The organism is Luteolibacter arcticus, assembly GCF_025950235.1.
GTDB classification, from domain to species: Bacteria; Verrucomicrobiota; Verrucomicrobiia; order Verrucomicrobiales; family Akkermansiaceae; genus Haloferula; species Haloferula arctica.
This window is the reverse complement of the sequence record NZ_JAPDDT010000003.1, coordinates 515,930-573,600: the sequence shown is the minus strand read 5'-3', so window position 1 is coordinate 573,600 and position 57,671 is coordinate 515,930. Positions and strand designations below refer to the sequence as shown.

The window sequence follows — 57,671 nt, the reverse complement described above, 5'->3', positions numbered from 1 at the left end:
AGGGTATCCTTCCCATCCTCTGGGAGCTGAACCCCGGTCACCCGTTGCTACTACCCGCGTCGTACTCGCGCGACGGTCTTGGTGAGGTGGATCGCTGGGTGGAGAAGCCGTTCTTCGGCCGCGAGGGTAGCGGCGTGGTGCTGCGTTCGCGCGGACCCTTTCACTCCCCGCCTGCCATCGGCCCGACGGTCTATCAGCAGCACGCCGACCTTTTCCAAGCCGCCGGACGCCACGTCGTCTGGGGCCTGTGGATGATCGGCGACGAATGCCGCGGGCTTTCTGCCCGCGCCGACACCTCGCCGGTCACCGGCAACTTGAGCCGCTTCCTGCCGCATCGGATCGAGGGGTAGGGAGGGGCTTTCGTGCTTCCGGATCGAGCCCGTTTTGGTGTGATGCGGGGGCTGGTGGCCGCGCCGTTGGCGCTGAAATCCCGAGGCTTCTTTCGATTAGAAATACCGGTGTGCAATGTAAATGAAACTTCCATCCTTTGAGGCACGATCGATTCGACATGTCGGACAACACATCGGATAACACACCGGTTCCCCAAGTCCTTTCCCCCATTATGGAGACTCAAAAAAACTCCCCGTTGTGGCCATCGACCTGGCTGCAGTTCACCAGCTTCCTGATCATGCTTGCCGTGTGCTTGGGCGGGCTGGTTTATTACCTTCGATTCGCCAATGACCATGACAGGCGAGCGATCTCGATGCTGATTGCGACTCCCGATGGGAAGGAGCCTGGCTACACGGAAAACAGCTACAACCTGGGATTCTGGACCCCCGACGAGTTGACCGACGAGGACATGGCGAATTCAACCGATTCAAACTACGACTGGCAGAAAGGGAGTTCCGAAGACAAGAACCTCAAGTTTGAAGAGGTTTTGTTGAAGCGTTGTGGCGACCACATGTTGGGGTGGAGACGGCATCCAATTGTGGGATTGGGAGGAAGCCGGACGAGAAAGCATGGCCAGTGGTGGACCGTCACGCTGCACGACTCGATCACGCCTCAGGACTTTGCAGAGAAGTACAAGGAATTCTGGAAGCCGCGCTCGAAGGTCTACTTCGAGGTGGTGGGGCGGCCCCATCGCATGGAGCCTTTCAGCACATCGAGCGAGGGAGTGACCAAAGCCAAAGATGGGGACGCTGAGAAGAAGTGACTGGTTGATGGGGTCATGAGTTGATGTGTTGATGGCGGCCGTCCCCGCATCGAAGCATTCCCCCAGATTCCCCGAGACCTGCTGCGCGAAGTTTCCGAAAGAGAAGCGTCTTCAGTGGAAGTGGTAGAACGAGCTGCTTCAGCAGGTGCCGGAGAATGACGCCTGTCCGCAGGTCGGGTCGATTGGACGTGGTAGGTAAGGGGAGATCACCCGGTGCTGCCCCGCAGCAGGGCTGCTGGCTTCGAGCGGCAGCAGGGCTGCCGCAGTCCGGGTCTCCGACGACGGGGGCGGAGCGGAACGGGAGGCGGCACTGTTAGGTGATAGCCGCGGCAGTCTTTCCCCTCCGCCTCGCCCGCCAGAAGGGCAAGGCAAGCCATGGAACGGCAACCGCCAGCAGGAAGAGCCAATAGGGAACAAAGAGCGATCCATCCTTCACCGGTCGGTGCCTCATCGAGACCTCGAAACGCTCACGCTCACTGCGTGCCGCCTGCATGTCCGCCTGCCAGGCCAAGTACTCGGGCGGTCCGCTCACCGAGCCGTCATCGGCCACCTCGATGGGGCCTTGGGGCACTCCTGCGCCCCTCGCAAACAGCGCTGGCGGCAGGTATTGGTGAGAGAAATATGTAGGAGTCGCCTTGAAGCGGGTGCTGCGCCATTCGCCAAAGGACGCCGGAGGCGGCACGTAGTACACGGACACTCCCGAGCGGGAGCTATTCAGACGCCACGAGCTTTTGCTTACCGAAGAATTCCAGAAAACAGAGTCTCGCCACGCCCAACAGATGAACGCCATCACGAGGATGCCGGACCAGAAGGTGATGGAGCGGTGGAGGGCGAGCTTCACGTGGGCACCATGGGCGCTGCCGTGGAAATGAAAAGCCCGTCCCCTGTCGAGGGGCGGGCGGGTGCGGGGTGCAACCAATTTGAATGGTATCAGTCCTTGAAAATTGAATCTGTTAGGACGCCTCCAAAGCTTTCTTCAGCCTCCTGCTCGCTGGCACCACGGCTCGAATCTGACAACGGCAGGCAAGAATTCAGAATTCAAGGACTAACCCGAACAAATGCTGGATAGAAAAGCCGTTCTTCGGCCGCGAGGGCAGCGGCGTGGTCCTGCGTTCCCGCGGACCCTTCCATTCTCCGCCGCCCATCGGCCCGACGGTCTATCAGCAGCACGCCGACCTTTTCCAAGCCGCCGGACGCCACGTCGTCTGGGGTCTGTGGATGATCGGCGACGAGTGCCGTGGTCTTTCTGCCCGCGCGGATACCTCGCCGGTCACCGGGAACCTCAGCCGCTTCCTGCCGCACCGGATCGAGGGGTGATGCTCGGAGGTAGCGGGGCGACTTCGTCGTTCCGGCGGGGTGCGGACCTGATGGCCGGAAAGTGATCGATTCGCCGGGTCGGACCGCACCCCGCCGGAAGGACGAAGTCGCCCCGCTACACCCCGGAATCTGACATTTCTTGAAAGAATCCGTGTTATCCCTACGCTATGCACCGGTTATGAAAATTCTCCCAGGCATCCTCTCGTCGTTGGCCGTCCTTGCGGCCATGGTCCTCCCGGCATCCCACGCCGCAGAAAAGAAAGCCAAGTTCTCCGACTGGGACCTCGGCAAGGTCGTTTTCGGCGAAAAGGTCGGCAAGAAGGACGTGAAAGGCAAGGTGGTGGTGCTGGAATACTGGGGCGTGAAATGCCCGCCATGTGTCGCCTCGCTGCCTCACCTTGCGGAAATGGACCGCGAGAACCGCGACAAGGGTCTCGTGATCATCGGTGCCGAGTGCCAAGGGCACTCGAAGGATGAAATGAAGCCCCTTCTGGAAAAGGCCAAGGTCGATTACACCATTGTTGAAGGCGCGGAAGGCCCGATCGATGTGACCGGCATCCCACGCGTGTTTGTTTTCGGGACAGACGGGGAACTGGTGTTCGACGGACGCCCGTCCGGTGCCGAATTTGACAAGGCGGTGAAGGACGCCCTGGCCACCGCGGAGAAGAGTGGTGGGGAAGATGCGACCGCGGAGGTTGCCGGCAACCTGATCGAGCAACGCGCTTGGACGAATGCCTCTGGCGGCAGCATCCGCGCCGCGGTGAAGTCCGCCGACGACAAGACCGTGACCTTCGTGATGGCGAACGGGAAGAGCGTGGAATACGCGCTGGAGAAGCTCTCCGAGGAATCCCGCAAGACGATCGCCGAGGCCGTCGAGAAATCGAAGGCCACGCCCTGACCGGGAACCGGTGAGCCGAACCGGCCCCAATTTTTTCCAAGCGCCGCCGCGACCCGCTCGCCCGGCGCTTTTTCGTGCCGGTCGAACGGACTTTACGGAAATGGCGGGGCGGGTAGCTTTCCGACCAGACAGGCATGGACGAGAACACGCTGCGAATCGACACGCTGCAGGCCATCGAGTTGGCCGAAGGCGTGGAGGTGCGGCTGCGCATCGCAGGGCCCCTGCCGCGCGGGATCGCGCTGGGGATCGACATGCTCTTGCAGGGGGTGATCCTGACGATCGGGGCGGTGATTCTGATGTTTGCGGGGATCGGCATCGGCTTCCAGGTGGCGGTCGGGGTGTTCCTGCTGGCGTGGTTTTTCATGCGCTGGTGGTACCCGGTGTTTTTCGAGGCCTCGAAGCGCGGGGCCACGCCGGGCAAGCGGATGCTCGGGTTGCGGGTGGTGCAGACGTCCGGGGCGCCGATCACCTTCGGGCAATCGATTTTGAGGAATTTCCTGCGCTGGATCGATGAGATGCCGCTGTGGCCGGCGGTGTGGACCGGTGGCATGTATGTGCCCACGATGGCCTTCGGGCTGGCGGCCTGCATGGCGACGAAGCGCTTCCAGCGGCTGGGCGACCTCGCCGCGGGGACGGTGGTGATTTATGACCGGCTGCTGCCGGAGCCGGCGGTGCCCGCGCCGCCGCCCATGGAGGCGGCCCGCCCGGCGATGGCCCTGCGGCCGGAAGAAGTGCGCGCCGTGGTCGCCTTCCGCGAGCGGGCGGGACTGTGGTCGGAAGGTCGTCGCGCGGAGATCGCCGACCATGCGAAGGAATTGACGGGCGGCGACGGCCAGAAGGGCGTCTCGCGAATCATGGCGATTGCCCACTGGTTGCAGGAACGACGATGAGCCCGGGATCCTTTGAAGAACGCCGCGCCGCCGAGTGGGTGGAGCTGGACCGCCTGATCACCAGCGTGGAGAAGGGCAAGCCGGTGGAAGGCGTGGACGAGTTGCCGCGGCGCTTTCGCGAGGCCTGTTCGGACCTCGCGCTGGCCCGCCACCGGATGTATGCCGGGCACCTGATCGACCGGCTGAATGCGCTGGTGATCCGCGGCTACAAGCTGCTCTACCGGAGCCGCAAGCACGGCTGGCAGGCGGCGCTGAAATTCGCCGTGGCCGGTTTTCCGCAGACCATCCGGAGCGAGTGGCGGTTGTTCTGGCTGTGCAGCGCGCTGTTCTGGATCCCGTTCTTCGCGATGATGGCGTCGGCGTGGTTCGATATCGACTGGATCCGCTCCGCCATCGGCCAGGAAGGCATGGCCAGCATGGAGAGCATGTATGGCGGGAAGGAGGAGCAACTGAGTCACCTGCGAAAGGAGTTCGGCTCGAACTTCATGATGTTCGGCTTCTACATTCGCAACAACGTCGGCATCGACTTCCAGATCTTTGCCGGGGGCATCGCCGCCTGCGTGGGCACGATCTTTTTCCTGGTCTACAATGGCATCCACATCGGGGCCTCGGCGGGCTATGTCCACTACGCGTGCAATCCCGAGTCATTCTGGACCTTCGTGGCCGGGCACTCGTCGTATGAGCTGCTAGGCATGGTGGTGGCCGGCATGGCGGGCATGCGGCTGGGGCTCGGTGTCTTGAAGCCCGGCCGCCTGCCGCGTGCGCGGGCGATCGCGGAAGCGGGCCGGCGCGCCTTGCCGCTTCTGTTAGGCGCGGCGGTGATGACCGGCATTGCCGCGGTGGTCGAGGGCTTCTGGTCGGCGCAGGCGATCGACTCGAACGTGAAATACGCCGTCGGCATCGCGGGCTGGGTGGCGCATGTGGTGTATTTCCTGGCGCTGGGAAGGGGGACGCGTGCGGCTTGAGGAGATGACCGCCGAGCTCCGGCCGCGGAGCGATTGGGAGGCGGTGGATCTCGGCATCGCTCTCTCCCGGCGCGACTTCTGGCGGCTGCTCGGCTGCTGGTGGCTGGGGATGCTGCCGGTGCTGGCGCTCTCGCTGGTCTTCCTGCGCGATCTGCCGGTGCTGCTGCTGCTCGTCTGCTGGTGGTGGATGCCGGTCAGCTCGCGGCTCGTCCTTTTCGTGCTGAGCCGCCGGCTGTTCGGCGAGCTTCCCAAGTGGAAGGCGGTGCTGCGTGAATGGCCGCGGGCCTGCGTGCGGCGCTTCTTTTTCCGCATGATCTGGGCGCGCTTCTCGCCATGGCGGCCGCTGACGATGGCGGTGGAGGATCTCGAAGGACTGCGGCGAAAGGACTACGCCACGCGGGTGCGGCTGCTGCTGCGCCGTGGCGATGCCACGGTGGTGGTGCTGGCGTTGTGGCGGGCCGTGCTGACCTTGTGGCTGGCGGTGGCGGTTTTTGCCACGGCGCTGATGTTCCTGCCAGCGACCGAGGCCCAGTCGTGGGGCCTGGCGATGGAGGAGTGGGGCGGCAATACGTGGGCCGGACTGCCAAAGGCCTTGCTGTGGACCGGTGTGTCGTCGGTGATGCTGTCGATGTCGCTGGTGGATGTCTTCGGCACCGGTGCGGGTTTCGGCATCTACGTGAACCATCGTACATGGATCGAAGGCTGGGACGTGGAACTCGCCTTCCGCCGCCTGGGCAATCGCCTGCGTGGCGCGGCGGGAGCGGTGCTGACGTTGCTGCTTGTCGGCGTCATGATCCCGCGGGTTGGCGCGGAGGAGGCACCGAAGGAAGTCATCACCGAGATCAAGGCTCAGCCGGATTTCGAGGTCTTCAAATACACCTGGAAGGAAAAGAACCCTAGTAGCAGCTCGTGGAACTGGAACGGGCCGGGCGAATGGTTCGCCTACCTGATCCAAGGGATCGGCTGGATGCTGCTCGGTCTCCTGATCGCGTTCGTGGTCTGGATGGTCTGGCGTCATCGCCATGTTTTGCAAGCGCGCGGCATCGGGGTGAGCAAGCCGGCTCCTGCTGCGGCGCGGGTGGTGATGGGGATGGACGTCGCTCCGGAGTCGCTACCCAAGGACATCCCGACGGCGGCGATGGAGCTGTGGCGCGTCGGCCGTCGCCAGGAGGCGATGAGCTTGCTCTATCGCGGCACGATTTCCCGGCTGATCGAGAATGGCGGCGTTGAGATCGCGGAGTCGGATACGGAGAGCGACTGCCTGCGGCGGGTCGAGATCGAGGCCGCGGCGCATGCCGGCTACTTCGGCGGGCTGACCGAGGCGTGGATGATGCTGGCCTACGGTCGCCGCGCGCCACAGGACGAGCGGATGCAGGAGCTGTGCTCGAGCTGGCCTTTTTCCGTAGAAAGGAGGCCGGCATGAGAATCCTTTGGCTTCTGCTGTGCCTGCTACTCGCCGGTTGCGGCGGCGGCAGCTACACGACGCGCACCGAGGAGACCGGCTACAAGGGCAAGGCGAAGCTCGATGCCTACCTCGCCGCGGCGCGTTTTCTCGAGCGGATGGGCTACACCGTGATCAACAAGCCCGGCTGGCCGGATCTCGACGAGGTGTCGGTGATGCTGGTGCCGGCGTCCGTGCTCGCGACCGATGCCTATGTCCGCGAGGTGAAGGAGTGGGTGGCAGGTGGGGGGCATCTCATCTGCCTGATGGAGAATGCCGAGTCGTATCATGACGACTGGGGGCGAGCGGGGAGCTTCCGGTTGTCCGCGGAGGAGGAGGTTCCGGATTCCCTTCAAGCCTGGCTGCGTGAGGCGGGCCTGACTTTCAGTTCGAGTGGCGAAAAGGTGGAGGCCAAGAGATTGGAGGTGGATGAAGAGGACTACGAAGTCTTCGTGGAATCCTCCATCGGGGTCCAGAAGGGCAACCGTGCCCGCCGGGCCATGGCCCAGGCGTATGTCGGCGATGGCATGGTGACCGTGATGACCGACGCGCGGCCCTTCCGCAACCGCTACATCGGTGACAACGATCATGCTGAGCTTCTGTTGGCGCTGGTGGAAGCGTCGCCATACTTTGATGAAGGGAGCGTGGCGATCATCCGCGATGCCGGGCTTTCGCTGTGGACCATGCTGTGGCGGCACGGTTGGCCAGCCTTGGTCGGGCTGCTGGTGCTGACCGTGATTTGGCTGTGGAAGAACATGCCGCGCTTCGGACCCATGCGCCGCGAGGAAGAACCGACGCACCAGCGCGACTACGACCATCACCTGGAGGCACTCGGTGACTTCCAGTGGCGGCTCGACAAGGGACAGGCGCTGCTCCGTCCACTGCGCGACTCGGTGCTCGAGCGGGCGCTGCGGCTCGGTGGCCAGCATCACGGCGACGTTTTCGAATGGATGGCCCAGCGCGCCGGGATCACCCGCGAGCGCGCCGAGCGCGCGATGACCCATGAGCGGCCGCCGGATCCAACATCCTTCACCCGCGTGGTCGCGGATCTCCAACAGCTCCACCTTTCACTCACATGACCGAAGAAGAAGCAGTCGCCGCAATGTATGCCCCGCCCGCGCCGCCGCCATCGGCCGATGCCTCCGCCCTGGTCGCACGTCTGCGGGCGCAGGTGGAGCACGCCGTGCTCGGCCAGCGCGAGGTGGTCAGCCAGGTGCTCGCCGGTCTGTTGGCGGGCGGGCACATCTTGTTAGAAGGCAAGCCGGGCCTTGGGAAAACGATGCTGGTGATCGCGCTGGCGCGGGCCTTTGGCGGGAGCTTCGGCCGTATCCAGTTCACGCCGGACCTGATGCCGTCGGATGTGACGGGCTTCCGGCTCTTTGACATGAAGAGCCAGACCTTCCAGCTCCGTCGCGGTCCGATCTTTTGCAACCTGTTGCTCGCCGACGAAATCAACCGCGCTCCGGCCAAGACCCAGGCGGCGCTGCTGGAAGTGATGCAGGAGCGGCAGGTGACGATCGATGGCGAGACGCTGAAGCTGTCGCCGCCGTTCATGACGCTGGCCACGCAGAACCCGGTGGAGCACGAGGGCACCTACCCGCTGCCGGAAGCCCAGCTCGACCGCTTCCTGATGAAGATCCTGATCGACTACCCGGCACGCGATGCCGAGTCGGACATCGTTGCCCGTGCGGCATCCGAAGCACCGGGCGACTCCTCCACCGCCGAGCTGCAAGTGGTGGCCACGCCCGAAGATGTCGTGCGCGCGCAAGCTGCGGTCGCCGCGGTGCAAGTGGTGCGCGAGGTGGTCGACTACGCGGTGGCGATCGTCCAAGCGACGCGCGAAGCGAAGACGGTGTGGCTCGGCGCGGGCACCCGCGGCGCGATCGCGCTGGTGCGCATCGGCAAGGCCATCGCGGTGATGCATGGACGTCACTTCGTGATCCCGGACGATATCAAGGCGGCCTCGCTGCCGGTGCTTCGGCACCGCGTCCAACTCGCGCCGGAAGTGGCGATGGGCGGGCAGTCGATGGACGAAGTATTGAAGGCGATCGTCGATTCAGTACCAGCACCGCGGCAGTGATCGGAGATGGAGGATTGCAGATGGAAGATGACTGTTCGTTTTCTCTAACATGAGCCCGACCGCCAGAGCGCTGGGAATCGTGGTGGCGTGGGCCCTCTTCGGGCTTGCGGCCTCGGTGTGGCGCGAGCTGGTCACACCGTGGTGGATTGCCGGGGCGGTGCTTGCGGTGGTCGCGCTGGTGGATGGTGTCGTCTTGCGGAGGTTGGCGCAGGTGGAGGTCGCGCGGCGCTTGCCCGGTCGCTTCGCGGTCGGTGAGGCGGCGGACGTGCGGCTCGACATTCGCAATCCGGGCCGCTTTCCGGCGGTGGTGGAAGTTTTCGACGGCATCCCGCTGGGCTCGCAGGCGGAGACGATGCCCTGGACCGGTGCCATCGCTGCGGGCGGCAAGGCCCGGGTGACCCATCCGGTGCGCATCATCCAGCGTGGCATGGCGTCATTCGGAAAGGTCCATGTACGACGGACCTCGTTGATGAGCTTCTGGCGGATGCGCCATCCCGCCGGCGTGGCGGAGGAGGTGAAGGTCTATCCCGACTATGAGCCGGTGCTGAAGTTCGCGCTGCTGGCGATGCAGGCCCGCCAGGAGCAGATGGGTATCGTACGGAAGGCCTTCGCCGGCAGCAGCCGCGATTTCCATCAGCTCCGGGAGTATCGCGAGGGCGACCCGATGTCGCAGATCGACTGGAAGGCGACCTCGCGGCGGGTGACGCTGATCAGCCGCGAGTTCCAGGAGCAGCGGAACCAGGTCGTGATTTTCCTGACCGACACCGGCCGCCGGATGCGGGCGATGGACGGCGAGCTGCCGCAGTTCGACCACTGTCTGAATGCGATGCTGCTGCTGTCCTACGTGGCGCTGCGGCAGGGTGACCAGGTCGGGGTGCAGGCCTTCGGCGGAACCAATCGCTGGCTGCCGCCGGTGAAGGGCGCGCATTCGATGTCGGTCCTGCTCAATCACCTCTTCGACTACCAGACGACGCCGGAGCCGAGCGACTTTGCCGCGGCGGTGGAGAACCTTCTGGCCCGGCAAAAACGCCGGGCGCTGGTGGTAGTGATGACGAATCTCCGCGGCGAGGATTCTTCCGAACTGGTGCCCGCGTTGCGGTTGCTGCGTTCCAAGCACCTCGTGATGCTTGCCAGCCTGCGCGAACGCTCGGTGGAGGACGCGCGGACGAAGCGGATCGACGAATTTTCCGACGCCCTGCGCTTTGCCGCGGCCGAGCGTTACGACGCCGAGAGGGCCGAGGTGCTCGCGACGCTCCAAGGGTTCGGCATCCTCACGCTAGACGTGCCGGCGCAGCAGTTCCCGATCGCGCTGGCGAACCGCTACCTCGACATCAAGGCAGCGGGACGGTTGTGACGGGTCACTGGCTCTCGACCTCCGCGATGGCCCAGACAAAGGCACCCGCCCAGCCGATGAAGGTCCAGCCGAGCAGGAAATTCAGCGCCAGGATCGCGCCGGAACGGCGGATGCGATAGTTCCACGCGATGATTGCGGGCAGGAAATAGACGACGATGGCCGCCAGGATCACGATCACGAAGCCGAGCCACTGGAGCACCGAGGGGAGCGACCTCACGATGGCCTCCTCGCCGAAGTAGTAAAAGGTCACCGCCGAAGCCACCACTGCCAGGGCGAGCCCGATGATCCACCGTCCCCAGATCGGCAGGGCGTGGTCTTCCCGCAAGGTTCTCCGCCGGCGGGGATAGTGGGGTTCGTAGGCCTCCTCCGGGATGGGGGCCGGTCTGGAGTCCATGAACTTCGCTCGCAGGGTTTCAAGGTTTTCCATAGCAATACAGTATCCACGCGGCGTGGTTCTGCAAGATCGCGTATCTTGCCGAACGGCCGTCCTATCGCTATCCCTCGGGCGCACCCATGAACCTCACCCGGCTCGCGGCGATTTCAGCCATCGTTTTCCTATGCCAATGCGGCACGCCGTCCGCGCCGAAGTGCCATGCGGTGCCGCGGGCCTCGCGGGGCGCTCCGGCGGTTTTCATTGAACAAGCACGCCAGGGCTGGCGAGGCATGGCCGCCGCGGACACGGCAGCGGAACGGGAGCAAGCCCGCCTCGGCTACAACGATGCGGTCGCCAAGCTCTTCGATCAACTTCACTGCGGCAGTGGAAGCATCCACGAGAAAGCCACCGCGATGGGCACGACCATCGACGAGTCGCGGACGCTTGGGGCGGGCATCCGCTTGCAGGATCTCGATGCCATCCTCCCGGCCTCGCGCGTTTCCACCAAGAATGTCGGGCAGCGTCACACCGAGGCTGGCTTGGGCGTGCCGGTGGTCGGGTGGAAAAAGACGGCCGAGGAGGGCGAGCCGCGCTGGGAATTCGAGCCGCCAACCGGCGTGCCGCTCAATCTCACCGCGGTGCTGCGTTTCTCTAACAACGAGTCGCCGGAGTGGTCCTTCCGCTATCCCGGCAAGGCTAAGATGGAAGCGGTCGGCAGCCGCCCGATGAAACTCGCGGCCGACTGGTCCGCGCCATCGGCGCTCTACTGGCAGATGAGCGACCTGGATGACTTCGACCTTGAGAAGGTCTTCCTGCCGAGCCGTTTCAGCGAGGAGACGGAGCTCTATGTTGCCTCGCCCTATGACCCGAAGCGCATCCCGTTGATCATGGTCCACGGCTTGAATTCCAGCCCCGGGGCTTTCAAAATGCTCTACAACGAACTCAACCGCGAGCCGTGGTTCCGCGAGAACTATCAGGTGTGGTTCTTCAGCTATCCCACCGGGACGAACTGGACCTACAATGCCGCGAAATTCCGCTTTGCGATGAAGCTGGCCGACCGCTACGCCCGCAAGCAGGGGCCGGTCGATCGCTGGGAGAAGATGGTCGTGATCGGCCACTCGATGGGCGGCGTGATCACGCAGGCCTCGCTGAAGAAACCGGGCAACCGGATCTACAATGCCTTTGAGGATCGTCCGCTGGAACAGCTCACCTCGAATGAGAAGACGCGCGCCGCGGTGAAGTCCATGACGATGTACGATCCCGTCGATACGCCGGACCGCGTGATCTTCATGGCCGCTCCCCATCGCGGCTCGCCGCTGGCCGACCGCTTCTTTTCCACATGGATGCGCAAGCTGATCCGCTTGCCGAAGACCATGACCGTGGATCTGGTGGATTTCACGCTGAACGATTTCGCCAGCGTGATGACGAAAGGGGAGACCTCGTCGAAGGGGTGGTTCACCAGCATCGGTTCGCTGTCGCCGTCCTACCCTCCCTATGCTGCGCTCGATGGCGTGCCATTCCGCAACGGGGTGAAGATCCACTCGGTGATCGGTGACCGCGGAAAAGGGGACACGCCGGATAGCTCCGACGGCATCGTGCCCTATTGGTCCTCGCATTTGGATAAGGTCGAGAGCGAATGCATCGTTCCCGCCAACCACAGCGTCCAGAACTGCCTGGAAGCGGCTGTGGAAACGAAGCGGATTTTGAAGAAGCATCTTGAACAAGGAGCGCGATAGCTCTCTTCAGGCGTCCCAAGTGTGGTAGATCGCCACCAGGGACAAGGCAGCGATGATAACACCGGCGAATCGCCGTGGTCTGCTTGAAGCCATGGCGATGTCCGAGACCGCGAAGGTGAGCGACATCAAGCCAAATAAAGGCGAGGGCGTGGCAAGGCCTCCGAGCACGAGAAGTATGATTGCACCGACGAGCGGAATCAGTCCGCTCGGCTTGACCGGTGGTTTTTCCGGCGGAAGCCCCGGTTCCTTGGGTGGCTGATAGGGATCGCTGGAAGCTGGCTCCATGCCTCACACCTCCGCCGGAGCCTCCTCCTTCGGAGTCATCATCTGTTGCAGCGCGGCGAGGCGTTGGTCGGCGGCGCGCAGGCTGTTGAGGATCTTCTTCTGCTTCTCCACCTGCGCGGGTTCGAGCGTGGAGGAAGCGGCGCGTTGGGCGACTTCATTGACCACGGTGTGCAGCGCGCGGGCGGCGGTGGCTTGGAACATCGGGTCGTTGAACGGCGCGCCGGGCGAGACCTCGGGGTCCATCGACTCGATGAGGAACTCGGCGAAGAAATGCGGCTGGCACACGCGATAGACGTGCAGGCCCAGTGCGAACAACTCGCCGGCCAGCGGGCGCAGGCCGGTGAAGCCCTGCTGCTCCCAATGGCGCAACACGGAAAGCGCTTCTTCCACCGTGTCGGTGGTGTCGCCGATCCAGTCTTCGGCGAGGCCGGGACCCTTTTTGGAAGAATCCAGCCAGGTGACCAGCGAGTGGGCGAGCAGGTGACGACCCTGGAGCGACAGCTCGGCCGGTGCCGGGTGATCGCGCTCGTGCGGAGTCGTGAGTTCCAGCACCTGGCGGGCGTCCGCGGCGGAGGATTCCGTGTCGCCGGCGACGCCGAGCGAATGACGGCCGCGATTGAGCAAGGCGTTGCAGAGGGTCAGGAGCTGGGCCGGGTTCTGAGGTTCGGGCAGCAGCTCGATGCAGCGCTCGAAGCAGCGGCGCGCGTCGTCGTGGCTTTCGGCGACCAGGCCGCGGTTGGCCCAGGCGAGGGCGAGGCGTTGAAGGACACCGGCATTCGTCTGCCAGTCCATCTGCTCCAGCAGGGCGATGGCTTCGTCGTAGGTCGCGCGGGCTTCCTCGTTGCGCTCACCGAGCCGGTGCAGCACGTCACCGCGGTTCATCAAGCTGGCGGCGAGGCCCCAGCGGACGTTTTCCTCGGTGGTGTCGCCCGGGATTTCCTTCCGCAGCTCGATGGCGCGGTCGAAGTCGGCAAGCGCCTCGGGCAGTTCCTCCTTCACGCCGGCGGAGAGGGTGCTGATGCCGCGGTTGGTGTGGGCGTTGGCGAGCTCGTTCTTGCCGCGCGGCGTGCCGTCATCGAGGTCGCCGGGATTTTCCAGGGCGAGATGATAGAACGGCTGGGCGTGGTCGAGCAGGCCGTGATCGCGGTGAAGATTGCCGAGCACGATGAGGCCCATCGCGCGGGTCGAGCGGGCAAGGGCTTCGGTGCTCTTGTCCAGCGCCTGGACGACCGTGCCGAGTTCCTGGATGGCCTGATTGAACTCCTCCTCGGAGAGCGGGGTGGGGGTGTCGCGCCACTTGAGGACGGTGGCGAGCAATTCGGGGAGCCCGGGGGCCTGCGGCGCGGATGGGAAGACTTCAGCCATGGGTTGGTGGCGGGGAGGTTTGGCGGGGGAAGCGAGAGACGCAAGACTTGAAGACGCCAGATAGAAGACTGGAAGCCGGGATGCGGGGCGTGCAAGGTCGCCCTGTGCGTCGCTTCTCAGCCATCGCGGAAATGAAAGAGCTTACCGGACCGGTGCATTTGGCGCTGGGGGTCTTCGATGGCGTGCACCTCGGGCATCAGGCGGTGATGGGTCAGGCGCTGGCGGCCTGCGCCCGAGATGGCGGTTCCTGCGGCGTGCTGACTTTCGATCCGTATCCGATCCGCGTGCTTTTCCCGGAGAAGGCGCCGCGGCGGCTGTTGGCTTCGCTCGACCACAAGGCGGAGATTCTAGCGACGATGGGCGTGGATTTCCTGCTGGCCCTGCCATTCGACCGCGAGCGGGCGGGGGAGGAGGCGGAGGACTTCATCCGCGAGATCGTGGCGTCCGGCGTGAAAACCATCGCGGTGGGAGATGACTGGCGCTTCGGAAAGGGCCGCCAAGGCGATGTCGCCTTGCTTTCGCGGCTGTCCGGCGAGCTGGGCTTCCGGCTGGAAGCGCTGCCGCCGGTGATGATGGACGGCGACCGGATCAGCAGCACCCGCATCCGGCAGGCGATTCAGGACGGCAATCTGGAGGCCGCCGAGCGCATGCTTGGCCGACCCTACACCGTGGAGGGAAAAGTCGTGGAAGGCCGGAAACTCGGCCGAACGATCGGTTTTCCAACCGCCAACGTGGAGCGCGGCGAGGAGCAATTCCCGCCGGATGGGGTGTGGGCGGTGCGGGCTCGGGAGGGGGGGCAGTGCTTCGATGGCGTGGCGAATCTCGGATTGCGGCCGACCGTCGATGGGGAAGCTCGCACCTTGGAGGTGCACCTTTTCGACTACGAGGGAGATCTTTATGAACGGATCTTAGAGGTCGAGTTCGTGAAACACCTGCGCGGCGAGCGGAAATTCGAGTCGCTGGAGGCGCTGAAAGAGCAGATCGGGCGGGACGCTGCGGAGGCAATGTATTTACTCCGTGGGTTAGACCACGAGGATCGCTGAAATTTCCCGATTTTCCGCTTACGCTGCCGGAAACGGCCCTCTATACAGCGCGGAAACCCCGATGCCGATCTCCGATCGTTTGACCACCACGCTCGTCTCTCGTGCGCGCCTCTTGGCGCTCGCACCGGCGACCTGTCTTCTTCTGGCGCAGCCGGTATTCGCCCAGTCGCCGTCGGCGATGGCCCAGGCGGAACTGCAGCGTCGTGCGAACAACGCCACCGAAGCACAGGAGCTGATCCAGAAGGGGGACGAATCCTATGAGGCCGGCAAGTGGGCCGACGCCGTGTCCGCCTACACCGGCGCTCGCGACCTCTTGCCCGATGCTCCCGCGACCGCGGCACTGCGGAAAGCCACGACCGAGCGCTTGGTCCAGGCGTCCGTGGAACTGGCCCGCAAGCAGCGCCGCCTCGGCGACGTCAGCGGCGCGAAGGGGACCGTGGACAAGGTGCTCACCGAGTCCGTGGCGCCCGATAGCGGCGCGGCGCTGGAGATGCGCGATCAACTCAACGATCCCATCCGCACCAATCCGGCGGTGACCAAGGAAGTCACCGAGGATGTCGAGGAGGTCCGCCTGCTGCTCTACAAGGCCGAAGGATTTTACAATCTGGGCGACTACGACAAGGCAGCCCGGATTTACGAGGACGTCCTGCGCACCGATCCCTACAACAAGGCGGCCCGCCGCGGGATGGAGCAGGTCAGCCAGCAGCGCGCGGATTACGCCCGTGCTGCCTATGACGAGGCCCGGGCAGACATGCTTTCCCAAGTGGACGAAGGCTGGCAACTCCGTGTCCGGCCCGGCGAAGCGATCCCCGAGGATCTGGTGGCTGGCGGCGTGAGTTCGGACGCCCCGATCCTGGTCTCGAGCAAGTTGGAGCGGATCATCCTTCCGGTCGTCGATTTCTCGGAGGTGACCATCCAGGAAGCTTACGATTTCCTCCGGGCCCAGTCTGTCGAGCTCGACACGCTGGAGCTCGATCCGGCCAAGCGCGGGATCAACTTCGTGCTGGAACTCGGCTCCGGCGAGGCGGGCAACCGCATCAAGGCCGCCAAGATCACGCTGCAACTGAAGGGCGTGCCGCTCTCGCAAGTGATCAAGCACATCGGCGAGATCACCGGCACGGTGTCGGTGGCACAGGAATGGGCGGTGTTGATCCGGCCGGCGGGTGCGGATACCACGGAAATGATGACCCGCAGCTTCCGGGTGCAGCCTGACTTCCTGAGCACCGGCGCGGCTTCGGTCGGAGCCGGCAACGCGAAGGCCGACGATCCTTTTGCCGAGAACAATGCCGGTGAAGGGTTGCTGGTCCGCCGCCTGAGCGCGGAGGAGATTCTCAAGCAGCAGGGGGTTCCTTTCCCGGACGGTGCCTCGGCCAGCTTCAACGCCGGCGACAGCACGCTTACCGTTCGCAATACTTCCACCAACCTCGATTTGGTCGAGCAAATCGCCGATGCGATGGCCGGCGCGGAGCCCGCGATGGTGATCGTGGAGGTCCGCATGCTCAAGACGCAGGAGCGCGTTCTCAAGGAGCTGGGTTTCGACTGGCTGCTGGGCGAGTTCTCGCTTGGTGGCAGCGGGTTGGTTCCCGGTGTCGCTGCCGGTTACGTCTCCGGCGGGGCCAATAATCCAGCGAACCTTGCGGACGTCGCCCTCGCGCCCGGTGTGATCAATCGCTATGGCATTACCTCCGGCAACCGCAGCGGTGACGAAGCGGTCCTCGGCGACAGCATCGATGCCCTGATCCTGGAGCAGCAAGAAGGCTTTGCCCGTGGCAAGGCCCGCGCTCCGGGCGTGCTGTGGGTCAACGGTACCATCAATCACACGAACCTCACGGTGTTGATGCGAGGGCTCGACCAGAAGAAGAACATCGACATGGTCGTCGCGCCTTCCACCACTTCCCGCAGTGGCCAGCAGTCGACCATCGAGGTCATCCGCGAGTTCATTTATCCGACGGAATACGAGCCCCCGGAACTGCCGAACAGCGTCGGCAGCGGAGTCGCCGTCGACTTCGAGACCGGCGATCTCTTCGGTGGCAGCGCGTCCTCCTTCCCGGTGACTCCCGCGACCCCGACCAGCTTCGAGATGCGTCCGGTGGGCGTGGTCCTCGATGTGCTGCCGACGGTCAGCGAGGACCGCCACTACGTGGACATTGCGGTCAAACCGAGTGTCACGGACTTCGACGGCTTCATCAACTACGGCACCCCGATCACCTCGCCGGGCACCGACTCGCTGGGCAACCCGACCACCGTGGTGGTGACGCCGAATGAGATCCTGATGCCGGTCTTCTCCGTGATGAAGAGCGAAACCAATCTCACCGTGGCCGATGGGGCCACGCTGGTGATCGGCGGCATGCTTCAGGAGCGCGTCCAGAAGGTGGAAGACAAGGTTCCGCTGTTTGGCGATATCCCGATTGCGGGCCGGCTTTTCCGGAGCGAGGTCAATGCGCCGGTGCGCACCGCCGTCGTTTTCTTCGTGACCGTGAAAGTGGTCGATGCGACGGGCCGGACCTTCAGCAGTCGTTGACGGCGCGCCCGCCGCGTGAAGGATTTCCCGGCAACTGAGATCTTTCACCCGCGATGCCTGAAAACGAACCTGAGCCGGAGAATTACTCGATCGACGACATGATGGACCGCCTCCGCACCCGCGGCGGTGGTGCGCGTGACGGCGAGGCCAAGCTCGTGACCCGTGAGGATGGGTCGCAGGTCTACAAGATGCGGAAGCGCAAGCGCCGCAGCACCCAGCCGAAGAAGGAAAAGGAGAAGCGCGACCGGCGGATGCGGGTGGCGCAGGTGGTCGGCGCGGTTGGCTTGGTCGCCGGTGCCGGTCTTGCCCTGCTGGGGTCGGTGATTTACCTGAATACCTCCGGCTATCACCTGAAGGTCGAAGAGCGGGTCCGGCAGTGGACCGGTGCGGAGCCGAAAGTATCGCAGCTCCGCGTGTCCCCGATCAGTGCCGGTGCCTCCACCGTGGAACTCACCTGGCCGGAGACCTCGGCCTTGAAAAGCCTGACGGTGAACAACGTGGGGGCGGATCTGGAGCTGCCAAGCCTGGCTGCGGGCGTGTGGAAGGGCACCGAGATGGTCGGTGGGCAGGGGGGGAAGATGGTCTTGCGCCAGCCCGCGGGCAAGGCTGCGGACTCGCCGTCCCGCACGGGCGATTGCCCCTTTCAGTTCCGCTACCGCAGTTCCCAGTTCGTCGTTTTGATGGGAGGCGAAGAGCGCCCCGCCGCGCGGCTCGACAATACCGAGGCCTCGTTTGACGTGCTCGACGCTGCCGCCACGACCGCGAATCTCCGGTTTGAAGGTGGCAGGCTCAGTGCCGCTGGCTGGGGCGATTTCTCGCTGAACTTCGCCTCACTTCAGTTCGATCCGGCAGGGGTGCGCGTCGGCAATATCCGGCTTTCGCCCGGTCTCAAGGGAGACAGCGGGGAGATCGAGATCCTCAATCCCTCGCAAGCCCTCCTGGACCTCCACGGAGCCAAGTCCGACCTCGCCATCCGTGTTCACCGCCTGCCAGTCGGGACCCTGCTCGGCCCGAATTTCGGTGGCTGGTTGATCGCCGAGATTGAGACGCCGGAAGGTGCCGAAGATGGCAGCCTCTCCTACGAGGCGAATTCTCCCTCGCTGATCTCCTTCCGGATTCCGTTCCGCGCCACCGCGTCGTCCGTGAGTTATGGGAAGCAGCTCCCGATGTTCGGGCTGCTGGCAAAGGAGGTCGGCGAAACTTGGTATCAGAACCCGCAGTTCGATTTGGAAGCGAGCGGGACCTTGGTTCGCAGCGGCACCAATGCAGGATTGGATGACCTGCGCTTCGCCGCACGCAACCGCCTGAGCTTGACGGGGCGGTTCGCCATGGACTCGCAGGGCACGCTCGACGGCTCCCTGGAAGTCGGGCTGCCGGATGGCTTGGTGAACGAAGCCTCGGCTGCGGTTCGCGCCGTTTTCAAGCGCCGCGAAGGTGGCTATTCATGGGCCACCGTTCGCCTGTCCGGCACCGGCCGTCAGCCGCAGGATGACTTGCAGAAGCAATTGGACGCGGCCGCCACGACCGCTACGCCGGGGGCGGGCGGCGGAAGCGATCCGCTTGGGGACGCGTTCCGGGAGTTGACCACGCCGGAACGCTGAACCTCGCGCGGGCCGTGGCGGATCAGAGTTCCTTGATCCGGATGTTGCGCCAGCGGACCTTGCAGGACTTTCCGCTATGCACCTGCAGGGCGAAGAAGCCCTCCGGGGTGAAGTCCTTGCCTTCGTCGGTGTAGTCGACGCGCTCCTCGCCGTTCAGCCAGATCTGGATGTGCTTGCCCTTGCAGACGATGCGGACCTCGTTCCAGTCGTCCCACTTGGTGATCTTCTGGCCCTGCTTGGTGAAGTCGGCTTGGGCTTTCTTGTCCTCCTCGGTGTCCTTGTCGCCCTTCTTCGGTTCGAGCCAGCCGCGGCGCGCTTCGTCGTAGAGGCCGGCGGTCCAGGCGCGTGCCTTGCCGTTGTCGTGCTCGCACTGGTAGCCGTGCACCCGGCCATCGTCGCCCGGCTTTTGCAGGCCGCGGAACATCATGCCGGAGTTGCCGGTCAGGTCGTCGAACTTCATTTCGAAGCGGAAGTCGAAGTCCTTGTAGGTCTTCTCCGTGCGCAGGAAGGTGTTCGACTTCACGTTCTCGCCGAAGCCGACGATCTGGTTGTCCTCGATCTTGTACTCGCCGTTGCCGTTGACCCGCTTCCAGCCGGTCAGGTCCTTGCCATTGAAAAGGTCGGTGAATCCAGGCTCGGCTGCTTGGCACAGGGGCAGGGCGAGTAGGGCGGAGGCAATGATGGTGCGGAGTTTCATGAATCGATGAATCTGTCGGACAACTGTGGATTTCGCGGTGGCCCGGGCAAGCCCGAAGTCACTACCCATTCAACGTTGCAAAAGGCGACCGGGTTTCACCCTCAATTGAGTGGGAGGGAAAAAAGAAGGCCGGGTTTCTGTAACTTCCCCGTCACCAAGCTTTTCCTTGCGACCTCGGGCAATCCTGCTAGCTTGCGCGGCAATTGCTGGGAAAAAAGGCATGGCCGGCCATCTTGACCATCCCGTCCTCGTTCTCAACCGGTTTTGGCAGCCGGTGCATACCTGCTCCGTCCGCCGCGCGCTCAAGCTCTTGTTCCTAGGGCACGCCCAGGTGGTGCAGACCGAGGGCGAAGATCGCTTCCGTACCCACGACCTGGGGTCGTGGATCGATCATTCGTCGGACGACATCTTGGACGAGGTGATCCACACCGTGCGGCTCGCCCTGCGGGTGCCGAAGATCATCGTGCTGGCGCTTTACGAGAAGCTGCCGCGCCTGGAGGTCCGCTTCACCCGCCGGAATGTGTTCCTGCGCGACAAGCACACCTGCCAGTACTGCGCCAAGATTTTCAACGAGTCCGACCTCAATCTCGACCACGTGATGCCCCGCGACAAAGGCGGCCGGACCACGTGGGAGAACATCGTCACCTCCTGCATCCGCTGCAACACCCGCAAGGCGAACAAGCTGCCGCACGAGGCGAACATGCACCCGCTGCGAAAGCCCGCCGCCCCGCGCTGGAGGCCGATGTTCGGGCTGAAGGAAAACGCCGGCACCCACGAGAGCTGGACGCATTTCATTGATCCGGATCCTTCGTCGGTGCGGATGTCGGCGTGAGGGGGATGGTGGATGGGAGATAGGAAACGGGAGGGACACCTTAAGTCTGAGCTGCGAGGGTCCGCAAAACGCCGATGAGCGATGACTTCAGACCTGCCGTAATTGAAGGGATGAATGCCCTAGGATTTCTCCGCTTTAGGCCAGAGCTGCTTGTTGATGCCGCTGTGCTCGGAGCCTCATTTGACGTTACGATTGGCGGCGTGACGACGGTGATGGATTTTCCGACGTCCGCCCCGGAAGGCTCGGACCCGCACACCATTTTACATCCGCCGACAGCTCTCAAGAATCACCGAGAGGCAATACGGACGGTTTGGGGCGATGTCGAATCTTCCCACACGACTCAGGGCATCTTAAGCGCGAGCGTCGAATACGCCAGCATCCTAGTCGGGCGATCTGAGATCGAAGTTATCGTCGCGGCTCATCACGACTGGCTTGATCGATTTGGAGCGATGGTGCGCCTTCTCACCAAGCAAGGAACTCTATCGGTGGTTCTGATCAACCGGGAGTCTAAGCCACAGGTGAAGTTCTTCGCGACCGAAGATCCATCGTATCATGTTGGGCCTCGCATGAATGTTTCACTACGAGTGGTGGGCAGAGACTACGGTCGGGCCGCTTCCATAACGGACATTCACAAGGCAGCCGAATGGGCGTCTTCCGGAAAGCGAGTTCCAATTTCTTATCTCCTTCTTCTCAGCGCTTGCGATGCCTTCCGCCGTGGAGAATACCGCACTGCAGTGATCGAAGCGACCACCGCGCTCGAGGTCGCCATCACTTCGAAGATTAGAAGGCATCTTCTCACCCATCACGCTGATCCCCAACACGCAGAATGGCTACTTGAGGGCTATGATGGCCTGAACCGAAAGGGTCAGGTTCTCTCCAAGGTTTTCGGCAAGGGAACGCTATCGATCCCGAGCAGCTACCTGAGTTTCCGAAACAAGGTGGCACACGGAGGCCACGACGCCCCGATGGACAAAGCGAAAGCGCATGTTGAAGCAACCTGGGACATGATCACCTGTCTTATTCCGGACGTTGCTGACGACCCGTGAGCCGGCGACCAAGTCTACGAGCGCGTTAAAAAGGTCAGTCCTTGAAATTTGATCACCGAGGCCGCTCATTGGATAGGCGAGAGCAGATTGGCGGCGCGTACCTTCATCCGGAATCCGATACCCCGCTGGGTGGGCTCGTCCAAGCCGACGAGGCGGGACTTTGCGAAATCCTTCTCGAACATCGCGGCGACCTCTGTCGCAAAAGCCCGGTCCCGGACCTGGAGCGTCAGCTCGAAATTGAGCCGGAACGACCGGTTGTCGATATTTGCCGACCCCACGGTTGCCACGTCGGAGTCCACCAAGGTGACCTTTTGGTGCATGAAGCCCTCGGCGTGCCGGTAGAAGCGAACTCCCACGCGACCCAAGCGCTCGACATACGCCCAACCGGAAAGGTCAACCAACGCACTGTCGCACTTGTCAGTCACCAGGATCCTCACCTCCACGCCGCGGAGGGCGGCCAATTCCAAGGCGCTGATGAACTGTTCGTCGGGCACGAAGTAGGGAGTCGCGATCCAAAGCCGGGATTGGGCCGAATTGATCAGTTGAAGGAAATAGAGGGTGCAGGTCTCGAGCGAATCCGCAGGTCCGCTAGGGATGCATTGGACCTCCTGACCCGCATCCGGCGTGGCCGCCACAGGGGTCCACTCCAAGCTCAGCAGGTTGTCACTGCTCCAACTCCAGTCTTCGAGGAACGATAGCTGGACGGCTTGGACCGCGGGCCCCGCGACCCGGATCATGGTGTCATGCCACGGGGACAGCTTCTCGTCGCCGCCGCTATATTCGTCGCCAATGTTCGCACCTCCCGCCCAAGCTGTCCTGCCGTCGACAACCACCAATTTCCGGTGGTTCCTAAAGTTGATCTGGAAACGATTGTTCCATCCCTTCATGGAATTGAATGGCAGGATCTCAATGCCTGCGCTGCGCAGTGCGGAGGTGTAGTCTGAAGGAAGCCCATAGCTTCCAATCTCGTCATAGAGGAAATGAACACGCACGCCACGCTTCGCCGCGGCAAGCAGATGGTCTTTGAGTTTCCTCCCTAACTCGTCATCCCTGACGATGTAGAACTGGACGAGGACATAGGATTCAGCCTGGTCGATGCCTTCGAAAATCGAGGGGAAGATCTCGTCGCTATTGCGGAGGAGCTGGACTTGGTTTCTCCCGGTTGCCGGCAATTTGGCCAAGCGTTCCAAGATGCGGCGTTTTCCGCTGCCATCATCGGCAGCGATCAGACCATCGGCTTTGAGCCGATCTCGCAGGCCGCTTACCACCGAGCCGGACTTTTCGTCGCTGCCCCGGCGCTCGGTGATGTAACCCTCAAATTTCGTCCGTCCGAAGACCCAGTAAGCGGGAACCGCCAGGTAGGGGATGGTGTTGAGAGCTACGACCCAAGCGGTGGCACCTTGGGCGGTCCGGACCGTCATGATCGCTTGCAACGACGTCAGCGCCCCGGCGGCATGAGCCACGGTAAGGAAGAGAGCGATGAAGCGTTTTCGCCGTTTCCGGACGTAGGAGCCGGCCGCCACTGCCTTGGGGAAGCGGAGGCGGATCGCTTCCTTCAACTGCCGGAGAATCCTCTGCATGTTCGTATGTAGCGGCAGATTTCGCGAAGGCAATGAACGGGTCCGGCGATCGTCGGGAAATGACAATGCCCGCGCCATCGGGAGACGGCGCGGGCAGGGGATGAGGAGTGTCGACATTCTGTCGACACGGCGGGGACGGAATGTCCCCGCTCCTTATTTGCCGGTGAGCTTCTTGTAGAGGTCAGTCTCTTCCTTGTCGTACGGCTTGCCGTCCTTGTGGAAGAGTTCGTGGAACCACTCCTCGGGCTCTTCGGTGAAGTCCCGCTTCCAGCTTTCCCATGGATACTGCGTCTGGGTCTTGCCGGCGACGAGGCCCCATTGGTAGGCGTCGACCTTCTTCTCCTTGAAGTACGGCAGGATGTCCTGGAGTCTGCTGCCGGCGGTGCGGGCCATGAACTCGGTGCAGAGGACGGGGCGACCGTATGCGAAGAGGGGCTCGGTCATGGCCTTGGTCTTCTCGAGGTCGGAGTAGGCGTGGAAGCTGATGATGTCGGAGTGGTCGATCTGATAAGCATTGAGCGCGTCGCGCTTTTCCTTGGTGCTCCAGTCGCCGGTCCAGACGCCGATGGTGAGCGGCTGCGAGGGGCGAACTTTCCAGGCCCACTCGAAGCACAGCTTGGCGAGTTCGAGGGCGTGCTCCTTCTTCTTGTCCGGCGGCAGCTCGACCTTGCCGTAGGCGCTGGTGTTCATGTTGCCGGGCTCGTTGTAGAGGTCCCAGACGGTGACGCGCTTGTCGTCCTTGAAGCGGGTGAGCACGCCGGTGACGTAGGGTTCGAGCGCGCGGCGCTTGGCGTCATCGACCAGGACGTCCTTGCCGGGGCTCTGGACCCAGCCGGAGTTGTGGACGTGCGGCTTCGGTTCGCGCTGCTTGCCGAGCTTCGGGAAAGGATCCCACACGTCGTCGAAGAGCACGAACATGATGCCGATCTTGTGCTTGTCGGCGATCGTCAGGAACTGGTCCATGCGCTTCAGCAGGCCTTCCGAATCCTGCTCCCATAGCAGATTGTGAAGGAACACGCGGGCGGTGTTCATTCCGCAGGAGGCGGCGTAGCCGAGTTCGCGGTCGATGGTTTCCGGATCGAAGGTATCCGCCTGCCACATCTCGAGCTGGTTGATGGCGGTGCTCGGGGTGAAGTTCGAGCCGGCGCGCCATGGCTGGGTCTTGTGCCAAGCATTGGCCTGCTCGGCGGACCATTGCTGGGCACCCGCGGGGAAGAGAAGGAGGCAGGAGAGGATGGGAAGGAGCGCGTGCAGTTTGGGTTTCATGAATAGAACAGGGTTGGGATGTGGGTAAATGGTGCAACAAAGGTACAGGTCGGGATCATGGACCGTCAAACTTTCCCAAGCCGCGCTGACACAGGCGGCTGCGGGGCTGTGGCCGCTTTTTGGATGGGAAGCGCATGAAATGGATATTTTGGTGACTGAAACTTACTAGGTGGTCACGTATCCAAGCTCTCCATGATGCTCCGACTGGCAATTTTTGTCTCCTTTTCGACCTCGCTTTCCGCGCTGGAATGGCGTGCTGCCGACGGCACCCGCCGTGAATTCGACTTCGATGGGAAGGTCTGGCGGACCACTGGCTTCATCGATGCCGGCGGCCAAGCGCTGCCAGTGGCGAGCGATGAGTTCCACTTGCGGACCATGGATGACAGCGAGTGGACGGTGGACGATTACCGCTCGGCCGGGGAGCCGCAGAAAACCGCGGCCGGCCTGGTCTTCCGCTACGTGTGGCCGGAGGGCTCGGCCTTGCCGGAAAACGCGCCGTCGAAGGTGACGGTGACCTTTGAAAGCGGCAGCTATCTCCGCAAGCGGATCGAGCTGGAGTTCCCGAAAGCCGCGACGCTCGACCGCCTTGAGGTCGAGCGCTTCACCGCCAGCGGCACCACCACCCGCGGCGGGCGAGGGGAGCCGGTGTTTCTCGGCGATCGCTGGTTCTTCGGTCTGGAGCATCCGGCCGGGCACACTCGTTATGGCGACGGAAACACTCCGAAACCCGACAGCCATCGTTACGAGCTGGTCGGAAATTATTCATTCGTGGATCTCGAAGGTCGCGATCGCGAGGCCAAGCCTCGGCCGGGGCTGCTCCGGATGTTCCACTTTCCCGGTTTCGCGAAGAAGGAAGGCGAGCGCTGGGTGATCCGCAGCCAGAGCGCCGTCGCCGGTGTCGCCAAGGCTGGGGAGTCCGTCGAGCAGGGCTTCGGCCGCTATCTCGAATCCGTGGCCAAGCCGGCGCGCTCGTTCACGCACTACAACAACTGGTTCGATGCGGCGGGCAAGTCGCTCAAGGGCGACAACTTCATTAATATCCATCGGCAGTTCCAAGCGGCGCTGAAGGGCTACGACATCAAGATCGACTCGATGGTGCCGGACGATGGCTGGCAGGATCGTGCCTCGGTGTGGGAACCGGCAGCCGGGCATTTCCCGAAGGGCTTCGAGGACGTGAAGGCGCTGAGTGAATCGCTGCGCAAGGATGGCACCCACCTCGGGCTGTGGCTGGCGCTGGATGGCACGAATACGAATGTGGGCTGGGGCGAAACGCAGGGCTACAAGAAGGCCAAGCCGAACCAGTACTTCAGCCAGTACTTCGGCCACTACTCGCTGAGCGCGGATGGCTATCGCCAGCAGCTTGAGAAGCAGCTCCGCAAGCTCGCGGGCGAGGCGCGCGTGAACTACTTCAAGCACGACTTCAACCACCTCTCCGACACCGGCGACGGCTGCAATCACCCCGCCACCGACCGCCACGGTCACGAGGCGAACGTGGATGCGATGATCTCTTTGCTCGCCGCGACGCGCGATGCGAATCCGGAAGTCTATCAGAATCTAACAAACTGGGTGTGGTTCTCGCCGTGGTGGCTGATGCATGGGGATGCGCTGTGGATGCTGGCCGGCGACGACGGCTTCAATGGTAACTGGCCCGAGCTTTCCACCCGCGCGATGGCGACCACCGACCGCGACGCTTACATTTGGCGGATGTGGGGCGATGCTGCCGACCGCCCGCTGGTGCCGGTCTCGCGGCTGATGACCCATGGCATCATCCGCAATCCGCGCGGTCAGATGGAAAGCCCACAGGATACGCTGCGCGACTGGGCCGACCATGTGATGATGTACTATGGACGTGGTATCCAGATGAAGGAGTGGTACCTCACGCCGGCCGCGATGAGCGCCGACCAGTGGAAGTCCCTGGCGACCATCCACCGTTGGAGCGAGCGGAACTTCAAGGCGCTCGCGAACAACGTGTGGATCGGCGGTCGTCCGGATGAAGGCCACGTGTATGGCTACGCCGGCTGGGATGGCGAACGCGGCGTGCTGGTGGCGCGCAATCCCGGTCCCTCGCCGCAGGTGCTGCGGGTGCCCTTCGATTCCGCGTCGGGCTTTGCCGGCGAGGTGGGGAAGGCCTACCTCGCGCGCGTGGTCTATCCGTATCATGCGACGTCGCCTGCGAAGTTCACCGCGGGCCGGACGATGGAGATCGAGATTCCCGGCTACGAGACGCTCGCCTTTGAATTCGAGCCCGGCACTTCGTCGGCCAAGCCCGCGGCGACGCCAGCGCTGGCTGTTTCCGTGAAGGCGGAAGGCCAGGCGGCCATGGCGAAAGTCGATCGTCTGCCTGAGTTCGCCGGCCGCGGTGAGCTGCTGGTGATCGGCTATCCGGAGCTGCCGGAAGTAAAGATTGATGGCGAGATCGCGACGCCGCTGCGCTCCAGCAAGGCGGCGCTCAATCACTACGCCAGCTACGCGCGGGCCGGCATGCCGAGCGATCGCGTGCGGCCGTGGCGGATGGCGTCCTTTGACCTAAAATCGAAGGCCGGCAAGGCCGTCACCGTGGGAGTCCGCGGTGGCGAAACCGCCACCCGGGCCGAGGCGTGGCTGCTGGCGGAGACCAAGGCCACCGACGAGACCTTCAACCCGCGCGATTTGCCGTGGGCCGTTTCCGCAAATACCCGCCGGCAAACCCAGTGCCTGATCGCGGAGCGCGAGTTGCGTGCCACTCCGGTGCCGCTCCGGGCTCTCACCGAGGCTGAATTGCGTGGTGCTCGCAAGGCGTGGCTGACCGTCGAGCACTTCGGCATCACCGCCGGTCACGGCAGCAAGACGCTGTCCCTCAATGGCGAGAAACTGGCCGACCTGCCCGCCGGTCCCGACGAGTGGCAAACCGCACGATTGGAAATTCCCGCTTCTTTGATGGCGAAGCTGAAGCCGGAAAATACGCTCGAACTCCGCTGCAGCACCGCGGACGACAAGTTCAAGTTCCGCGGTCTCGAACTGCGCGTCGAACTTTCCGACGGCAGCCAAGTCCGATCCACCGCGCAGGATTCGCCGCAAACCAGCGCCAAGGATTGGGCCCATTTCGAGGGTGAGGCTTTCCCGACGGACCAAGCCGCCAAGCCGGTGACGCTGCGTTTTCGGGCGGAGTGAAAAAAAGAGAACTTTTCTGAAACCCACCTCCTGCCGCCGCCGGATCATTAGGTAGCGATCATGGTTGTGGTGTTGTTGCCAGAAGTTCAAGGACCGGGATTCACGGGGCGACCGTGGATGCCAGTTTTGGATTTCTTGCGGGAGCGGCGGGTTTTTTGGGTCCCAGCCGCACCTGACAGCAGCGCCTTCACGCGAAAGTTTCCACCGGAAAGCATCCGGCCGGACGGCGGAATGGAGACTGTGCTTCGAGTCGGGGAGGGCTTGGGGCATGGAGGAGACTCCGGAACGTCGTCCGGCCCCGGTGCCGGGGATGGAGCCTGCGTGGACCAGGGGTTGTGTCAAAACTACAGGAGGGGGGCGACTGTCGAGAGACCGGGGGGGCTCGGTGACGGTCGTCCCTCACCTCCTGGTGTGTGAATTCGAGACTTCCCGCTCCGGGCGGAATCATGCGACAAAGCGACGGACCGATGGGGGAAAAAGCATCAGCACGCGAAACGGACGGACGGGCAGACGCCTGGGACGGGACGTGGTTGCTCACGCGGATCGCCCGTCATGATCCGGAAGCGCTTGAAGAACTTTACCGGATGTGGGGCGACCGCCTCTACAGCATGGCCCTTCACTGGATCAACGATGAGGGCGCGGCGAAGGAGGTGCTCCAGGATTGCTTCCTGCGCATCTGGAAGCGGGCCGGTGATTTCGATTCCGAGAAAAGCCGCGGCTTCACGTGGTGCGCGATGATCCTGCGCGGATTGTGCCTGGATGTCCTGCGCCGCAAGCGCCGCCGCGCTGCCGTGTGGGAGGACTGGGGGAAGATGCCGGCGCTGGAAGTGCCGGACCGTGGCGGGGTGGAGGATTTGTTTTTCCGCGACACGGTTTCGCGAGTCCGGCTGGCGCTCAAACAACTTGATGCGGGCGAGGCGGAAAGCGTGCGTGTCGCCCTCTTCGACCCGGCCACCCTGGAAGATCATGCGGTCCGCTGGGGCGTGCCGCTTGGCACCGCCAAAGTCCGCGTGCATCGGGCGATGGAGAAACTGCGCGCACTTTTGAAGAAAGGAGGCATCGATGCCCCGCAATAATCTCGAGGATGCAACCGCCAAGGCGCTGGACCTGCTGCCGCACGACGATGCGGCGCGCAGTGATCCGCGGCTGGTGCGGGACGCGAAGTGCCTGGAGGAAATCCGCGCCGTCCAAGAAGTGGCAGCGGATGTCTGGCTCGCGGCTTCGCCCCTGTGCGCTGCCCCTCCCGACGTCTTGTCGTTGCTGATGTCGAAGGTGGACGCGCGCACTCCGCTCGCCCGCCGGCATACGAGATTTTTCCCTTGGCTGGCGGCCAGTGGCTGGGTGGCTGCCGCGATCACCTTTCTGCTGTGGCCTCGCGACGGAGAAAAGGCTTCGCCGGTGGCGACCGTGGATCCGCCCGTCTTTCTCTCGCAGCAAGTCCGCCCGGAAGTCGCGGCTTCTCCTATCACGCCGCTATTGCCACCGGATCGCCGGGTGATTCCGAATGACCGGCGCATGCGCGAGGAACTGCTGAGGGCGCAGGCGCAGGTGGCGTCTCTCGATGAACGGGGTGCCTTTGACGCTCCGCGCGTGCTGGGTCTTCACTCACCGGATGCCCTGCTGCCGGAACCGGACGAAATGCAGCGCCGTGTGGTCGGTGCACTCGCGGATGCGCTGAGTTCGTTGTTGGAAATGGAAAGCGGTTCCGCGGGAGATCCTGCCCGGTTTGTGCTCAAGCGCGGCTGGGTGCCAGAGGGCTTGTCCCTAGCCGAGGGCGAGTTCATCCGGCATTTGAATTTCCCCCCGAATGCCGTGGAGGAGTATGGCCTCCTGGTTTCTGAAGATGGTGCCTACTTCGATGAGGAACGGGAGATGATCTGGTTTCCCGATGAGAACGGTCGCGGTTACCTCGGCCGGATGATGACGGCGGACGACAATATCAACGCTTTCTACGTTCCGGATGAAAAGACCTTGGCCGCAAACAGCGTGGCGCTGCGCACCCAGCCTGAAGGCTACGTCATCGAGGATCCGGCAAGCAACACCGCCAAGGTGCTGATCGATCAGGTCCCACCGCCGGCCGCTGGTTTCGAGCAGGTGGTGATCTGGACCGATGCCGAGGGCAATGAAGGCAGGCTGTCCGTGGAGAATCCGGCAGTGACGTCCACGGAGGTGAAGACCAACGAGGTCCTGGCAGCGGCCGACAACCGGATTCCGGTGCTCCCTTCCATGTCGCAGGAGGGGACCTGCCGTCTCTTCTTCAGCCTGCCGGACATCAATGGCGTGAAGTCATTCAGTCTGGTGGAGCTGCCGATCGCGGCGAGCAGCGTGGCCGCGGCAGCGACCAACAAGGTGGTGCCGAAGGTGATCGTTTCCGGCGAGCGCCGGTCGCGCGGTTCAAAGCTGCGGTGATCTGATGTCCGCGAGGTCGCGGAACATCACGTGGGCATCCACGTAGCCCAGCGCCTCATGGCGAAAGGCACCGGGCAAGGTGCCGGCAATTTTGAAGCCGTGCTTTTCCCATAGCGACACGGCGGCGGCATTCGTGGCGACCACGATATTGAACTGCATCGCGCGGAAGCCGAGCGCCTTTGCCTCGCGCAGCGAGTGCTCGCACATCAGGCCGCCGATGCCTTTTCCGCGCGCGGCGGATGCGACCATGTAGCTGGCATTCGCGACGTGCGATCCCCGGCCGGGCTGATTTGCCTTCACGATGTAGCTGCCGAGCACCTGCCCGTCCTCGACGGCCACGTGGGCATGAGCGGCGAACCAGTAGGCAACGAAGGCCGCACGCGTGGTATTCGCTTCGAAGACATAGGCATCGCCCGCCGCGATCACTTCACGGAAGATCTGCCACACCGCTTCGGCGTGTTCCTCGGTGGCGGGGAGGATGCGAATGGCTGGCGTCATTGGAAGGACTCGGCGTGTTCGATGGCGAGGCGGTTGGGCGGGACGTCCCGAGGATTTGATGCTTCTTTCATCCGCAGGTCGAGTCGGGGGAGCGGTGGCCCGAACCTCCCCAAGGTCGCCAATGACCGCCTGAGCCGCTTCGTCGGCCGCACTCGGAGAGCGCGGACCAGGATTTCCCGACGAAACACCCCGAAAATCCCGCTTGCCCGGAGGGCCGTCCGGTCCTATACACTTGCTTCAGTCGCTCGCGAAGCAGGGAAATCCTGCCGTCGCGCCTTTTGCGACCACCGGCCGCCTCCGGCCACATGATGTTTTCTTTGGAACGCCACGAAGTAAGAAATTTGCCAGCTGTTCATCGTGAACGGCGCGGCTCATTCGGCCCCGTATGATCGCTCTCGATCCGGGCCGGCGTTCCACGAACCCCTTCGCAGGTGAAGGTGCGGATTTCCCGTACCAGCCCGCGTCGCACTGAACCCCACGGAGGACACAGCCATCGCCAAGCCATCAAAAGGTAATTTCAAGGGTCGTCAGCAGCGCGACATGACGCGCATCAACGACCGGATCCGCGCGCCCAAGGTGCGCGTCGTACTGTTCAACGGTGACCAGATGGGAGTCATGAGCTCCCGCGAGGCACTGGAGAAGGCGAAGATGATCGGGCTCGACCTGGTCGAAATCGCCCCGAACGCCGACCCGCCGGTCTGCCGCATCGTCGACTACGGCAAGTACAAGTACGAGCAGTCGAAGCTGAAGAAGGTGAAGTCGAAGAGCTCGACCCGCATGAAGGAAGTGAAATTCCGGGTGGGTACTGGCACGCACGACTACAACATTAAGATGGGCCGCGCCGAGACCTTCCTCGATACGGGTCACAAGGTGCGCATGGTCCTGCAGTTCCGTGGTCGCGAAAACGCCCATAAGGAACTCGGCTTCGTGATGATGAAGCGCATCATCGAGGATCTCAAGCTGATCGCCCACGTCGACCAGGAGCCGCGCCTCAATGGCCGTGCCGTCGGCATGACACTCTCGCCGCTACCGGCGCACCAGCGCAAGCGGAGGTTCCATCTCTTCCACGGTGAACTGATGGAAGAAGACGACTTCGAGGAAGACGAAGAAGGCTTCAACGAGGAAGCCGGCAACGAAGGACTCACCGAGGAGGAAGCCAAGGCACAGGTTGCCGGGGCGGAACCCGAGGGAGAGGCCGAATCGAAGGCCGAGGCCGAGCCCAAGGTGGAAGCTGAACCCAAGGCCAAGGCCAAGGGTAAGGTTGAAGCCAAGGCTGAAGCCAAAGAAGCGGCCCCCGCCGAGAAGGACTGAGATCCCTCCGTGCTCGCGGCGAAACTCTGGCTGTTCGACATCGACGGCACCCTGGTGGATACCGGTGGTGCCGGGATGCGGGCCTTGCAGGCAGCCGCCGAAGAACGCTTCGGCGGCAGCGGGCCCGAGCTTGATCTCGCTGGCAGCACCGACCTCGGTGTGCTGGCGGGGATCCTGTCCCACTTTGACCGGACCCATGGGCCGGAGGAGGAGCGGGCATTCTTCGCCTGCTACCTTCGCCACTTGGAAAACAACCTCGCCCGCGGCGGCTATCCGGGACGGGTGCTGCCGGGTGCGGTGGAGCTATTGGAAAGCCTGTCGCGACTGCCCGGCGTGACTGTTGGGCTGCTGACCGGAAATATGGCGGGCGGTGCCGCGGCGAAGATGCGGCACTTCGGCCTTGATGCGCATTTCGGGTTCGGCGCTTACGGCTGTGATCACGCGGACCGCAATTTGCTGGGCCCGGTGGCACTCCGAAGGGCCGCTGTTCACGCCGGCCGTGAATTCACGGCGGATGAGACTCTTGTGATCGGCGATACGCCGAAGGATGTCGCCTGCGCGAAGGCGATGGGTGCCCGTTGTCTCGCGGTGGCCACGGGTCACTTTACTGCCGACCAGCTCCGCGCTTGTGGGGCGGATAGGGTGGTCGAGCGGCTGGATGATCCGGTGGTGCTTGCGACCTTTGCCTGAGGACCCTTTGCGGGGAAATTGGAAGGAACAACGAAACGGGCGAAACGACGAAATCTGAAGGGTCGAAAGGGCACCCGTCCCTCCTTCGCTGAAGCTACGGAGGGCAGGCCAGGCGGAATGAATTCCGCGTTCCCAGTGTCTTGATCTAGCGGCTCTGCAGCATCATCCACGCGAGCAGCGCGGGATCGGCGTAGGCCGGAGTCCACGATTCGTGGCCTTCGTCGGGGTAGTAGGTGGAGCGGAATTTCTTGCCGCCGGCTTTGAGGATCGCGTCTTCCATCTCGCGGGACTTGGCGACTGGGACCGCTTGATCCTTTTCGCCGTGGAAGGTCCAGATGGGGATTTTCGCGAGCGTTTTCGCGGTGGCCGGATCGCCGCCGCCGCAGATGGGCACGCCGCTGGCGTAGAGGTCCGGTGCTTTGGCGAGGGCGGCCCAGGTACCGTAGCCGCCCATGCTGATGCCGGTCAGGTGGATGCGCTTGGGGTCGACGCGCAGTGTCTGCGCGAGATGCTTGGTGAGCGCGATCACTTCGTCGGGATTCCACCAGCGGTCGCCCGGGCACTGCGGGGCGGCGAGGATGAAGGGAAGGCCGTGGCCATTCATCGCGATCTTCGGCGGGCCGTGTTTCTTGACCAGGTCGAGATTGGTGCCGCGTTCGCCCGAGCCGTGGAGGAAAATGACCAGCGGCTGGGGATCCTTGGTCTCTTCGTAGCCCTCCGGCAGATACTGGAGGTAGGCGAGCTTTTCGCCCTTCTTCCATTCGAGGCTTTCGCGGGATTCGGTGGGGGCGGCCATGGCGGTGAATGGCAGGAGCAGCAAGAACGCGAGGAATCGCATGTCAGCACTCCAGTCGGGCCGGCCGGAAAAGCCAAGCGGGAAGGGTGTCCATGGTGGTCCGCACTCCGCTGGTGCGGTGGAGGCGGTTCTGGCGGTTGTCGGAGACTTGGTGGGTTACCAAGAGCAGGCAGTCAGAGGCTTGAGGTTTCCTGCTGCCCTTAGGGGCGCTTCGGCCGCACGCGGAGCGTGCGGACCACTATGCATGCGATGATGCCCCGTGAAGGACTTGCCCGAGTCGCTTCCAGCCGCCTAGCTAACGCCCATGGAAATCATTCGTGCAGGGGTCGCCGGGGCGGGGTCGATGGGGCGCAACCATGCCCGCGTTTACAGCCTGATCCCGGGCGCGAAACTCTGCGCGGTCTATGATGCCGATGCCGGCCGCGCAAAGGCCGTCGCGGATGAGTTCGGCACCGAGCCGGTTTCCTCACTTGAAGAACTCGCCGAGCGCGCCGAGGCGATCAGCGTGGCGGTGCCCACGATCGCCCACCGGGAGGTCGGCTGCCGCTTGATGGAACTCGGCTCGCACGTGCTGATGGAGAAGCCGATCGCGCCGTCGGTGGACGATGCCCGCGCGCTGGTCGATACCTCGAAGCGCACCGGCCGCATCCTGCAGGTCGGCCACATTGAGCGCTTCAATCCGGTGCTCCGTCAGCTTGAGCAACGGCTCACGCATCCCACTTTCATCGAGGCGCACCGGCTTTCCCCTTTCCCGAATCGCAGCATCGACATCGGTGTGGTGCTGGACCTGATGATCCATGATCTGGAGGTCATCCTTCATCTCGTCCGCTCGCCGATCGCGAGCATCGATGCGGTGGGTGTGCCGGTGCTGATGCCCTCGGAGGACATCGCCAATGCCCGCATCCGATTCGAGAACGGCTGCGTGGCGAACGTCACCGCCAGCCGCATCAGCCCGGAGAAGATGCGCAAGATCCGCGTCTTCCAATCCGACTGCTACCTCTCGCTGGATTACCAGGAGCAGGCCGGCCAGATCCATTGGAAGGAAGGCATGGGCATACAGCGCGCCGAGGTGGAGGTGGAGAAGGACGAGCCGCTGAAGCTGGAGCTGGCCGCATTCGTCGCGAGTGTGGCGACCGGGCATGATCCTGCGGTGACGGGGCAGCAGGGAACGGCGGCGCTTGAGCTGGCGCTGGAGATCACGCGGCTGATTCATGCGCAAAGTAGTCCGCACTCTCCGAGTGCGGCTGTAGCGATCTAGTGGCGCTCGGAAACTCCGGGGCTGTAACGGGGCGTCTTATGTGGTCCGCACGCTCCGCGTTCGGTTGAAGCGACCTTGGGGTGGATGGAAACCCGAGGTTTCAACGGGCGGACTCGTGGTAGGCTACGAGGTCTCCGTGTGCTGCCAGAACTGCTTCGGCCGGACACGGAGTGTGGACCACGAAGGCACAGGGTCTCCGGGGGCTGGGAGAGCTGCTTCTGCCGCACACGGAGTGTGCGGACCACGATGGCACGAGGTCTCCGAGCTCCGTGATAACTGCTTCGACCGCACACGGAGTGTGCGGACCACCTTACTCCCGCACCCGCTCCACGTGCGCGCCGAGCGCCTGGAGCTTTTCATCGATGTGCTCGTAGCCGCGGTCGATGTGATAGAGGCGCCGGATCTCGGTGGAGCCTTTGGCTGTTAGAGCGGCGAGCACCAGTGCGGCGGAGGCGCGCAGGTCGCTTGCCATCACGGGCGCGGCGCTGAGTTGCTCCACGCCCTTGATGACTGCCTTGCCCTCGCTGACCTGGATATCGGCACCCATGCGCTTTAGCTCGGCGCAGTGCATGAAGCGCTGCGGGAAGATCGTGTCGACCACCATGCTGGTGCCGGGCGTGGTCGCGAAGAGGGCGGACATCTGCGCCTGCATGTCGGTGGGGTAACCGGGATACGGCTCGGTGACGATTTCCGCGGGCATGGGGTTGTCGCCGCGATGCACGGTGCAGGCGTCGCCGACGTCATTGAAGTGCACCTGGTGTCCTGCCTTGCGCAGCGCTTGGGTGATGGCGGTGAGATGCTCGTGGCGGATGCGGCGCAGCGTGACGCCTTCGCCGGCGAGCGCCGCGGCGACCATGAAGGTGCCGGCCTCGATGCGGTCGGGGATCACGTTGTGAACGCAGCCCTTCAGCTTCGCCACGCCTTCGATCGTGATGACCGGTGTGCCGGCGCCGCGGATCTTCGCGCCCATCGCATTGAGGAAATCGGCGAGGTCGACGACCTCGGGTTCGCACGCGGCGGAGGTAATGGTGGTGATGCCTTCGGCGAGCGTGGCGGCCATCATCACGTTGTCGGTGCCGAGCACGGTCGGTCCCATCGGGCCGCAGAGGTCGATGGTCGCACCTTTCAAGCCATCGGGAGCGGACAGGACGACATTGCCGCCTTCGATTTCCGCCTTCGCGCCGAGGCCTTCCAGGCCGCGGACGTGAAGATCGACCGGGCGGTCGCCGATCACGCAGCCGCCGGGTAGCGCCACCACGCAGCGGCCCTTGCGTGCGAGCAGTGGTCCCATCACGCAGACCGAGGCGCGCATGCGGCGCACGATCTCGTAGTCGGCGGTATCGGAAATGTCGGCCGCGGTCACGCGCACGGTGCCGGAGAAACGCTCCACATCCGCGCCCAGCGCGGTGAGGATCTGGACCATGTAGTTCGTGTCCGAGACATCGGGCACGCGGCGGATCACGCAGTCCTCATCGGTCAGCAGGGTGGCGGCGAGAATCGGCAGCGAGGCGTTCTTCGATCCTGAAATCGTGATCGCCCCGTGGATCGGGGTGCCGCCGTGAACGATGAGCTTATCCATTGAGGATTGATTATTGGAAATTGATTATTGGCGGAACGGAGGCGGCGTAGCGGCGTTTTCAATCCGCAATAATCTTTATTCAATAATCAATTGCGACGCGCGACCGGGAAGCGGGGGATGCCGGAAAGGTCCTTGAGAGTCAAGACGCCGGTCAGGGATGCCGCATGCAGCAAGGATTCCACCTCGCCGGACTGGTGGATGCCGATCTCCAGCGCGAGCCAGCCGCCGGGATTCAGGCGCTTGGCGGCTTCCGGAATGAAGCGGCGGATCAGGTCCATGCCATCCGGCCCGCCGAACAGTGCGAGATCGGGATCGTGGGCGAGTTCCTTGGCCAAGCCCGGCCGGTCGGTCTCCGGGACGTAGGGGAGGTTCGCGACGATGAGGTCGAAGGATTGCCCTCCGAGCGCGGCGAAGAGATCACTTTCGACGAAGCTGACATTGGTGATTTCCAGCTCCGCGGCGTTCTCGCGGGCGAGTGAAAGGGCATCCGGGGAGAGGTCGGCGAGCGTCGAGTGGGAGTTCGGGAAATCCGCGGCGAGCGTGAGGCCGAGCACGCCGGTGCCGCAACCCATGTCGAGGATACGCGGGCTGTCGGGAAGCTTGGCGTTTTTGACCAGCCACTCGGCGAGTTCCTCGGTCTCGGGGCGGGGGATCAGCGCGCGGGCGTCGGTCTTGAAATCGCGGCGGTGGAAGGTAACGGAGCCGAGCAGGTGCTGGATCGGCACGCCTTCGCCGCGCTTTTTGAGCAGGTCGCGTAGTGGCGCGAGATCGGTTTCCTCCATTTCCTGGTCGAAGCGCAGGTAGAGATCCATGCGCGTGCAGGAAAGCTGGTGGGCGATCAGCATCTGCATGTTTCGCCGCGCGTCCTCGATGCCCTTTTTCGTGAGATAGGCGGTGCCCTTGTCGAGGGTCTCAAGGACGGTGGTCATGCGGGAGAAGACAGAAGACGGGGAGACACAAGACGCAAGACTTGAGACCTCCGTCAACCGAGCGAGCGGATGAAATCGGTAAAGAACGCCGCGCCTTCTTCCAGCGCCGCGATCTCGATGAACTCGTCGCAGGTGTGGGCTTGATCGATCGAGCCGGGGCCCATGCAGACCGAGGCCAGGCCTACCGCGGACAGGTGGGCGGCATCGGAAAACCACGGTGCGCCGACCGGCTTGGATGCGGGCCTCGCTTTTTCGATGCGATGAATCCACGGGTGCTCCGCGGGAATCTCCATCGGCGGGTTTTCCTTTGGCTTCACGATCTCGAGAGGCAAAGCAAGACGGGCGATCGTCTTTTCCAGCAGCACCAGTGCGCCGCCGGCATCGCGCAGGGCGGGAGTGATGCGGATGTCGATCTCGGCCTCGGCGAGGTCCGGCACGATATTCGGCCGCGAGCCGGCACGCAGCACGCCGACATTGATGGTCGAGCGGCCGAGCACGGGATGCAGGTAAGTCCCGAGTTCAGCGGAGAGTTCGCGCTCCAGCACATCGAGCGCGCGGGCGAGTTTCATTGCGGCGTTGTCACCGCGCTCCGGTTGAGATGAATGCGCGGCCTTGCCGGTGGCCTTCAGGGTGGCCCACAGCGAGCCTTTCGTGGTGTGCACGATGTCGAGCGAAGTGGGCTCACCGACGATCGCGAAGGCGTAGTCGTGGGCGTGGTGTTTCGCGAAATCCTTCGAGCCCCATTGGCCCGACTCCTCGCCCATGAAGGCGACGAAATCGACGGCCACCGGCAGCCTGGAAAGCTGCGCGAGATTTTCCTTCAAGCCCCACAGCATCGCCGCCATCGGGCCCTTGGTATCGGAGGTTCCGCGGCCCCACATCCGGCCATCGCGGATTTCACCGCCGAAGGGATCGATGATCATGCTGCCGACGCCGACGGTGTCGAGGTGCGGTCCGAGCAAGATCCGCGGCCGGCCATCGCGCGGCGCGAAACGGGCGATCAGGTTTGGCCGGCCCGGCTTGATTTCTTCCAGCACGACCTCCGCGCCGAGTGCAGCCAGCCAGCCCTTGAGGAAGTCGGCCAAGCCCGCCTCGCCGACGTTGACATGGTCGGTGCCGGCCGGGTTGTCCGGATTGACCGAAGGAATGCGGACAAGCTGCTGGAGAAGTTCGACGGGGCCGGTCACGCGGGCATTGGAGAACATCGGGCCGCGGACGTCCAACATGGAACGTGGAAAGGGGGTGAATCAGCCTGACTCAAGGCGCTACAGCGAGAGCCAAGGCGGCGCGACTTTCGGGCTGGGTTTCCGGGATTGCAGGTTACCCGGGAAACAGGGACTCTGGACAGCATGCGGAGGTGGTGGCTGCTACCCGGATTGATCGGCATCGTGTGGCTCGGTTCCCTTCTGGGAATGGGCTTTCGCTGGGATATTACCTGGGCTCGGGTGAGCGATATGGGTCGGGATGAACTGTTGAAGCTGGCCTGGCGATTCGGGGCGGCATCGCTATTCTTGGGCTGGCTGGTCTTCTTTGGTGCGACTCTCGTATTCCGGCGGATCGAGTGGCCCGCGCGGAGGACGATCCTGGTGTTAGGCGTGGCAAGTCTGGTGCTGGGCGTGTGGTCGGGGTTTTGGCCGCTCTGGAAGCTGGACCGGAGGCATCAGGTGGCAAAGCGCGAGGAGGGAGCCCAGAACTGGGCTCGTTCCGAGTTGCCCCGATTACGGAAGGAGGGGAAGTATCCCGAGATGGTGGAGGGCATGGAACGGGTGTTGGCCGTTCATGAGGAGACGATTGCCGAGGTCGGTCTATACCCGCTGAACCATAATCACGGCTTCAGCTATCTCTTCGTTTACATGTATCCCGCGAGCTACGACTTGCCTCCCCGCTTGGGCTCGGGATTGACGGAGTTTCTTTACGATGCTTGGTACGATCCAGGGTGGGATCCGACGAAGAAGGGAGTGGCGGATGATCTGTCGAAGGCCATGACCGCGTCCCGGCATCCGCTGCTCCGGGCGATCGGTTATTGTGTCAACCGGGACTACGTGAGCTTCGAGCGGGAAGCCCTAGCCGGTGCAAGGGCAGGGGACGAGCGCATGAGTGCGATGGCTCTGACCGCTGCCTGTGGCGGACTCATGGAGCGGGAAGTGGCCCGGCAGGCGGTGGGGGCGATCCTAGATCGGGGACAGGGCCTCGGTTGGGATCGTGGCGGCAGCTACGCGATTCCGAGTTCCAGGATCCGCGATTATGTGGAGGGGCGGATTCCTCGGGAATACTTGGGAAACTATCCCTATTTTCCCAGTCCTTAGGACAAGCGGCGGCTGTCCGGTCTTGCCCCGAAAGCCTACTTCTTCCCCACCCTCGGGACCTCCACCAGCAGCGGCGAGTCTGCCAGATCGCTCGGTGCGACGACGGGCTCTTCCTTCGGCAGCTTGTCGGCGGAGCCGTAGCGCTGGGCGATGACGGGTTTCACGGCGGGGTGGTCGAGCTTGTAGTCCTGGAAGCGGCGGGGCTCGCAGAGCTTCACGCCGGCTTCGTGGTAGGCCTTCCAGACGAGTTCGGAGCAGTAGAGCTTGTCGTCGCCCCACTGGAAGCGGGCGTCGTAGTTGAGGCCGAGCTGGCGCTTTCCCCACGCCTTGGCCTTTTCGAGCGCGGCGGCGTCCGGCGGGGATTTCAGGCGGCGGGCGTGGAAGGTGCCAGGCGAGCTGCGTTTCTGGAATTCCGCGACGGTGGTGACCCGCACCGGTTGGACGGCTTCGAGCACCATCAGGCTGCCGTTTTCTTGGAAAACCACGCCGCAATGGGTGTAGGGCGAGTTGGTGGCGCCGCGGATCGCGTCGGCCTGTTGGCCTGCCGAGCCTTGGAAGAGGATGTCGCCTTCCCGCAGGGCGTATGGGGCCTCGGCGGCGGCGGTGCCGGCGAGCGCGAGGGAGAGCAGGGCGGAGAGGCGCTTCATCCCGCGAGAGTAGCCGGTTTCAGGCGCGCGTCCACCCGGGAGCTGATGTTCTGAGCTGTGAATGGAGGCCAATGGACGTGGATGAAATACGGGGGAGGGGAGGATTCGGGGGGGATTCTGCTTTGGGCCTTTGTTTGGGAGGACTGGGATTGAGGTCGGCATCGGGGGACCACTCGGTCCGGCTGAAGCCGGGACTACGTACGCTTGTGGGCGAGCTCCGCGGGTAGGGCTTCGGGATCGCTTGCCGCACCCCTTTACAAACCGGGGGGGCTCTGGCATGCCTCCGCGCCCATGTCCGAATTGCCGAAAGCCTATGAACCCCAAGAGGTGGAAGCCAAGTGGTACGCCGCTTGGCTCGAAGGGAAGTGCTTCGAAGCCGATCCGTCGTCGGAAAAACCGGCTTACTCGATCGTCATCCCGCCTCCGAATGTCACCGGCATCCTGCATCTCGGCCATGTCCTGAACAACACCATCCAGGACATCCTCGCGCGTCGCGCCCGCCAGCAGGGGAAGGAAGTGCTGTGGCTGCCCGGCACCGACCACGCCGGTATTGCCACCCAGGCGAAGGTGGAGCGCGAGCTGCGCGAGAACGAAAAGCTCACGCGCCGCGACCTCGGCCGGGAGGAATTCCTCAAGCGCGTCTGGGACTTCAAGGTCAAGCACGGCAACATCATCATCAGCCAGCTCAAGCGCCTCGGCTGCTCGTGCGATTGGAGCCGCGAGCGCTTCACCATGGACGAGTCCTACACGAAGTGGGTGAGCCATGTGTTCGTGGAGCTTTTCAAGGAAGGCCTGATCTACCGCGGCAAGCGCATCGTGAACTGGTGCCCGGTGTCCCTCACTGCGCTGTCCGATGAAGAGGTGATCATGAAGGAGCAGAACTCGAAGCTCTACTTCATGAAGTATGAGCTCACCGATGCTCCCGGCGAGTTCCTCGAAATTTCCACCACCCGTCCCGAGACGCTGATGGGCGACGTGGCCGTGGCCGTGAACCCGAAGGACCCGCGCTTTGCGAAGTACGTGGGCCGCACCGTGAATCGTCCATTTCCGCACGCCGCGATCCCGGTGATCGCCGACGATCACGTGGACATCGAGTTCGGCACCGGCGCGCTGAAAATCACGCCGGCGCACGACAAGGCCGACTTTGAAATCGGCATCCGCCACAACCTTGAGATCATCGACGTGCTCACGCCGGATGGTCATGTGAATTGCCCGGAGGTGCCGGAGCTTCATGGCCTTGAACGCTTCGCTGGCCGCAGGAAGGCCGCGGCGAAGCTCGAGGAGATGGGCCTGCTTATCAAGGTGGAGGAGTATAAGAACAACGTGGGCTACTCCGAACGCGCCGACGTGCCGATCGAGCCGCGCATTTCGATGCAGTGGTTCCTCAAGTATCCCTGCGTGAAGGAAGCCGCCGATGCGGTGGCGACCGGTGAGATCCAATTCCGCCCCGAGCGCTGGGCGAAGACTTATGCGCACTGGATGGAGAATCTCCAGGACTGGTGCATCAGCCGCCAGCTCTGGTGGGGCCACCAGATCCCGGTGTGGTATCGCAAGCAGAAGCTCGACGAACTGAAAAACGCCGAGTCGCTCGACATGTCGAACTTCACCACCGGTGACATCCACGTGGGCACCGATGCGCCCGCCGATGAAGGCAACTGGGTGCGCGATGAAGACGTGATGGACACGTGGTTCAGCTCATGGCTGTGGCCCTTCGCGACGATGGCGAATGTGGGCGAGGAAACGCCGACGCTGAAGAAGTTCTACCCGACCACCGACCTGGTGACCGGCCCGGACATCATCTTCTTCTGGGTGGCACGGATGATCATGGCGGGCTTCCGCTTCGAAGGGGAGCTGCCGTTCAAGAACGTCTTCTTCACCTCGCTAATCCGCGACATGAAAGGCCGCAAGCTCTCGAAGACGTTGGGCAATTCTCCGGATCCCGTCGTCCTAATGGACAAGTATGGCGCGGACGGCGTGCGCTTCGGCCTGATGCGCATCGCGCCGCTGGGTGCGGACATGCGCTACGATGAAGAGCAGATCGAAGGCGGCCGCAACTTCGCCAACAAACTCTTCAACGCCTGCCGCTTCCGCGAGATGGCCGGGGAAATCGAACTCCCCGACAACGAGGGCGACGACGATGAAGACCACCAGGTGGTGGGCATGGCGAACTGCTTCCACATCGACATTCTCGCGAAGCTCGATGCACTGGCGGTGGATCTCGACAAGATCTACGCCGACTATCGTTTCGGCGAACTTACCCAGCGACTCTACGAATTCCTGTGGAGCGATTTCTGCGACCAGTTCTTGGAAGCGGTGAAGGGCGACCTTCGCGAAACCTCGGCTCCGGAAGCCCGCGCCGTGACTGTCTCGGTGATGGACACCGTGCTGAGCCGCTATCTGCAACTCCTGCATCCCTTCATGCCGCACATCACCGAGGAGCTTTCCTTGCGGATGGGCTATGTGAACGAGGGCGAGTTCCTGATGCTGGCCGAGCTGCCGGAGGAGCCCGTGCTCGCCGGCCTGTCCGCCGAGGACACCGCTGCCGAGCAGGCGAAAGCCACCGCGATCTACGAGACCGCAGGCCGCGTGCGCAATCTCAAGGCCGAGTACAACGTGGCCAACCGCCGCGACGTGACGCTCGTGATCAAGAACCCCGCCCCGTGGTTCGCCGAGGAGAAGTCGGTTCTGGCCATCCTCGCTGGGGCAGGGGAGATCGTGCTTGATGACGCCTACGATGCGCCGAAGGGCACGCCGGTGTCGCTGACCCCGGTCGGCGAAATTTACCTGCCGCTGGAAGGGCTGATCGATGTCGAGGCGGAGAAAATCCGGCTCACCCGCGAGATCGGGAAGCTGGAGCAGGAACTCACCCGCTCGGAGGCCAAGCTCTCCAATGAAAGCTTCGTCGCCCGCGCCCCCGCCGAGGTGGTGGAGCAGGAGAAGGCCCGCCTCGAGGAGTGGCGCGGCAAGCTCGTGCAACTACGTGACATGCTGCAGGGCCTCGGATGAGGCCTTGCCAGCGGCCTCCTGAACGCTAGAGTCACGACTTCTTTCGCGGGGCGGAATGGCGAAGCTCATTGATATCGAAGGCATCGGACCTGATGACGCCGAACTGCTGGAAGCCACCGGCTGGACGGACGCGCACGCGCTTGCCAAGGCGGATCCGGAGGTCCTGACCCGCGAGATCACCGACGCGAATGCGATGCTCAAGATCGTCGCCCGCACGCCGGAGCGCCGAAGGGTCGAGCGCTGGATCGCCGCGGCCACCCGTGCGGTGGACCCCGAAGGCCTGGCCGCTGCTGCCCGCGTCCGCCGGCCTGCTGCATCGTTCGTGGAAGCGCATGCGGACCGCCCGCGGCGGAATCCCGCCACCGGTGCCGGGGAATCGCGATTCACCGCGAAAAACGGCCACGTCGCGACGCCGGTGGTGCAGGAGGAAGTGGCCCCGTCCGCAGCGCCGGTCGAGGCGAGCAGCTCCGCACCAGCTCCCGCGGCCGAGGAAGACCGCAGCGGCGAAACGGCCCTCGCGGCCCTCGCCGGTCCCGTCAATTTCGAGGCCGATCCGGATGTCGCCGAGATGCTCGCCGTCGCGCCGTTCGCGCTGCCGATCCCGGCGCGACAGCTCGCCGAGCGCGGCATTGCGCCGTCCGAGATTGCGGTCGCCCCGCTGCTCAACCGGGCGTTGGGCGACCTGGAAGTCCGCGTGACGGTGGAGAAGCCGGAGCGCAAGAATTTGCCCGATGCCCCGGCTTCCTCCCGCCTCGCCACTTCGTCCGTGCAGGTGTCCGACGCGGGCTTCTCTATGGGGCGCCGCGGCTTCGACTCGACGAAGATCCGCACAATCGAGGAAGCCCAGGGCGACGCCCCGCCGGTCCGCGCCTCATCGAGCCCGGCGGGCATGCAGGACGAGCGCATCAATCTTCTCCGTTCGCCGCTGGAAAAGACCAACCGCGGCCGCAAGCCTTCCTCGCGCTTCTACATCCGCGGCGTGCTGCATGATCGGCCGCTGAAGGTGTGGTTCGGCGGGCTCTTCCTCGTCCTGCTCCAGTTGGTCATTCCGCTCGCCATCATCGCGGCGCCGTTGCTGATCCTTTCCGATCAGCAGCCCGAGGAGTTCGCCTGGGTGCCTGCCTGGATCATCGCCTTCCCGCTGGCGGTGCCGGTGCTCGGCATCCTCTACGCGTTCGTGAGTACCGGCGCGAAGTGCCGGGTCTGCGCCCAGCGCATGTATGTGCCCAAGCACTGCCTGAAGAACCGCAAGGCGCACCACCTGCCGCTGCTCGGCTACATCGGTGCGGTGGCGCTGCACGTGATGACCTTCAAGTGGTATAACTGCACCTTCTGCGGCACCTCGATCCGCATCAAGAAGTAGCAGGCCGGGCGCATCGTGAGGCGGCCCCGTGGTGGGAGGGAATCGCCGGTCTTTTCCGACATTCCTCCATCGACATCTGCGGCGAGTTCTTGCGTCCTTTCGTCATGCGCCACTGGCTGATCAAATCCGAGCCCGATGTCTTCGGCATCGACCACCTTGCGAAGGCAAAGAAAGAGCCGTGGAGCGGGGTGAGGAATTATCAGGCCCGCAACTACATGCGGGATGACATGAAGCCCGGCGACCTCGCGATCTTCTATCACTCCAGCACCACGCCGCCCGGTGCGGTCGGCGTTGCGAAGGTCGCTTGCGAGCCCTATCCCGATCCCACCCAGTTCGATCCCAAGTCGGAATACCACGACCCGAAATCGACGAAGGAGAACCCGCGCTGGATGCTGGTCGATTTCGAATTCGTGGCGAAGTTCCCGAACGAGGTCACGCTGCAGCAGATGAAGGACGATCCCTCGCTCGAAGGCATGGTGGTTTTGCAGAAGGGGACTCGTCTTTCGATCACCCCGGTTGAGGCGAAGCACTTCAAGCGCGTCTGCAAGCTCGGTGGGTGGAAGGCGTGAGTCCTTCCCTGTGACTACTGGGGTGGGGAAGATGACTTGTCGCGCGCCGTGGCGCACCCTACCCCTTGAAGGATGAAGTTTTGTGGCTTGTTGGCTTTTTCGTTTCTTCTGTGTGGGACTCTCTTGGCCGATCTCACGGAGGACAAGGTGGTGAAGCATTTGAAGTCACAAAGCCTCGCCGCTAACTCCGGAAAAGTGGATGCTCTCCTCGAAAGCGTGCCAGACGCCGGAATCGAGCTTGTTTGGACCGAGACAAAGCAACGCCATCGCTTTGACCGGAAGCAAATGAGGGAGATCCTGGAGGCATTCTACCGGAACATTGATCCGGCGACCTACGTTTACGGGGTCGAAGTCGAATCGATCACTTTGAATGAAGACGGCAGTGCTTCGGTCGTGATGTCGGTCTCCGAGGCTTACCGTCATAAAGAGAGCGGCGAGCTTCGTTCCACGAGGTATCGGGAAATTGTGACGATGGCGGAAGAAAACGGACGTGTGATCGTCAGCAAGGCTGAGATGGAGGCCAGGAAGACGACAACGCTCGGAGGGCCGAAGAAGTGACCCGGACTTGATGGCCACCACCTCAGGATCGGAAGACGAGCATCCTTGCCGCCGAGATGGGATGACGCTGGAGTAGGGTCGTGCCTGATGCCTCACTCAATCCCTACGCACCGCCGGTAGCGGCCGAGACCTTGGCGCCTGCCGATCCCGGGCGGCTGTGGATGGTGCAGGGAGGGCATCTGCTGGTGCGGGATGGGGCGCGGCTTCCGCCGGTGTCGCTGTTTGGGGGGGACGGTGGGGAGCTGATCTCGTCCCAGCAGGTTTTCGCCGCGGCTTCCGGTGCGTCGGTGCTCGCGACCGCGGTGCCGCTGACGGTCGCCTTGCTGGTGATGGTGTTTGTCGGGATCCAATCCGACCGCATCGCTTGGCTCGAGGGTGCGGTGGTCTTCTTCATCATGAGCCGCCTGCTGCGCAGCTACACGGCTAACAGCCGGGCGATGGCGAATGTCCAGTGCCACGTCTCCCTCGCGGCGGTGAAGGCGAGTGCCCGTCGCGACCGCTGGCGGGGACGGATGATGCTCGGTGCGATGATCGCAGGGGGGATCCTGCTGGTGACCATCGGGCAAATCGATCGGGTGTTCAGCTTGTTCGGCGTGGATGACGATGTTCATGGGGAGGTCATGGTCCTGAGTTTCATGACCTCGGTGGCGGTGTTTGCGGCGCTCTGCTTCTTCGGGTCCTTGATCTGGTCGGCGACGGAGCGCGGGCTGCGGTGTGTGCGACACACGGATGGCTGGTTCTATCTGGCGGGAGTGCCCGCGGCATCGCTGATGAAGCTCGCCGCGATGACTTCCACTGCGCCGCCGATGCGGATGCGCAAGGTGTACACGCTCTATCAGTACCGGCTGCCCATGGGCATCCTGCTCGGGCCGCGGCTCAATCCGTGGCTGATGTTGATCCTGGCGATCATGAAGGCGACACGCTCGGCAGCCTTGGTCCGGAAGCAGTTTCACTGGACCGAGGCTCGGTCCGGAGTCGCTCCGGGTGCGGAACTCAACGAACGGATCGCGAAGCTGCGCGGTCACGAGGAACTCGCGTCCTGGCAACTCCATGGCTGCCACCGTCTCGATTCCCCGCAGGGCGAGATGAGCCTGCTCACCGCCCGTCTCGGGTCGCCGGACCGGCGGCATTTCTGCAACCTCACGATCGCGCGGATCTCCAAGGGACGCATCTTTGTGGAAGTCTGTCAGGCTGACTTCCGAACGTGGACGGCGGACGGACGCTGCCTGATCACGTCCAACTTGCAGCGGTTACCGAAGGCTCCCGCTTATCTCGATTTTGAAGGCAAAAGAGGCGATGCCTTGCGGGTGTGGTCCCGTCACCGCCAGCGCTGCGAGAGGATCACTCCGAGGGCAGTCGAAACCGACGAGGAACTGTCGCACTTGTTAGAAAAGGAAACGAGCGATCACACCGCGCTTTTGGAAGCGGCGGGGATCCAATCGCCTGTGGAAGAAGTGGAAATGCCGGGCGATTGGGATGAGCTGGAGAAAGCGGCAGCCAGCGACCTGTCCGCTGCGTTTGCCTCCGCTTCGCGCCGACAACAGCCTGATTGAGCGCTTCGGGCCGACGGCGAGCATCCTTGCGGCCACGCACGCTTCCCGCTGGAATGGTTTCGTGCCGCCTGACGATGTCCTCAATCCCTATGCACCGCCTGCGGAAGAGACGGCCGCGGCGGAGACCCCGGGAGTGTGGCGGGTGGAGGGGGATTGCCTGATCGTTCGCGAAGGAACCGTCTTGCCGCGGGTGGATCTGGACGGGCGCGGGAAGGGTGGGCCGCTGACGCCGATGTGGTTGAAGCTGCCGGTGCCGCTGGATGTGAAAGGCATCGCCGTCACGTCGTTCATCGCGCTGCCGGTGCTGGGCTACATCATTTTCCAGAGCATGCGCGGAGGGCGGCTGTCGGTGGTCTGGGCGATGGTGATTGCGATGGTCGCCCAGTTCCTGCTCCGCGGGGTGAAGGTGCGGACCGGGCCGGCGAACGTATTTGGCTACATCTCGGTGCCGGCGGTGCGGGCGATGACCCGGCGGGCGCGATGGCGGCGGTGGCTGACCGGGGCGCTGCTGGTGCCGGTGGTCGTGATCTTCCCGCTGATGGCCGCGTATCCGCTGATGACGAAGCGGTATGACCAGGTGATCGAGGTCGCGAAGTTGGCCGGCGGGATGGTGGCGGTGTCATTGGTGATCCTGCTGGGCGTGGCGGTGTGGGGCGAGTTTGACAAGGGGTGGCGCTGCCCGCGGTTCAGGGACGGCTGGCTGTGGGTCAAGGGAATCGGGCCGCAGGCATTAATCGAGTTGGGTGCCCGGTCGGTGGGATACCAGCCGGTGCCGGTGAAGCGGAAGGTGCTAAAGATGCGCCTGGACCGGATGCCGCTGGCGTTTTGGAGGAAGGCTCATGGCAGCGGTCCGCTTGGCCGGCTGTGGACGTGGTGGTTCCGGTGGCAGACGAAGGGCAAGCCCTTGGAGCATGATATCTTTCACTGGAGCGAGCGCGATTGGCTGGCGCCGGAGGAGGCCGATCCCGAGTTGCTGGCGGCGTGGCGCTCGGAGATCGCCGGCACTCCACTCGCGGATTGGACGATGGCGTATTCAGAGCGGGTCGCCTCGCCGGTGGGCTGCGATCAAGTGACCGAGCTAGTGTTCCTCTCGCCGGATGGCCGGCACACTGCGATTCCCTCGATCACCCGGATTGTGATCGGCCGGAAACTGCGCGAAACCCGCGACCTGAATTTCCGCAGCTTCACCACCGGTGGCCGCATCATCGCCACCGCGACGAGCGAGCCGGTGGGGCCATTGCCGGAGGAAGTGAAGTTCGCCCTCGCGAAAGGCAGCCCGATGGAAGTGGCGGCGGCCCATCTTCAAAGAATCTCCGGCGAGGATCTCGTGCCGATGAATGCTGAGGAAGCGCGGCGGCAGGAGGAGCGCGAGATGCAGCTCAACCACGAAGCGATGGAGGCCGCCGGCATCTATGGTCCCATCGAAGAGATGGATTTTTTCAGGCCGTAGGGCTTGCTGATGGATGGACCCTCACGTCGCCGGCAATTGCACCGAAAATGCCGCACCCTTCCCAGCGCCGCTATGCACGGTGATCGTTCCATGGTGGGCCTCGACGATCGCCTTGGAAATCGCGAGGCCCAGTCCGGTGCGCCCTGCGATGCCGGTGCGCGCGGCGTCCACCCGGTAGAACCGGTCGAAGACGCGGGCCGCGTGGTCGGCCGGGATGCCAGGGCCATCGTCCGCCACCTCGATCAACACGCCATTCGTGCCGCCGTCGGGATCGTTTTCCGCCGCCACCCTGACTCTCACCTGGCCGCCCTCGTGTCCGTGGTGGATCGCGTTGCCGACCAGGTTCGTGATCACCTGTGCGAGGCCCACCGTGTCGCCGAGGACTGTGGCCGATTGAAAATCCGTCGTCATCGTCACGTTGCGCCCGGCCGCCACCGGACGCAGGAGCTCGACGGCCTCCGCCGCCACGGCGGCCAGATCGATGACGTCGCGTGGCGGGGGCTCCTGACCCGCATCGAGCCGGGCGAGCTGGAGCAGGGATCCGATCATGCGCCGCATCCATTGCGCGGCTCGTTCACAGGCCTCGATCGCCTCGCGCGAGTCGGCGTCCAGCCCGTCGCCGGCGAGGGCATTCTGGGCGTGGGTGAGGATCACGGACACCGGCGTGCGCAGCTCGTGGGCGGCATCCGCGGTGAATCGCGCCTGCTGGGCAAACGAACCTTCCAAGCGCGCGAAGGTCTCGTTCAGCACCGCTGCCAGCGCTCCGAGTTCGCTTTCCGTTTCCCGCGTTTGAATGCGTCGCGCGAGATCTCCGTTGGCGATTTTTCCCGCCGCTTCCTCGATGGCTTGCATCGGGCGCAGTTCCCTTCCCACGAGCCACCAGCCGGCCAGCATCACCGCGGCCCAGATGGCTGCGGCCACGCCCGCGATTTTCAGGCCCAGCCACCGCCAGCCAGCGGCGTCGCGTTCGAGCGAGCGTCCCGCCACCACGTAGCCGCCGCGCACGGAATTGATGAACCACGCCCGCAGGTCGGGCCGCGTCGGCAGCAGGCCTTCGTGCTCGGCCGTGGGTTTGAAAAGGTCGGCCGGGACGTTTTCCGACACCTCGTAGGGCAGCGCCTCGCCGTTGCGCCAGATCGCGTAGTACATGCCGCCCGCGCGATGCTCCGGCAGCAGGGCGGCTGCGCCGAGGGGGAGCGAGGTAGCCGCCGGGGCGGCGCTATTCCGGCCGTGCACCGCCGCATCGATCAAAAAAGCGGCCCGGTAGATATCGTTGTCCAGGTCCCGCTTCAGCAGATCCACCCGCACGTTCCATTCCCGCGCGGCCAAGGCACCGAGCACGATGGCCAGCAGCACGCCGTGCCAAAGCTGGACGCGCCAACGAAGCGAGCGGGAAAATTTCAGCCAGCGGATCATGCCAGCACGTAGCCGTGGCCACGCCGCGTGGTGATGAATCCGGCCCCCAGTTTCTTCCGCAGTTGATAGATGTGCACGTCGATGACGTTGGACATGGTGTCGTCGTTCTCGTCGCCCAAGTGATCGTAGAGCGTGGTGCGGGTCACCACCATCCCGCGATGGCGGGCGAGATATTCGAGCACCGCGTATTCCCGTGCGGTCAAGGCCACCTCCGCTCCGTCGCGGGCGATGGTGCGGGCGGCGGTGTCGAGGATAACGCTGCCGATCTGGATCACGGTCTGCGCCTCGCGTTTGCCGCGGCGCAGCATCACCCGCAGCCGCGCCTGGAGTTCCGCCACGTCGAAGGGCTTGACCAGATAATCGTCTGCGCCGCCATCGAGCCCGCGCACGCGGTCCGCGGTCGAGTCGCGCGCGGTGAGCATAAGCACCGGCGTGGTTTTGCTTTCGCGCAAGCGGGCGAGCAGCGCCCAGCCGTCGAGCAGGGGCAGCATCACATCCAGCACGATGGCGTCATAATCGATGGTCAGCGCCTGGTGCAGTCCTTCCGCGCCATCGGCCGCCGCGTCCACGGCGTAGCCTTGCCTGCGGAGGGCGTGGACGATGCCCGCGCGCAGATCCGGCTGATCTTCGATGAGGAGGATTCTCATTTCAGCGGAAAAGGGGATAGGAGACGCGGCGGGCAATGTCACGTACGCGCTATCCGCAGAAAGGTGGGTCATCGTTCCGGTCTAGGCTCGGGGACATGAATGCGGGATGAAGCCGTTGAAGATCGGCTGTCCGGGGAAGGGAACGAACCGCGGAGGCGCGGAGGTCGCAGAGGGAACGCGGAGAAAGACAGGGTGCCGGGTGAGCGGGGATCCGCGGTGAGGAAAGGCGGAGGAAGGATGAAACGCCAAGACGCGAAGGACGCCAAGTTTCTGAAGGGTTTCGGGTGATCCACCGTCTGACGTCGATCCGCGGCATCCGCTTGGATCGCAACAGCAAACCTAACGGAGAGCCCGAAAAATCGTCGGCGCGCTTCATCATCCATTCATTTTCGAATTCATAAAGAGGGGGCATGTTTCCCTCCCTTCGCACCCAATTTCCGGCGCGGTATTCTCCGGCTTCGCTGCCTAACACCCGTCGCTTCAGCATGGCGCTGGCGGTTCTGGTCCTCGCCCTTCCGGTCGTATCGTCCGCCGGGACCTACACGGTGACGAGCAATGCGGACACGGGCGCCACCGGCACGCTGCGCTGGGCGATCGCGCAGGCGAATGCGAACGCGGGCAGCACGATCAATCTTAACAACAACCTTGGCACGATCACGCTGACGAAGGCGATGGACATCATCACCGCTGCGGTGACCATCAACGGCGGCACGGGCAACACGGTCAGCGGGAACAACCTCCACCGCATCTTTTTCGTGGATGCGGCCACCCCGACGGCGGCGGTGAATATTTCGAACCTGAGCCTGATCAACGGTCGCGCCAAGGGTGGGGACGGCGGTGCGGGCGGTGGCGGCGGCGGCCTTGGCGCGGGTGGCGCGATCTTTGTGAATTCCGGCGCGGTGAGAGTGCAGGGCGTGACCTTTGCCAATAACGCCGCCATCGGCGGCTTGGGAGGAGCCGGAGGCATTTGGTTTGACGAAGATGGAGAGGAGGGCCCCGAGATGATACGGCAAGCCGGGGGTGGGGGCGGCTTGGGCGGCGCGGGTGGAGCCGGTGGCCCTGATGCCGGGGGGGGCGGCGGCTACGGCGGCGCGGGTGGAAGCGTGACCGACCCCCGTCGAAATGGCAGCGGCGGCGGCGGTGGCCTGATCGGCAACGGCGGCGGGAATATTGAAGCGTCTGAGTTTGGTGGAGGCGGCGGAGGAGGAGGTCTCACCAACGGCTCCCCCACGACCGCGAAATATACAGGTGGAGTACCGGGAATCGGAGGAGGCGGCGGTGGGACTGGAGATCTCACTGATCCCATTTTTTACGATGGAGGCGATGGTGCGCTTTACGGAGGCGGGGGTGGCGGGAGTGCTCGCGGGGGACATGGCGGAGATGGCGGGAAATTCGGTGGTGGCGGTGGTGGTGGACCGGGAGCCCTTGGCGGCGTCGGTGGGAATTTCGGCGGTGGAGGAGGAGCCGTCGGCGGTAGGGGCATCCCTGCGGGCCTTGCTGGAAACGGGGGGTTCGGAGGAGGAGGCGGCGGAGGCGCCTCAGGGTTCTTTGCATCACCCGGTAGCGGCGGCTTCGGAGGAGGTGGTGGCGGAGGACCTTTAAGCGCTACCTACCAAGGCGGCTGGGGCGGTTACCTCGGAGGCTCTGGCTTCCATAACCGGTCGGCCGTGCAGGCGATCTCAGGTGGTGGCGGCGGCGGAGCAGCAGGCGGTGCGATCTTCGTGCGGGCAGAGACGGGTGGCTCTCTCACGCTCATCGATAGCGGGATCGACCAAGGCAGCGCGAGCGGCGGCGCGGGCGGCTCCTTTCAAGCGATGCAGTCCAGCAATGGTAGTGGCGCAGGTAGCGCGCTCTTCCTGAATGGAGGATCCACGAACCTGCGGGTCACGACCGGCACCGCGACCATTGCGGGCAGCATCGCCGACGCCGGTCCGGCGGGCATCCCCACGATCGATCTCGCGAAGTCGGGGGAAGGCACTCTCGTGCTGTCGGGCGATAGCACCTACACGGCGAAGACTTCGGTGAACGCTGGCACGCTCACGGTCACCAGTTCCAACGGACTCGGTGCCACGAGCGCTCCTACGACCGTTGCCATTGGAGCAACGCTAAACCTCCATGATGTCACCATCGGCGAGGAAGCGATTCATCTGCTTGGGGCCGGGGTCGGCGGCGGCGGGGCTCTCACCGCTACGGGGATGGCGTTTCTCGCCGGGCCGGTGGAATTGTCCAGTCCCGGAGCCAGCATGGGCGGCAGCGGCACCCTGGTGCTTCAAGATTCCGTGAGCGGGGGATTTCTCATCAAGGCCGGCGGCGGCACCCTCGAGCTTCAGGGGAGCAACACCTTCACCGGGGTGACCTCGGTGAACAGTGGCACACTATGGATCCGCCATCCGGATTCGCTCGGCACCACCAGCGCGGGAACCACCATCGCCCCCGGCGCGACCCTCGGAGTGGGTACCACCCTCGAATTGGGGGAAGTCGAACTCCTGGAGCCCATCACCCTGGCCGGCACGGGGCACTCGAACAAGGGAGCTCTTCACGGCTTGGCAGCGGGGGCTCTATCCGGTCCGGTGACCCTCGACAGCACGATCGGAGCGACCGCTAACATTGACAGCCCCTTCTCATTCTCCATCGACGGTCCCGTGAGCGGGGGAGCCCTCACGAAAACCGGCGACGGTTCACTCGAGCTCGGCGGCACGAACACCTACACCGGTGCCACTTTCATCAACGGCGGCACGCTCGTGCTTCGCAGCGGTAGCGCTTCGCCTTCCTTCGCCATCGCCTCCGGCACGGTGCTTGCGTTGAAGGTGGAATCCGGCGAACGCGATGGCGGGGTCGATACTATCATCACGGGCGGCGGCACCTTGCAGAAGACGGGCACGGGCAACGCGGCATGGAATTCCAAGAAGGCCACCTTTGCGCTGGGCTACGGTTCACTCATCGACGTGCAGGGTGGCCTCTTCGTAGGCGGCAGCAGTGGCAACGAGGATTGGAGCGCCAACCTTTCCGACCTGAACGTTGCCGGGGGCGCTGTCTTCTGGGGTGCTGAGGCCAACGTGAAGGTGAACGCCCTCTCCGGCTCGGGAAACATTCGCTCCGGTCTCTCCGGCTCCGGCTACACCGGATTCACGTTCGGCGTGGACAACGGCTCCGGCACCTTTGCGGGCAGCCTGCGCGACACGGATACCGCGGCCGGCCATCTCGGAAAATTCATCAAGGTGGGCACGGGCACCCAGACCCTCTCCGGTGCGAGCACCTACACGGGCGGCACGACGGTATCTGGCGGCACGCTGGTCCTTGAGAACGCCTCCGCCCTCGGCACGGCTGGCCCGATCACGATGAACGGCGGCACCTTGCGGTTCAGCGCGTCCAATACCACCGACTACTCGGGCCGATTCAGCGGTGCCGCAGGAAATCAGAACTGGCTCCTCAACACGAATGGCCAGACGGTCAATCTCGCGACGGCTCTCACCGGCTCGACGAACACGGTGGTCAAGTCGGGCGCGGGCACTCTCGCCATGACGGGAGGCTCCGACAACGCGACATTGAATGCGACGGTCCACGCCGGCACCTTGCGTCTGGATAAAACCTCCTCGGCCTCCGTTCACGCCATCGGCGGCACGGTGACGATCAATAACAGCGGCACGGTTCGTCTCGCCGGCTCCGGGGATGACCAGATTGCTTCCACTGCCATCGTCCAGATCAACAGCGGTGGCACCTTCGACCTCGCCGGAAAATCGGAGGGCATCGGCGTGCTGAACGGTGTGGGCACCGTGACCAATTTGGCCAGCGGCCAGAGCGCCGTCCTGACAGTCGGTGAGAACGGTGCCAGCGGAACCTTTGGCGGAAACATCAGCGGCAACATGGGCCTCTCCAAGGTCGGCTCGGGAACCCTGACTCTTCTCGGCCCCAACACCTTCAGCCGCGGAATCCAGATCAGCGGCGGAGTTCTCGCCTATGCCAGTGATAGCAACCTGGGCGCCACGGGCTCCAGCATCATCAGTGCCTCCGGCGGCACGCTGCGCAACACCGCCAGCGTCACGACGGGGCGCTCCATCGAACTTTCAGCGGGCGGGCTGACCCTCGACGCCAGCGGCGGTTCGCTGACCCTGACCAACGCCATCTCCGGCAGCGGTGGCCTCACCAAGACGGGCGCAAATTCCCTGATCCTCACGGGTGCGGCAGCGCACACCGGCGGCACCACGATCAGCACCGGCACGTTGCAAGTCGGCAATGGCGGCACCACCGGGTCGCTCGCGGGAAATGTGACCAACCATGGCACGCTGACGTACAACCGGTCGGATGCCGGCACCCTCGCTGGCGTGATTTCCGGCGGTGGCTCGCTTTCCAAAGCCGGCGGAGGGGTGCTCACGCTCACCGGCACGAATGCTTACTACGGTGGGACAGCGATCAACGCAGGAACCTTGCAGATCGGCGCGGGCGGAACCACCGGCTCGATCACGGGCCATATCAGCAACCAGGCGGCCCTGATTTTCAACCGGTCGGACGACCTTTCCTTCCCCGGCGGCATCAGCGGCACCGGCACGCTCACGAAGCTCGGCGCCGGAACCCTTACCTTGTCAGGCTCGAACGCATCCACCGGCGGCACGACGATCGACGCCGGCATTCTCGCTCTCAGCGGCGAAGACAACCCGAGCAACGTCGTCTTCAATACCACGATCAACGCCGGCGGCACGCTGCGTCTGCTCGACAACAACCAGATCGGCACCTCGACCATCACCGTCAATGGCGGCGTGCTGGATTTCAACGGCAGGATCGATTACTTCGCGGCGCTGGCCCTGAGCAACGGCGGCACGGTGAGTGGCGGAGGAGCCTTCACGCTCGAGAGCACGGGCACTCCACTCATCAGTGCCACGGGTGGCGGCAATGCAGGAATCATCTCCACCAACTTCGGCATCACCTCGCAGTATGGCGTCGGAGGAGGTGCCAACCGCACTGTCCAGCTGGATACGGCCACCAACACGAGCCTCACTGTTTCCGGGGCCATCCGGAACACCCTGGAAGGCACCGCCTCCATCGGCAGCCTGAACAAGACCGGCACCGGCACACTCTCTCTCACAGGGGCGAATACCTATTCCGGCAACACGACCGTCAGTGCGGGCACGCTGCAACTCAGCGGCAGCACGGCCTCGCCCGCCTTCGCGATCGCCCCCGGCGCGTTCTTGGAAATGAACGTCGCGACCGGTGCACGCGACCACGGTGCCGATACCACGTTTTCCGGCGCTGGCACCTTGGTGAAATCCGGGACGAGCAACGTCTTTTGGGGCGCAGCCAAAGCGACCTTCGCGCTTGGCTCCGGATCGCTCATCGATGTGCAGGGCGGCACGCTCATCGGCGGCAGCAATGGCAATGAGGTTTGGACTGCCAACTTCTCCAACTTGAACGTCGCCGCCGGCGCGACCTTCTGGGGCGCGGAGGCAAACGTGAAGGTCAACACGCTGACCGGTGCGGGAAGCATTCGCTCGGGTCTCTCGGGCGGCGGCTATTCCGCCTTCACCTTCGGCGCGGACAATGGGTCCGGCACTTTCGCGGGCACCTTGGGCGACACGGATACCGCGGCAGGCCATCTTGGAAAGTTCATCAAGGCTGGCACCGGCACGCAGATCCTCACCGGCACGAATACCTTTTCCGGTCCCTTCACGATCGCCGATCCCGGCACGGTCCAGATTGGCAACGGAGGCACGACCGGCACGCTAGGCACCGGCACGGTCGAGAATGGCGGCACGCTCCGGTTCGACCGCTCGAATCTCATCGCGGTCAGCAACGCGATCTCCGGCAGCGGGCGGGTCGTCCAGTCCGGCACCGGCACACTCAATCTGGCTGGTGCGAACACCTACACCGGCACCACCGCGATCAACAACGGCACGCTCGCTTTCAGCGGCACCATGACCGGCACCGGCGCGCTCACCGTGGAGAGCAGCGGGACCTTGGCCGGGGCCTCCACCCTGCCGATGCCGGTCACCGTGCAAAGCGGCGGCACGATTGCTCCCGGCATTAACGGCGCGGGCACGCTGACGCTGTCCGGCGCGGTCAGCCTGTCCGGCGGCTGCAAGCTCCACTTCGATCTCGGCACCCTCTCTGATAGGCTCGTCCTCAGCGGCAGCTACACCCCTCCTGCCAGTGGCACTGTCATTGTGAACGTGGCCGGGCTCGCTGGATTCGGCGACGGCAGCTATCCACTTATCACCGGAGTAGTCGGGATCAGCGCCGGCGGTTTCAGCCTCGGGACGATGCCACCCGGACATACGTATTCTCTGACCGCCGCCGCCGGCACGCTCTCGCTAACCGTCGGTCCTCTTGCCGGTCCTTCCGGCCTCGCGGCGGTGGCGGGTACGGGCCAAGTATCACTGACGTGGAGTCCTGCGGGAAGTGCCACCGGCTACAACCTCAAGCGCTCCACCCAGGCTGGCGGTCCCTATACGGTGATCGCGGCAAACGTGGCGACTCCGAGCCATGTGGACACCGGAGTGACGAATGGAACGCGCTATTACTACGTCGTCTCCGCGCTCTACTCCGGAGCGGAAAGCCTCGACTCCGCGGAGATATCAGCTCTGCCGCTGGCTCCGCTCGACCCGGCGGAGTTGCTTGCTCCGACCATGGTGCGGGATGGAAACCTTGTGCACCTGTCCACCGCTTCGTCATCCCTCGGCCGCAGCTACCAGTTGCAGCGCAGTCTCACGCTCGAAGGAAGCTCATGGGAGAATATCGGCGCTGCAATTCCCGGGACCGGCGAAGGACTAACCTTCGATGACTCTCCGCCCCCAGCGGCGGAGCGTTGCTTCTTCCGAATCTTCATCCTGCCTTGAGCTGCGATTAGCGGCCGGTGCCGAGGGTGGCCACGCGGCGGTCATCGGCGACGGCGATGCGGTTGATCACGATCTCCACGCCGGGAACGCCGCGGGCAGTGGACTCGGCGGTGGCCTTCACTTCGGCAGACGGGGCGGTGCCGCCCAAGGTGAGCACGCGGCCCTCAAGGTCGATGGTGACGTCGGCTCCGCGGAGGCGCTTGTCTTGGGAAAAGACGGCGTGAAGAGCTTCGCGGATGGCATTTTTGCCCGGGGTTTTTCCGGAC

At 64.0% G+C, this 57,671-nt stretch carries 44 protein-coding genes and 1 pseudogene (2 of these 45 running past the window's edge); 30 read left to right on the top strand and 15 right to left on the bottom strand.

Annotated features, from left to right (window positions below; genetic code table 11):
• A protein-coding gene (locus tag OKA05_RS10570) for a glutathionylspermidine synthase family protein (protein ID WP_264487102.1) crosses the window boundary here: on the top strand, positions 1–350 show its 3' end. It extends 778 nt beyond the left edge of the window; 350 of the gene's 1,128 nt are visible here — the last part of the coding sequence; its start codon lies off the left edge, out of view; the stop codon is at positions 348–350.
• A 158-nt stretch (positions 351–508) separates the two neighbouring features.
• Positions 509–1,153, top strand: a complete 645-nt coding sequence (locus OKA05_RS10565; protein ID WP_264487101.1) for a hypothetical protein — start codon at positions 509–511, stop codon at positions 1,151–1,153.
• Between the two features lie 313 nt (positions 1,154–1,466).
• Here the strand turns inward: OKA05_RS10565 and OKA05_RS10560 are convergent, their stop codons facing one another.
• Positions 1,467–1,994 carry a hypothetical protein gene (locus tag OKA05_RS10560; protein WP_264487100.1) on the bottom strand — a complete coding sequence of 176 codons (528 nt, stop codon included), beginning with the start codon at positions 1,992–1,994 and terminating at the stop codon, positions 1,467–1,469.
• A 188-nt stretch (positions 1,995–2,182) separates the two neighbouring features.
• Here OKA05_RS10560 and OKA05_RS10555 point away from each other — a divergent pair, with 188 nt between their 5' ends.
• The 8 genes from OKA05_RS10555 (at position 2,183) to OKA05_RS10520 (ending at position 10,098) form a co-directional block, all read left to right on the top strand.
• Positions 2,183–2,470: a glutathionylspermidine synthase family protein gene (locus tag OKA05_RS10555; protein ID WP_264487179.1), complete on the top strand. Its 288-nt coding sequence runs from the start codon at positions 2,183–2,185 to the stop codon at positions 2,468–2,470.
• Positions 2,471–2,648: 178 nt separating this feature from the next.
• Positions 2,649–3,368: a TlpA family protein disulfide reductase gene (locus OKA05_RS10550; protein WP_264487099.1), complete on the top strand. Its 720-nt coding sequence runs from the start codon at positions 2,649–2,651 to the stop codon at positions 3,366–3,368.
• A 134-nt stretch (positions 3,369–3,502) separates the two neighbouring features.
• Positions 3,503–4,258 (top strand): RDD family protein, encoded by a 756-nt coding sequence (locus tag OKA05_RS10545; protein ID WP_264487098.1) that lies wholly within the window; start codon positions 3,503–3,505, stop codon positions 4,256–4,258.
• Positions 4,255–5,223 carry a stage II sporulation protein M gene (locus tag OKA05_RS10540; RefSeq protein WP_264487097.1) on the top strand — a complete coding sequence of 323 codons (969 nt, stop codon included), beginning with the start codon at positions 4,255–4,257 and terminating at the stop codon, positions 5,221–5,223. Before OKA05_RS10545 ends, OKA05_RS10540 begins: the two co-directional genes overlap by 4 nt.
• Before the next feature lie 4 nt (positions 5,224–5,227).
• On the top strand, positions 5,228–6,646 hold the full coding sequence (locus OKA05_RS10535; RefSeq protein WP_264487096.1) for a DUF4129 domain-containing protein: 1,419 nt from the start codon (positions 5,228–5,230) through the stop codon (positions 6,644–6,646).
• The gene (locus OKA05_RS10530; protein WP_264487095.1) at positions 6,643–7,743 is read left to right on the top strand and encodes a DUF4350 domain-containing protein; all 1,101 of its coding nucleotides are present in this window, start codon (positions 6,643–6,645) and stop codon (positions 7,741–7,743) included. The genes OKA05_RS10535 and OKA05_RS10530 overlap by 4 nt, the downstream gene beginning before the upstream one ends.
• The gene (locus tag OKA05_RS10525; protein ID WP_264487094.1) at positions 7,740–8,744 is read left to right on the top strand and encodes an AAA family ATPase; all 1,005 of its coding nucleotides are present in this window, start codon (positions 7,740–7,742) and stop codon (positions 8,742–8,744) included. Before OKA05_RS10530 ends, OKA05_RS10525 begins: the two co-directional genes overlap by 4 nt.
• Positions 8,745–8,793: 49 nt before the next feature.
• Entirely contained in the window at positions 8,794–10,098 is a 1,305-nt protein-coding gene (locus OKA05_RS10520; RefSeq protein ID WP_264487093.1) for a DUF58 domain-containing protein, read from the top strand.
• A 4-nt stretch (positions 10,099–10,102) separates the two neighbouring features.
• Here the strand turns inward: OKA05_RS10520 and OKA05_RS10515 are convergent, their stop codons facing one another.
• Positions 10,103–10,492, bottom strand: coding sequence for a superinfection immunity protein (locus tag OKA05_RS10515; protein ID WP_264487092.1), 390 nt, complete (start codon positions 10,490–10,492; stop codon positions 10,103–10,105).
• 119 nt (positions 10,493–10,611) lie between these two features.
• Here OKA05_RS10515 and OKA05_RS10510 point away from each other — a divergent pair, with 119 nt between their 5' ends.
• Positions 10,612–12,207: an esterase/lipase family protein gene (locus OKA05_RS10510; RefSeq protein ID WP_264487091.1), complete on the top strand. Its 1,596-nt coding sequence runs from the start codon at positions 10,612–10,614 to the stop codon at positions 12,205–12,207.
• A 288-nt stretch (positions 12,208–12,495) separates the two neighbouring features.
• Here the strand turns inward: OKA05_RS10510 and OKA05_RS10505 are convergent, their stop codons facing one another.
• Positions 12,496–13,857, bottom strand: coding sequence for a tetratricopeptide repeat protein (locus OKA05_RS10505; protein WP_264487090.1), 1,362 nt, complete (start codon positions 13,855–13,857; stop codon positions 12,496–12,498).
• On the opposite strand from OKA05_RS10505, the gene OKA05_RS10500 reads away from it, so the two are divergent.
• The 3 genes from OKA05_RS10500 (at position 13,839) to OKA05_RS10490 (ending at position 19,022) form a co-directional block, all read left to right on the top strand.
• Positions 13,839–14,900, top strand: a complete 1,062-nt coding sequence (locus OKA05_RS10500) for a bifunctional riboflavin kinase/FAD synthetase (protein ID WP_319800650.1) — start codon at positions 13,839–13,841, stop codon at positions 14,898–14,900. The two genes, OKA05_RS10505 and OKA05_RS10500, sit on opposite strands and share 19 nt — an antisense overlap.
• 61 nt (positions 14,901–14,961) lie before the next feature.
• Positions 14,962–17,421, top strand: a complete 2,460-nt coding sequence (locus OKA05_RS10495) for an Amuc_1098 family type IV pilus outer membrane protein (RefSeq protein WP_264487088.1) — start codon at positions 14,962–14,964, stop codon at positions 17,419–17,421.
• A 53-nt stretch (positions 17,422–17,474) separates the two neighbouring features.
• Positions 17,475–19,022, top strand: coding sequence for a hypothetical protein (locus OKA05_RS10490; RefSeq protein WP_264487087.1), 1,548 nt, complete (start codon positions 17,475–17,477; stop codon positions 19,020–19,022).
• 22 nt (positions 19,023–19,044) lie between these two features.
• Here OKA05_RS10490 and OKA05_RS10485 read toward each other — a convergent pair whose 3' ends face one another.
• The gene (locus OKA05_RS10485) at positions 19,045–19,719 is read right to left on the bottom strand and encodes a 3-keto-disaccharide hydrolase (RefSeq protein ID WP_264487086.1); all 675 of its coding nucleotides are present in this window, start codon (positions 19,717–19,719) and stop codon (positions 19,045–19,047) included.
• A gap of 220 nt (positions 19,720–19,939) precedes the next feature.
• Between OKA05_RS10485 and OKA05_RS10480 the strand changes: the two genes are divergently transcribed.
• The gene (locus OKA05_RS10480; protein ID WP_264487085.1) at positions 19,940–20,551 is read left to right on the top strand and encodes an HNH endonuclease; all 612 of its coding nucleotides are present in this window, start codon (positions 19,940–19,942) and stop codon (positions 20,549–20,551) included.
• Positions 20,552–20,625: 74 nt separating this feature from the next.
• The gene (locus OKA05_RS10475; RefSeq protein ID WP_264487084.1) at positions 20,626–21,597 is read left to right on the top strand and encodes a hypothetical protein; all 972 of its coding nucleotides are present in this window, start codon (positions 20,626–20,628) and stop codon (positions 21,595–21,597) included.
• 65 nt (positions 21,598–21,662) lie between these two features.
• Here OKA05_RS10475 and cls read toward each other — a convergent pair whose 3' ends face one another.
• Positions 21,663–23,177 carry a cardiolipin synthase gene (gene cls / locus OKA05_RS10470; RefSeq protein WP_264487083.1) on the bottom strand — a complete coding sequence of 505 codons (1,515 nt, stop codon included), beginning with the start codon at positions 23,175–23,177 and terminating at the stop codon, positions 21,663–21,665.
• Between the two features lie 153 nt (positions 23,178–23,330).
• A complete protein-coding gene (locus tag OKA05_RS10465) occupies positions 23,331–24,443 on the bottom strand; it encodes a cellulase family glycosylhydrolase (protein WP_264487082.1) in 1,113 nt (370 codons plus the stop codon).
• A 192-nt stretch (positions 24,444–24,635) separates the two neighbouring features.
• On the opposite strand from OKA05_RS10465, the gene OKA05_RS10460 reads away from it, so the two are divergent.
• From OKA05_RS10460 to OKA05_RS10450, 3 genes are all read left to right on the top strand, one after another.
• Positions 24,636–27,593: an alpha-amylase family protein gene (locus OKA05_RS10460; RefSeq protein ID WP_264487081.1), complete on the top strand. Its 2,958-nt coding sequence runs from the start codon at positions 24,636–24,638 to the stop codon at positions 27,591–27,593.
• A gap of 446 nt (positions 27,594–28,039) precedes the next feature.
• Entirely contained in the window at positions 28,040–28,669 is a 630-nt protein-coding gene (locus OKA05_RS10455; RefSeq protein ID WP_264487080.1) for a sigma-70 family RNA polymerase sigma factor, read from the top strand.
• A complete protein-coding gene (locus OKA05_RS10450; RefSeq protein WP_264487079.1) occupies positions 28,656–30,002 on the top strand; it encodes a hypothetical protein in 1,347 nt (448 codons plus the stop codon). Before OKA05_RS10455 ends, OKA05_RS10450 begins: the two co-directional genes overlap by 14 nt.
• On the opposite strand, the gene OKA05_RS10445 is transcribed toward OKA05_RS10450, so the two are convergent.
• On the bottom strand, positions 29,988–30,500 hold the full coding sequence (locus OKA05_RS10445) for a GNAT family N-acetyltransferase (RefSeq protein WP_264487078.1): 513 nt from the start codon (positions 30,498–30,500) through the stop codon (positions 29,988–29,990). The genes OKA05_RS10450 and OKA05_RS10445 overlap by 15 nt on opposite strands.
• A 540-nt stretch (positions 30,501–31,040) precedes the next feature.
• Between OKA05_RS10445 and infC the strand changes: the two genes are divergently transcribed.
• Both infC and OKA05_RS10435 read left to right on the top strand, forming a co-directional pair.
• Positions 31,041–31,811, top strand: a complete 771-nt coding sequence (gene infC, locus OKA05_RS10440) for a translation initiation factor IF-3 (RefSeq protein WP_264487077.1) — start codon at positions 31,041–31,043, stop codon at positions 31,809–31,811.
• Between the two features lie 9 nt (positions 31,812–31,820).
• Positions 31,821–32,501: an HAD family hydrolase gene (locus OKA05_RS10435; protein WP_264487076.1), complete on the top strand. Its 681-nt coding sequence runs from the start codon at positions 31,821–31,823 to the stop codon at positions 32,499–32,501.
• A 145-nt stretch (positions 32,502–32,646) separates the two neighbouring features.
• On the opposite strand, the gene OKA05_RS10430 is transcribed toward OKA05_RS10435, so the two are convergent.
• Positions 32,647–33,339 (bottom strand): carboxylesterase family protein, encoded by a 693-nt coding sequence (locus OKA05_RS10430; RefSeq protein WP_264487075.1) that lies wholly within the window; start codon positions 33,337–33,339, stop codon positions 32,647–32,649.
• Between the two features lie 262 nt (positions 33,340–33,601).
• Between OKA05_RS10430 and OKA05_RS10425 the strand changes: the two genes are divergently transcribed.
• The gene (locus OKA05_RS10425) at positions 33,602–34,555 is read left to right on the top strand and encodes a Gfo/Idh/MocA family protein (RefSeq protein WP_264487074.1); all 954 of its coding nucleotides are present in this window, start codon (positions 33,602–33,604) and stop codon (positions 34,553–34,555) included.
• Between the two features lie 310 nt (positions 34,556–34,865).
• On the opposite strand, the gene murA is transcribed toward OKA05_RS10425, so the two are convergent.
• The 3 genes from murA to OKA05_RS10410 form a co-directional block, all read right to left on the bottom strand.
• Positions 34,866–36,134 carry a UDP-N-acetylglucosamine 1-carboxyvinyltransferase gene (murA, locus tag OKA05_RS10420; RefSeq protein ID WP_264487073.1) on the bottom strand — a complete coding sequence of 423 codons (1,269 nt, stop codon included), beginning with the start codon at positions 36,132–36,134 and terminating at the stop codon, positions 34,866–34,868.
• Positions 36,135–36,220: 86 nt separating this feature from the next.
• The gene (prmC, locus tag OKA05_RS10415; RefSeq protein ID WP_264487072.1) at positions 36,221–37,063 is read right to left on the bottom strand and encodes a peptide chain release factor N(5)-glutamine methyltransferase; all 843 of its coding nucleotides are present in this window, start codon (positions 37,061–37,063) and stop codon (positions 36,221–36,223) included.
• Between the two features lie 53 nt (positions 37,064–37,116).
• Positions 37,117–38,289, bottom strand: coding sequence for a M20 family metallopeptidase (locus tag OKA05_RS10410; RefSeq protein WP_264487071.1), 1,173 nt, complete (start codon positions 38,287–38,289; stop codon positions 37,117–37,119).
• 123 nt (positions 38,290–38,412) lie between these two features.
• Here OKA05_RS10410 and OKA05_RS10405 point away from each other — a divergent pair, with 123 nt between their 5' ends.
• Positions 38,413–39,369, top strand: a complete 957-nt coding sequence (locus OKA05_RS10405) for a hypothetical protein (protein WP_264487070.1) — start codon at positions 38,413–38,415, stop codon at positions 39,367–39,369.
• A gap of 35 nt (positions 39,370–39,404) precedes the next feature.
• Here OKA05_RS10405 and OKA05_RS10400 read toward each other — a convergent pair whose 3' ends face one another.
• Positions 39,405–40,016, bottom strand: a complete 612-nt coding sequence (locus tag OKA05_RS10400; protein WP_264487069.1) for a YiiX/YebB-like N1pC/P60 family cysteine hydrolase — start codon at positions 40,014–40,016, stop codon at positions 39,405–39,407.
• Positions 40,017–40,307: 291 nt separating this feature from the next.
• Between OKA05_RS10400 and OKA05_RS10395 the strand changes: the two genes are divergently transcribed.
• The 6 genes and pseudogenes from OKA05_RS10395 (at position 40,308) to OKA05_RS10370 (ending at position 48,515) form a co-directional block, all read left to right on the top strand.
• A complete protein-coding gene (locus tag OKA05_RS10395) occupies positions 40,308–43,022 on the top strand; it encodes a valine--tRNA ligase (RefSeq protein WP_264487068.1) in 2,715 nt (904 codons plus the stop codon).
• Positions 43,023–43,071: 49 nt separating this feature from the next.
• Positions 43,072–44,385 (top strand): annotated as a pseudogene (locus tag OKA05_RS10390) (DUF4332 domain-containing protein); the annotation flags it as partial.
• Positions 44,386–44,489: 104 nt separating this feature from the next.
• Entirely contained in the window at positions 44,490–44,954 is a 465-nt protein-coding gene (locus OKA05_RS10385) for an EVE domain-containing protein (protein WP_264487066.1), read from the top strand.
• Positions 44,955–45,077: 123 nt separating this feature from the next.
• Positions 45,078–45,512 (top strand): hypothetical protein, encoded by a 435-nt coding sequence (locus OKA05_RS10380; RefSeq protein WP_264487065.1) that lies wholly within the window; start codon positions 45,078–45,080, stop codon positions 45,510–45,512.
• Positions 45,513–45,592: 80 nt separating this feature from the next.
• Positions 45,593–47,065 carry a hypothetical protein gene (locus tag OKA05_RS10375; protein ID WP_264487064.1) on the top strand — a complete coding sequence of 491 codons (1,473 nt, stop codon included), beginning with the start codon at positions 45,593–45,595 and terminating at the stop codon, positions 47,063–47,065.
• A complete protein-coding gene (locus tag OKA05_RS10370; RefSeq protein ID WP_264487063.1) occupies positions 47,031–48,515 on the top strand; it encodes a hypothetical protein in 1,485 nt (494 codons plus the stop codon). The genes OKA05_RS10375 and OKA05_RS10370 overlap by 35 nt, the downstream gene beginning before the upstream one ends.
• A gap of 21 nt (positions 48,516–48,536) precedes the next feature.
• On the opposite strand, the gene OKA05_RS10365 is transcribed toward OKA05_RS10370, so the two are convergent.
• Positions 48,537–49,931, bottom strand: coding sequence for a sensor histidine kinase (locus OKA05_RS10365; protein WP_264487062.1), 1,395 nt, complete (start codon positions 49,929–49,931; stop codon positions 48,537–48,539).
• Positions 49,928–50,578, bottom strand: coding sequence for a response regulator transcription factor (locus OKA05_RS10360; protein WP_264487061.1), 651 nt, complete (start codon positions 50,576–50,578; stop codon positions 49,928–49,930). Before OKA05_RS10360 ends, OKA05_RS10365 begins: the two co-directional genes overlap by 4 nt.
• Positions 50,579–50,988: 410 nt before the next feature.
• On the opposite strand from OKA05_RS10360, the gene OKA05_RS10355 reads away from it, so the two are divergent.
• A complete protein-coding gene (locus tag OKA05_RS10355) occupies positions 50,989–57,405 on the top strand; it encodes a beta strand repeat-containing protein (protein WP_264487060.1) in 6,417 nt (2,138 codons plus the stop codon).
• Between the two features lie 7 nt (positions 57,406–57,412).
• Here the strand turns inward: OKA05_RS10355 and OKA05_RS10350 are convergent, their stop codons facing one another.
• A protein-coding gene (locus OKA05_RS10350; RefSeq protein WP_264487059.1) for a BON domain-containing protein crosses the window boundary here: on the bottom strand, positions 57,413–57,671 show its final stretch. It continues 761 nt past the right edge of the window; the window shows 259 of its 1,020 coding nt (coding positions 762–1,020); its start codon lies off the right edge, out of view; it ends in the stop codon at positions 57,413–57,415.

What these genes read in the sequence shown, in the direction of transcription:
- OKA05_RS10455 (WP_264487080.1), top strand. Translation starts at nt 28,040, where the DNA reads ATGCGACAAAGCGACGGACCGATGGGGGAAAAAGCATCAGCACGCGAA.
- OKA05_RS10360 (WP_264487061.1), bottom strand. Translation starts at nt 50,578, where the DNA reads ATGAGAATCCTCCTCATCGAAGATCAGCCGGATCTGCGCGCGGGCATC.
- OKA05_RS10500 (WP_319800650.1), top strand. Translation starts at nt 13,839, where the DNA reads ATGGGAAGACTTCAGCCATGGGTTGGTGGCGGGGAGGTTTGGCGGGGG.
- OKA05_RS10460 (WP_264487081.1), top strand. Translation starts at nt 24,636, where the DNA reads ATGATGCTCCGACTGGCAATTTTTGTCTCCTTTTCGACCTCGCTTTCC.
- OKA05_RS10485 (WP_264487086.1), bottom strand. Translation starts at nt 19,719, where the DNA reads ATGAAACTCCGCACCATCATTGCCTCCGCCCTACTCGCCCTGCCCCTG.
- OKA05_RS10535 (WP_264487096.1), top strand. Translation starts at nt 5,228, where the DNA reads ATGACCGCCGAGCTCCGGCCGCGGAGCGATTGGGAGGCGGTGGATCTC.
- OKA05_RS10445 (WP_264487078.1), bottom strand. Translation starts at nt 30,500, where the DNA reads ATGACGCCAGCCATTCGCATCCTCCCCGCCACCGAGGAACACGCCGAA.
- OKA05_RS10505 (WP_264487090.1), bottom strand. Translation starts at nt 13,857, where the DNA reads ATGGCTGAAGTCTTCCCATCCGCGCCGCAGGCCCCCGGGCTCCCCGAA.
- OKA05_RS10355 (WP_264487060.1), top strand. Translation starts at nt 50,989, where the DNA reads ATGTTTCCCTCCCTTCGCACCCAATTTCCGGCGCGGTATTCTCCGGCT.
- infC (WP_264487077.1), top strand. Translation starts at nt 31,041, where the DNA reads ATGACGCGCATCAACGACCGGATCCGCGCGCCCAAGGTGCGCGTCGTA.
- OKA05_RS10545 (WP_264487098.1), top strand. Translation starts at nt 3,503, where the DNA reads ATGGACGAGAACACGCTGCGAATCGACACGCTGCAGGCCATCGAGTTG.
- OKA05_RS10550 (WP_264487099.1), top strand. Translation starts at nt 2,649, where the DNA reads ATGAAAATTCTCCCAGGCATCCTCTCGTCGTTGGCCGTCCTTGCGGCC.
- OKA05_RS10465 (WP_264487082.1), bottom strand. Translation starts at nt 24,443, where the DNA reads ATGAAACCCAAACTGCACGCGCTCCTTCCCATCCTCTCCTGCCTCCTT.
- OKA05_RS10425 (WP_264487074.1), top strand. Translation starts at nt 33,602, where the DNA reads ATGGAAATCATTCGTGCAGGGGTCGCCGGGGCGGGGTCGATGGGGCGC.
- OKA05_RS10480 (WP_264487085.1), top strand. Translation starts at nt 19,940, where the DNA reads ATGGCCGGCCATCTTGACCATCCCGTCCTCGTTCTCAACCGGTTTTGG.
- OKA05_RS10365 (WP_264487062.1), bottom strand. Translation starts at nt 49,931, where the DNA reads ATGATCCGCTGGCTGAAATTTTCCCGCTCGCTTCGTTGGCGCGTCCAG.
- OKA05_RS10515 (WP_264487092.1), bottom strand. Translation starts at nt 10,492, where the DNA reads ATGGACTCCAGACCGGCCCCCATCCCGGAGGAGGCCTACGAACCCCAC.
- OKA05_RS10405 (WP_264487070.1), top strand. Translation starts at nt 38,413, where the DNA reads ATGCGGAGGTGGTGGCTGCTACCCGGATTGATCGGCATCGTGTGGCTC.
- prmC (WP_264487072.1), bottom strand. Translation starts at nt 37,063, where the DNA reads ATGACCACCGTCCTTGAGACCCTCGACAAGGGCACCGCCTATCTCACG.
- OKA05_RS10395 (WP_264487068.1), top strand. Translation starts at nt 40,308, where the DNA reads ATGTCCGAATTGCCGAAAGCCTATGAACCCCAAGAGGTGGAAGCCAAG.
- OKA05_RS10475 (WP_264487084.1), top strand. Translation starts at nt 20,626, where the DNA reads ATGAGCGATGACTTCAGACCTGCCGTAATTGAAGGGATGAATGCCCTA.
- OKA05_RS10510 (WP_264487091.1), top strand. Translation starts at nt 10,612, where the DNA reads ATGAACCTCACCCGGCTCGCGGCGATTTCAGCCATCGTTTTCCTATGC.
- OKA05_RS10540 (WP_264487097.1), top strand. Translation starts at nt 4,255, where the DNA reads ATGAGCCCGGGATCCTTTGAAGAACGCCGCGCCGCCGAGTGGGTGGAG.
- OKA05_RS10385 (WP_264487066.1), top strand. Translation starts at nt 44,490, where the DNA reads ATGCGCCACTGGCTGATCAAATCCGAGCCCGATGTCTTCGGCATCGAC.
- OKA05_RS10495 (WP_264487088.1), top strand. Translation starts at nt 14,962, where the DNA reads ATGCCGATCTCCGATCGTTTGACCACCACGCTCGTCTCTCGTGCGCGC.
- OKA05_RS10490 (WP_264487087.1), top strand. Translation starts at nt 17,475, where the DNA reads ATGCCTGAAAACGAACCTGAGCCGGAGAATTACTCGATCGACGACATG.
- OKA05_RS10450 (WP_264487079.1), top strand. Translation starts at nt 28,656, where the DNA reads ATGCCCCGCAATAATCTCGAGGATGCAACCGCCAAGGCGCTGGACCTG.
- OKA05_RS10565 (WP_264487101.1), top strand. Translation starts at nt 509, where the DNA reads ATGTCGGACAACACATCGGATAACACACCGGTTCCCCAAGTCCTTTCC.
- OKA05_RS10520 (WP_264487093.1), top strand. Translation starts at nt 8,794, where the DNA reads ATGAGCCCGACCGCCAGAGCGCTGGGAATCGTGGTGGCGTGGGCCCTC.
- OKA05_RS10400 (WP_264487069.1), bottom strand. Translation starts at nt 40,016, where the DNA reads ATGAAGCGCCTCTCCGCCCTGCTCTCCCTCGCGCTCGCCGGCACCGCC.
- OKA05_RS10430 (WP_264487075.1), bottom strand. Translation starts at nt 33,339, where the DNA reads ATGCGATTCCTCGCGTTCTTGCTGCTCCTGCCATTCACCGCCATGGCC.
- OKA05_RS10410 (WP_264487071.1), bottom strand. Translation starts at nt 38,289, where the DNA reads ATGTTGGACGTCCGCGGCCCGATGTTCTCCAATGCCCGCGTGACCGGC.
- murA (WP_264487073.1), bottom strand. Translation starts at nt 36,134, where the DNA reads ATGGATAAGCTCATCGTTCACGGCGGCACCCCGATCCACGGGGCGATC.
- OKA05_RS10530 (WP_264487095.1), top strand. Translation starts at nt 6,643, where the DNA reads ATGAGAATCCTTTGGCTTCTGCTGTGCCTGCTACTCGCCGGTTGCGGC.
- cls (WP_264487083.1), bottom strand. Translation starts at nt 23,177, where the DNA reads ATGCAGAGGATTCTCCGGCAGTTGAAGGAAGCGATCCGCCTCCGCTTC.
- OKA05_RS10525 (WP_264487094.1), top strand. Translation starts at nt 7,740, where the DNA reads ATGACCGAAGAAGAAGCAGTCGCCGCAATGTATGCCCCGCCCGCGCCG.